Source organism: Massilia sp. W12 (assembly GCF_037300705.1).
In the GTDB taxonomy this organism is placed as follows: Bacteria; Pseudomonadota; Gammaproteobacteria; order Burkholderiales; family Burkholderiaceae_D; genus JACPVY01.
Map to the genome: position 1 here is coordinate 2246845 of NZ_CP147776.1, position 56234 is coordinate 2303078.

The window sequence follows — 56234 nt, forward strand, 5'->3', positions numbered from 1 at the left end:
GTGGTTTTTGCCATGAAAGCGCCGCCGGCGCCGACTTTAAACGGTCCGAAGCTCTTGGTGGCGTTTAAGGCCAGGCTGCCGCTGAAGGTTTCAGTTTTATCGCCCGGAACCACAATCGGGCCATCGCTGCCCAATTCGACGGCAAACGCCAGTGCAATCTTGGCGAATTTCAAGGCGTGATCCGCTTTATTGCCCATAAATGCATAGGTGTCATTCACCGTATGCATATTCGGATTATCGGTGGCGTCGCTCGCTTCACAGGGGAAGGAGGCATAAAAACCGGCGTTATGCCAGGAACCATGATCAGAACAGGCATAGCCGCACGGCTCGCTGGCCACCGTCACGCCGGGCAAATAGGTTTTGATCAAATTGATGATGAAAGTATTCTGGCTGTTATCGGTATAGTCCGAGACCATCCAGATATCGGTGCTGGAACCCTTGTAATTGGTTAAATCCAAATTCAGCACACCGGCCACTTTCACATTATTGGTCTTGAAATTATTCGCGATATCTTTCGAGCCTAATAAACCGACTTCTTCCGCCGCATAGCCCATGATTTTAATCGTGCGGCGCGGTTTATAGCCGTTGGCCACAATCACGCGCAAGGCTTCCGTCAAGCTGGCGATGCCGGAAGCGTCATCATCCGCCCCCGGCGCCTTGCTGGTTTCCGTCATGCTGGCGCCGGATAAAATCGAATCCAAATGCGCCCCCATCACCACCACCTCAGACCCATTATCCGTGCCCTGGATCGTCAAAATCACCGACTTTTGCGGGAAATTCGCGTGCGTGTATTGCGTTACGCTGATATCGCTGCGTCCGGCAGTCATGCTTTTCCATTTATTCAAGAGCCAATTCGAGGCGCTCACGCCGACATTGGTTTTGTAATAGCGGTTTGCGAAGGATGTGGACATATCGACAATGGTCTGGCCGATATTCGCCGCCTGCATGCCCGGCAACATCGCATTCACTGTGCTTTGCTGATCAATCACATACGAAGGGCGCACTGCCGCCAGGGTGGGGCTGGGCCCGGCTAAGGCGGCGCGCGCCTCGGCTTCGCTGGCGTGCGCCATATAGCCGCCGCATTGGCGCAGTTTTTCATGCACGGCGGCCGAGAGCCGGCTCAAATGCGCCTCATCGACTTGCAGCATATGCACCTGCTCCTGACGCGCAAATTCGCCACTCACCGCCTGCCGCCATTTGCTGGCGGCCGGGGCTGCGCCGGGAACCACGCCTTGCAATTCATGCATGGCTTTTTCACCCAGCGTGATCCAGACTTTTTTGCCGCCGGGCGCGCCAACAGCGCTGGCCTCATGCGCCAAGGCAGGCAGGCTGCAGCTCAAGAACAGGCTGGCGAGCAAACAGGGCAGTGCGCGGCGGTAAGCCGCCGAAGTGTTACGGTTCATCATCATGGTCTCCTGATAATATTGAAAGCATCCGTACGGGGACAGATGGCCGGCATCCGGGCGGCTTGGCGCGCCGGTCTGCTGAGCTATTTGATTGTAGGGGAAGGCGGCAAGCGGCCTTTTTTACTGTATTTTTTAACATGGCGTACCGGCATTGCTGTTGTAATTACAGCAAAAAGCCGCAGACGCCGATGCCGTTGCGCAACTTTGCTTTACGCGTATGCACCCGCCAGCACCAAGCCGGGAAAAGCTGAAAAAAACGGCCCCGCCCGCCGTGTGTGACATGACGGCGCCGTACAATCCGGGCTTTGCACATGACAGGTGAACCGCGATGCCGCCCCGATTGTTATATGCCTTGCTCGCCTTGGCGATTTTTGTGATTGAAGTTTTGATCGCCACCCGTTTTGTCGATTTGTCATTTATACGCGGCAGCGTGGGGGATTTTCTGGTAGCGGGTTTGCTGTATTGCCTGGCGCAAGCCATCCGCCCCAGCCAGCCCGGCCCGCTGGCCTGTGCGGTGTTTGTTTTTTCCTGCGTGGTGGAAGCGGCGCAATATATCCACCTGGCCGACCTGCTGGGCTTTGCGCGCGGCAGCGTGTGGCATGTCTTGCTGGGCAATGTGTTTTCCTGGCTGGATATCGTGATGTATTTGCTGGGATGCGCAGCGGCGTATGGGCTGGATGTGCTTTACCGCAGAAAACAAGCGGTGCATTGAGTAAATGCCGGCAGGAGTGTTTCCACAGCATGCGCTGGGCGACAGCTTCGCTGCTGCATAGCCGGGCTTTCCAGGCTGTGCGAAATGCGGGCAGGCCAAGTGTGGGCAGCACGGGCGGGGTGAATTTTGCTGCGCTGGCCTGCTTCTCTTAGTCGCATCAGGTCTGCGCCCTGCAATTTACGGCTTGCGGGCGGGACTCAGCCCCGATTAGTGCGGGTCAAAAAAACGGCGCCAAAGTTGTTCCAGAATCGGCCAATTTTGCATGGTGATGGTTGTCTTATGTTCAGGCCAGCATTCATTCAAGCGCATGCACGCCACCGTTATCCCGGTTTTCACACTCAAAGATACAAGCGCTGCCAGTTGCCGGCGCCGCCGGCATCCGGTGTGCGCCAATGACGGCTATAACAAATCCGCCGCCGCTTCAATCGCGCAGGTATATGCGTTTTCCAGCCACTGTTCAATATCCGCCAGGGCATAACCCAAGGCCAGCAAAGCAGCCTTGACCTGGGCTGCGGCGGCGCCCATGAATTGCAAGAATTTGGCAATCGCCTCGCCGATCTGGCCAAAGAAGTCTTTCAATATCTGCGCCAGCGCATTCACATTATTGCCCAGCCAGGCCCAGGCCGCTTTGACCCAATTCACAAAGCTTTGCAGATCATGCAAAGCAGCTTGCAAGAGCTGGCCGAATTGCTGTTTCAAGGCCGCCAGCAGGCTATCGGCCACATGTTGCAAGCTGCCCGCTGCCTGACTGAGATTGATATCGATCAGGGTGCAAGGCTGGCTTTGCGAACCGAGGTGCAAATCCGCGCCATACAGCTGGAAGTCGAAATACCCTTTCACCACAAATTCGCTCAGCGATGCTGCCAGATTCATGCCGGCAGCCGCCTTCAAGTCCGGCAGCGGAATCGCCGGCGTGAGGGTGACGCCAAACACTGTAAATGAAGGAATCTCAACGTTTTGCCAGCCGAAATCAAAAGAAAACGCCGCACTGCAATCCTGGCTCTTCGGATTCCAGGAAAAATGCAGGCTGTCATCGCCCCATGTGCCGCAAGTTCCCGCACTGGCTCCGGCATTCACCTTGGCATCGAATTGCAAAACGCCTTGCTCATCCAGCATGCCTTGTGTGTCGGCCTGGAAAACATCGAGCAGGGACAGGTAGCAAGAGGTGTAAAAACGCACCGGATTGCCATTGTTGATGCCGGGCACGGTTTCTCCGCCCGGGGTCAGCGCCAGCGCCAATTTCGGGCCGCTGCTGCCGGGCGCATTGCTTTGCTGGTTCCAGTCTGAAATTTTCAAGACCGAACCCAGACACATAGGCTGTTGCAGCAAGAGATAGCCTTTAAAGCCGGCGCTGGCGCTGGCTTTTTCCTGCAACACAATCGAGAGCTTCACGCCTTCGCCCAGCAAAGTGAAATCGGCTTGCAAGCCAAACCCCATGGGATAGGGGCCATGCTGCCCGACTGAGACCAGCTGCGCGCCTTCGACAAACCAGAATTCAAAGTCTTGCACTTGAATCAGATTATCGACAAATTGCATCACATCCGCCATCGCGCCCTGGCCGGCCTGGCGCAGCGCCGCCGGCGAGCAATCCAGCATGAAGGCGGCTTCCAGCAGATTGGAAAGCGTGAGCGGCGCGTTTTGCGCCTTGGTCCACACGGCAACCCCGTTTGGCGCCTCGAAATCCACCACCTCACATTCAAAGCCGACATCAAAACAATATTGCGGCTGTTGCGGATTTTGCAGTGTGATATCGCCGCCAAAGCCGATTGTCACGCCGCCGCCCTGTGCGCTCAAATCCAGATCAGCTTCGCATTCATTAATCGTGAGGGTCGGAATGCCAAACGCCTGCGGCCAATCTTTCAAACTGAGTTTCAGCGTGACATCGCCGCTTGCCGCCTGCAGTGTGCCGCTTAAATCCAGTTCGATATTGATGCTGGGGTCGGGGTGAAAATGTCCGCTGGCGCTGGCGCTCAATGTGCCGCCTGCGCTGGCCGGGTTGTCCCATTCCAGGCTGAACCCGTCAAATTCAAAGATATTCGTGCTGTGCGCGCTGAATCGATCTTTCAAAATCGCCAGCAGCTTGAGCGCGCCGCCATCGCGTTCAAAGGAGGCGAACAAATCCAATTCCATGCCATCGCCCAGGAAGCGGCTGAGGGCAGGCATGCTGTCGCTTAAAGACAGGGAGGAAAAGAAAGCGACGCCCGGTTTGATGTCAAAATCCGCGCCCAGCGCCGGCACTTGCTGCGCGCTCAAGAGCTGCAAATCGCTCAGAGTGGATGAAGGCGCTTCCTTGGTCGCGAACACCAGTCCGGTATGGTTCAATCTTAAAATCTGCAGCGGCGGCCAGATATTGCCCGGAGTCCAGCTGTCGACCTCAATGCCGAACAAAATCCCGCACGCGCCGTCTTTATACTGCAGGCGCAAAGCGGCATGGCTGAAATCATTTCCGCTGTAGCTGATACAACCCGTGCCGGAAAAATTGACATCGCCGCCGGCTTCGCGCTTGAGCGTCAGCTCGCCCTGTTTCAAACCCAGCTGATTCGCCGGGTTCCAATTCAGCATTTGCGGCCATACCGCTTGCAGCTGCCAGGCCAGACTTTCGCCCATGCTGGCGCTAAGTTCCAGATCGACCCCGGCCCCGGTTTTTTTGAAGTGCGCCACAATGCTGGCGTCCGGGTATTGCGTGCTGCTGAGCGTCACGCTGGCGCCATCGCTTTGCGCTTGCAGCTTTAAATTCACGCCGGAACTGGTTTGCAAGACCAGATTGCGGCTGGCCGGATCGACATGCAAGCTGGCGTCCGGGCCTAATTGCAAGGTGATGCCGAGCAGATAAAAATTGATCACATCGCTGATCAGGCCGCTGAAAAAATCATGCGGCACACTGATGCTGTTGCCGCCGCCTTGCTGCAATAAGCCGTTCAGGCTGCCATACACATCGTCATTTGCGCTCATTTCATTGCCCCATATTGGCCAGGGCCTGACGCGCAAACTGCGTGGCGGAGGCGCTGATTTGCGCCAGATTCTGGCTCAGGTAAGTATTCAAGGCCGCCAGCAAATGCTTCTTGCTGTCATCGCTGTTGAGTAAGCCATTCACAAATGGATCAAACGCCTGGCCCTGGGTGAGCGTGATTTGCACGGAGATATCCGCCGGATTGGCGGCCAGCACGATGCTGCTGAATGTGATCTCCAGATTGCTGGCCGTATCGCCGCTGGCGCTTTGCACTGTGCTTACGCCAAGCGGGCTGTTGCTGTCTGCCGGTTGCAGCATGAGGGTCAGCGTGCCGCCCACTGCAATCGGATTGGGGGAATGATTCACGCTCACACTCACCGTAAATGGACTGACCAGGGTAAACGGCGGATTCGGCACGGTCATGCGCTGGCCCTTGACAGTGAGCGTCGGCCCGGGATTTAAGCGCCCCAATAAAAAGCTGGTGTTGGATTGTGCGGCGGAAAAACTGATGCCGGCAGCCGGCGCCAGCAAATTCGACAAACCTGTGGCGCTCAAATTGCTCATCGACAGATCGTTCATACTGACCGGGATGCCTTGTACGGTCTGCTGCGCCAGCGTGCCCGGAATCGTGATCGGGCCGGGGTTCCAGGGTTCCAGCTGCGGCGAAGTATTGCCCAGCACCAGCACCGGCACATATAAATAACTGTTGGCGTCATTCACGGCCCCGCGCATGCGGTTGTAGAGATAAATATCAACCGCATTGCTGTCATCATCGCCGCCGCCGCTGGCCAAGGCGGTGCTGCCCATGACTTTATTGATGGCGTTATTGAGTTGCTCCTGCAATGTCTTTTGCACTTGGCTTAAATTGTCCGCACTGTTGAGCGATTGATTGAAGTTGCCGGTCAATTGCTTTTGCATATCCGGTGTTTGTATCGCGCCTTGCAAAAATTGCGTCCAGACGCTGACAAAGGGCTGGGTGTATTGATTGCTGTCGATCGATAGATTATTCAAGCTATACACCGGGTCGCCGCCGCCCGGTTTTTGTAATGACAGGCTGTGCAGGGTCAGGCTCAAATTGCCATTCGCCACGCCAATGCTGACGTCGGCCAGCAATTCCGCTTGGGCGATGCCGAGTTGCATCACCCCGCTGGAGAGATCATCAAACCCGAGTGGATTGCATGTGCTGGGCGGGTAATCCACCCCCTTGGGCAGACTGATAGGCTGGTTTGAGGCGTCCACAAAGTTTAAGCATTGGCTGGCCTGAAAGCGGAAACCCTTAAACGAGGCATTGGTCTTGCTGTCTTGCGCGGTTTGATTGCCGCTTACCGTCAAGGGCTGGTTCCATGGCGCGCCATCGCTTTTGTAGGCGTTGAATTCGAGCGTGATGGTGCAGCGGTAATCCTGATCGCTTTGTGTGACCTGGGGCGGGGCGCCGCTGATGCGCACATTCGCCAAGCCGTCAATTTCCAACTCTGTGATGTTGATATCCGGCCCGCAATTATCACAAATCAGCACCCCCAGATTATTGCTGGTGATGGTGTTCAGCAGGGCGGTGGCGTCGTCAATCATTTGCTGCGTCAAGGCCGGCGGATTCGGCTTATCTGCTGACACCGTATATAGATAATTCATATAGCCGTTAAACCAGGTGTTGGCAAAACCCATCGCCACACCGCCCATGCCTTGCACATTCTTGGTGCTCCAGTTGTTGACGATCAAGGGCAGCCAGGCGCTGCCATTGTTTTGCATATTGCTTAACACCTTGGGCAAAAACATGCTGCTGTTCTGGTCGTTGGACTGCGACATCAGCGTTTGATACGTGAAATTAAACAGTTTCAGGCCCATTCATGGCTCCTTGTGCGCATGACACATGCGAAAAGAATTTAAAAAGTGCGTTCCACCACCTGCATGCAAAGCGCGCGCATGGCTTGCAAATGCGGCCCCTGTGGCAAGCCTTGCAGCGCATCGCGCGCCTGCAAGGCTGTGTTGCGCGCCTCGGCGTAGCTTTGCAAAAACGCCTCACTGTGGCGGATCTGCTCCACCCACTGAGCAATTTGCGTCTCATCCGCCGCCTCCTCGCTGCGCAGATAGCGCACCATGGGATGCGCATCGCCCCACAATTGCATCGCATGAATCAGCGGCAGGGTCAGGCGCTTTTGCTGCAAATCCTGGCCTTTGCGCTTGCCGGCGGCGCTGTCGCTGTGGGCGACATCCAGCAAATCGTCCATCATTTGAAAGGCCCGTCCCAGCCGCCGGCCATACTCTCCCAGACGGCGCACATCGGATTTGCCCGCCTGCATCAAGGCCGCGCCCGATTCACAGGCCAGACTGAACAGCACAGCGGTTTTGCGGTCGATCGTACTCAAATAACGCGCATGCAGCGCCTGTGGACTGGCCTGTGGCCGGGTCGTCATTTCATCAATTTCGCCCTTGCAGATTTCAAACGCGGTGTCTAACACCCAGCGCACCAATTGCATATCGCGCTCGGTTTCAATGGCGTCGGTAAAACAGCGCACCGCCTGCAGAAATTGCATATCGCCGATCAAAATCGCCATTTCTGTGCCGCGCGCCGCATTCACCGAACTCTGCCCGCGCCGCAGGCTGGCGTGATCGACGATATCGTCATGAATCAGAGTGGCGACATGCAACATTTCCAGCGAAGCGGAAGCGCGCAACACCTTGCGCGGCAAAGCCTGCTGCGGCTGAAACAGGCGGGCGCTCAATAACAGCAACAAGGGACGCACTTTTTTGCCGCCCTGATATAAATCCATCTCGGCTTGCGTCAAATACCCTTGTTGCGGGGCCAGCGCGCTTTCCAATTCGAGGGCAAAACCGGCCATTTCCTGCGCCATCAAATCGCGCACAATCGCGCTGAGCGCATCTTCGCCGCCCTCCTGTCCCAGTTTCAGCATCTCATTGCGCCTCTTGCAAGGCTTGCGTGATGGCCGGGACCAGGCTGCGCTCCAGCGCATCGGCCACGCGGTCATGCAGCAGACTCTTCAAAAAGCGCGCTTGCTGCATCGCTTCGCGTGCTTCTTGCGCCAGCGCGGCGCCGAGTGCCTCATCCCAGCCGCTGTCATCCAGCTCCAGATCAAAGCCTTCGAGTTCAACCCGCGCCGCCTGCACGCCGCCCTGGCTGTCCAACTCCAGATACAGCATGGCGTCCAATGTCGCGCGCAAGGGACTGGTGTGCAAGGCCAGCGGTTTGCGCGCCGCCAGAAACGCCACATGCGCATCCTGCTCCGCCTGCAGCATGCGCCAGAAAGCGCGCTGATCTTCGCTCATCATCATGCTCCAGGCGCGCCCCTCCTGGTCGCGCCCGCCGATTTGCTCGCCATTCAGATAGCGTTCAATTTCCTCTTTTGACAGCTGGGCCGCCGGCTTGCCGGTTTGCACCAGCTGATACACCTGGTCCGGCGTATGCTCCGGGATGTTTTGCACTTGCTGTTGATTGGTGTTGCTCAATATCGAACTGTTGAATTGCAAGGTTGCCTGAATCGCCGCCGCATATTGCCCATTCGGATCGCCCAAATGCTGGATCAGCAACTGCAAGCCCGAAACAACCGCTAATTGTTGATTGCCGGCCATTTCGTTATAGCTTGCTTTCGCATTGCCATATGTCTTGCCTTGCTGATTGATCACGGTATTGTTTTTGACTGCCAGATGGGTATCAGTGGCGACTTCGGTCATACCCGGGCCTTGCCAGATGCGGCGAAAGGTGTAACCGAGCTGATGTGAAAACAAATCGCCCAGCGCGGTGCGGTGGGTGGAGTACGCCAATAACAGATCCGGGCCATTGCCGCCTATGCTTTGCAAGCGCTCGCGCTGCGCATTCGCGTTATCAATCCAGTCCGGGTGTTTTGGCGGCGGATCACCCCCGCCCAGGCGTTGCGGCTCGCCATCCGGCCCCAGCGGCATGCCATTGCCATATGCGTCCAGCGCCAGATGGCGTTCTTGCAAACCCTGCAATTGCGCCTTGCCCAACAGCTTCCAATCCTCCAGCCGCAGCGCCAGCACTTGCGCGCGGTCGCTTTCCTGCTCCAGCGTCAACTTGCCCGGAAACGGCGCGCGCAAGCGCAAATCCTGCAGCGACAATAGCAATTGGCCGTATTCAAAGCCGGCTTGCGGCGGCATCGCCGCCAGCGTTTTCAAAGGAATGCCGCTGATGCTGTCAATTTCAATGCGTTGCGGCATCGCATCCAGGCAAGCTTGCTGCAGGCGCGGCCAGGCGGCGCGCAAATCTTGTGTATTCATGCAAAATCTCCTTGTCTGCCAGGGTGGTGCGGCTCAGGAAACGCTGACGCTGGCGCTGATCATCACGTCGTCTTTGTTATTCGGGTTCACATCAATGCTGCTGACGCTGGGCGTCAGGGTGATGGTGACGCCGTCCAGTTGCAGCGGAATCGCGGGCAGGCTGAATGTGGTTTTCTGATCCAGCAGTTCCTGTCCCTTATCTGCGAGATATGGCGTGGCGAAACTCAGCAGGGCGGAGCCGACCGTATCGATAAAGTGGCCGCAAACCGAGTCATTAAAGCCGCTCCAGTCGCCCCCTGCTTTTTTATAATCGATCGTCATCGACGGCAGCGGCTGCAACATCATCTTGACTTGCGCGCCATTGTTTGTCGCGACAGGTTTGAGCTGCACCGTGGTCGGCTCTGGCGAGACATAGATATCGGCGTCAATCATATTTACCATGGGAATTCTCCTTGCATCATCAGAGCAGATTTGAGGCGGCTTCAATCGCACAGGCGGCGGGCACCGCCCACCACGCCACACCCAGCTTGACTTCAGCGCTGATGTTGGCGCTGACATCCACGGCCGGCAGCGCCGAATCAAGCGCCACCTTGGCCCCGCTGATGCCGCCATTGATCGAATAGCTGCCGGTCCAGTTGCTGCCGCTGTGATTCACGTTTTGCTGATCCAGGACTTGCTCAATCCCGCTGGCGTATGAGGCCAGAATTTGACTGAGTAAATTGCGGCTGAGCAAAATGCCCAGCGCTTGGGCGGGGAAGGTGACTTGACTGATATCCACTGTGCCGTTTGTGCTCAGGGTCGAAGCCAAAATCAAATGCCCGGCGGCGACTTGCATCACCGGGTCATTGAATTTCTGTCCCTCCAGCGCAATCGTGTGCGGAATTTTGTAGCCGCCCAGCAGTTGATTCACCTTGCCATACAGCACGCTGGCCATGATTTCCAGCATCACCCCGGTAATCGCCGGCACATTGCCGAATTGCATGCCGACCGTTTGCAATTGCACATCGCCGTTTAAGGACAATTGCGCAAAAATCAGCGGGCTGCAGGTTCCGGGGATCTTGCCGCCGCCATCCTGATTCAGCGTGAAGCTGAGGGTGGTAATCGAAATCTGGAACATCTGATCGCTTGGCCCGTTTGCCGGCTTGCCGCCAGGCCCGGGGAAGAAAGTGGCAGGATCATTCCATTGCGCAGCCGTGGGCGGAGTCAAATTAAACACCGGGCAAGTGTCAATGCTCCAGTCCAGCGAAGTGATGCCGGCGCTGCCGACAGTTTGCGAGCCTGAAAACAGGCTCTTGGTTTGCGGATTGCTGAAAGCCTGCTGCAAACCTTTATTGAAGGTCGTGGCGTCAACAATCAAAGCCAGGTCATAATTGCTCATCTTGCAATTCTCCAGGTTTGGGGGGTGGCAGATGCAAATACGGGTTTTGGGTCCAACAGGTTTGCGCCCATTCGCCGCCGCGCCGGTAGCGCAAAGGAAAATCCTCAAATTGCAGCGTGCTTGCGCCATGCTGCGGGTCAAGAATGCGGATTTGCCGCGTATTGCGGCAATAGCCGTCCAGCAACACATAATGCAGGCCGCCGCCATCCCAGGCGATGCCGACGCACAAGGGGCGGCCGGCATCGATTTCACGCATCAAGCGGCGAAACGGCGGACGGCCACAGCTGACCCCATATAAACAATTCAGATAACGCAAGACATACGCCAATTCCGCCTTGGCGTCATATTGCGCCGCTTGCAGCAAGACTTGCGGCGCCGGCCCCGGCAAATGGCCATCGCCCAGAATGCGCCAGGCCAATTTGCATTGATCCCAGCTCCTGTCCCCATAATGGGCCGCCACCGCACAGGCGACAGCCGCCCAGCACCAGTTGCTGCGCAATTGCGGCGTCAATTCCAGCTGCAACTGCTGTTGCGCCACCAGCTGCGGCGCAGCAGGCGGCAAGATCACGCCGATGCGCGCACTGGTGCGCGACAGCGCTTCAATCCGGATTTTCATCTGGCAAGAAAGGGAACGGCGGCGCTTATAGCGGCACGCTTTGCGGCAAAATGCCGCTCACCGCCTGCGACACCACCATCGAAGCCGCAGCCGAAACCTCGCTTTGGATTTGGCCTTTGAGCAAGCCCATCATGGCGTCGCCGATTGTATCGGCCAGACTGTCAAACGGGCCAAGGCCGCTGATGTCATACGAGCTATCGCCATAGGAAATCGAGGCTGCGCCATTGCTGACTTGATCCAGCTTGAGGATGACGGCCCCGATATCCGCGTGAAAATTCATGGAGCCGGAAATAGAACAGGATTTGAGCGTCAGCGCGATGCTGACAGAGGGATCAACAAACCAGATTTTAAAATCAGCGCCCACGGTTGCGCTGATATTGCTGGAGAAGCTGCCGGCAAAATTCATGGTTCCAGTCAAATAGCCGGGGTTGCTCGCATCCAGCGCGCTCACGCTCAGAGAATTCAGCTGCAAGCTGGACAGGCCGCTCAGCCCGCCTAAAGAGTAATGCAGCGTGCCAATGCCGAAATCCTGACTGCCGCTGACCAGATTTCCGCTCGGGTCCCACCCGGCCTGGCGGATTTGCGGTCCGATATCTTGATTCAACTGCGGCAGCATAGCGCTCAAGATTTGATTAATCAGTGAGCTGTACGGATCTGGATCAGCGCCTGGCATCATCATATTCTCCAATTGTGGCGACACGGGTTCGGGGTGTGCACGCGCCCCGTGCGCAATGGCTTGCGGCGGGACTTGGGGAATATGACATAAAAGTGCATCAAGTCACTTTTTGCAGTTGCAAAATGACACACAAGCTGTAAAGCTTGACAGGTGGTGCGCCCTGGCTGGCGACGCTGGCCTTACCATGCCATGAGCACTGCGCCGGGTTGATTTGCATGCTGATGTTTGTCTTGCGCTTGTTTTGTGCGCTCAGACTTTGAAACCGGCTTTGAAGCCGGCGGAAAAAGCGCAAAGCAGGTGTTTGCGCTTCAGGCGCCCACCCACGGCAGGCCCGCCACACACCAGCCGCCCAGCGTTTTGCGATGCCCGGCGCTGTCTTTATCGCCTTCAAAGCCTTGCAAAATATCAAAGCAAAGCATAAACCCGGCATTGCGCGCAGCTTCCGCAGCCTGGCGCGAGCGCACCCCGGAGCGGCATAAAAACAGCAGCGCCTGTTCCGGCTTGGCCACGCTTTGCAATTGCGTCAGAAAATCCGGGTTGCGCACCCCGCCCGGCCAGCGGTTCCATTCAATCGCATGCATGCGCGAGGGCGGCAGATCAGGTTTGCCGACCCAGGCGCGCTCGGCGTCGGTGCGCACATCAATCATCAACACTGCAGCATCTTCCAGCATCAGGGTAAAAGCATCAGCCGGGCTGAGTTCGCCGGCAAAAGGCAGATCGGCGCGCATGGCTTGTTGCAACAGCGGGTGCATTTTTTTCTCCTGCGACAAAATAATCCAGTGTAGCAGCATTGCAAGGGCAGGGTGGCTCTGCACAGAAATGGATTGCACCAAATATGTGCAAATCACCAATTTAGAGCCTTGTTTGCACTTGATTGGTGCGTTGTGGCTTTTGCGCACGCTTGCGGTGCGCGCCGGCAATGATGGCGCACCAGTTTGGCTGGCCAAATAAAATTCGGCCAAAACCGCAAGCCGGGATTGGATGGCAAAAGGAAAAGCGGTAAAACGGCTGAATTGCGCGGCAATCTGCGGTTTGAACCAAGCTTGAGCGCAAATCGCAAAAGGTGGCACGGAATCTGCTTAATGAGACAGCATCCGGGCTAAGCTGCATAATGATGCGGCCCCGCCGGGCGGCTTGCATAAAGCCCCCGCTTCACCCACTCAGACAGGAGATTTCGCATGGCAATGACACCCGCAGAAGTATTGAAGATGGCAAAGGATAATGAAGTCAAGTTTGTTGATTTCCGCTTTGCTGACACACGCGGCAAAGAACAGCATGTGACCGTGCCCATCTCTGCTTTCGATATCGACAAATTTGAATCCGGCCATGCGTTTGACGGTTCTTCGATTGCCGGCTGGAAAGGCATCGAAGCCTCCGACATGATTTTGCTGCCGGACCCGAACACCGCCAACATCGACCCCTTCATGGAAGAAACCACGCTGTTTATGCAGTGTGATGTGATCGAACCGGGCGATGGCAAAGGCTATGACCGCGATCCGCGCTCCATCGCCAAGCGCGCTGAAGCCTATCTGAAATCCTCCGGCCTGGGCGACACCGCCTATTTTGGCCCGGAACCCGAATTCTTCATCTTTGACAGCGTGCGCTGGAAAATCGATATGTCCGGCTGCTTCGTCAAAGTCGATTCCGCCGAAGCGTCCTGGTCCACCGATGCCGATCCGGAAGGCGGCAACCCGGGCCACCGTCCCGCCGTCAAGGGCGGCTATTTCCCAGTGCCGCCGGTCGATTCCTTCCACGATATGCGCTCGGAAATGTGCCAGATTCTGGAAGCCCTGGGCATCCCGGTTGAAGTGCATCACCATGAAGTGGCCGGCGCCGGTCAAAATGAAATCGGCACCAAGTTCTCCACCCTGGTCGAGCGCGCTGACTGGACGCAGAATCTGAAATATGTGATCTGGAACGTCGCCCACAACTATGGCAAAACCGCCACTTTCATGCCCAAGCCCATCGTCGGCGACAATGGTTCCGGCATGCATGTGCACCAATCGGTGTGGAAAGACGGCAAGAATCTGTTCGCTGGCGACGGCTATGCCGGCCTGTCTGAATTCGCGTTGTACTATATCGGCGGCATCATCAAACATGCGCGCGCACTGAATGCGATCACCAATCCGGGCACCAATTCCTACAAGCGTCTGGTGCCGGGCTATGAAGCCCCGGTCAAGCTGGCTTACTCGGCGCGCAACCGTTCGGCTTCGATCCGTATTCCGCACGTCGCCAATCCGAAAGCCCGCCGCGTTGAAGCGCGCTTCCCGGACCCTCTGGCCAATCCGTATCTGTGCTTCGCCGCGCTGCTGATGGCGGGCCTGGACGGGGTGCAAAACAAGATCCATCCGGGCGACCCGGCCACCAAGGATCTGTACCACCTGCCGCCGGAAGAAGATGCGCTGATCCCGACCGTCTGCTCTTCGCTGGAACAAGCGCTGGAAGCGCTGGACAAAGATCGCGAATTCCTGACCCGTGGCGGCGTGTTCTCCAATTCCATGATCGACGCTTATATTGAACTCAAGATGCAGGACGTGCAGCGCATCCGCATGACCACGCATCCGGCTGAGTTCGACATGTATTACTCGCTGTAATCCAGCGGCTGCGGGCTGCAAGCAAAGGGGGCAGCCCGCGCCAAGGCGTTAAGCGGTAATGCGCTGTAACAATTCCACACTGTTGCAGCGCGCAGTTTGTAGTACTGTAGCACCCACGGTGTTTTTTGCCGTGGCCCGACAGCTGGTGTTTAGGGGTAAGCGCCAGTTGTTTTGAGGTGTTTTGTGGTTGGCGGGCAGGGCTTGGGCCTTCCCGCCTTTTTTTCGTCCCGCGCAGCCGGCGCCGGACTTCCAAAGCGGCCCCGCCAGGCAGCTGACCTGTGTGCTTGTTGCATATTTGCCCCAGAGCAGCGCAAGCCGGTGTCATGCAGCGCTGACATCGCTTACACTGGCGTGACTGTGTTTTTGCGAAAAGATTGTCATGAAAAAAATTTTCCTCACCCTCCCTTTGATGTTGCAGGCATGGTTCTGCAATCCGGCTTTGGCGCAAGATGGACAGGATGTGTATCTGTGCATCAATGAACAAGGACAAAAGGAATACAAGAACACGGGCATCACCAAGGGCTGTAAGAAAGTCGAGTTGCCAACCATCACCACTGTCAATGCACCAAAAGCGCGCGTGGCGCCCAAAGATGGTGCAGCGAAAACAGGCAAAGATGGTGCAAGCGCCAGCACCCCGAGTGATTTCCCCAAAGTGGACAGCGCCACCCAGAAAAAGCGCGACACCGACAGCCGCCAGATTTTCCAGGAAGAATTAAACGCCGAAGAGAAAAAGCTGGCCGATCTCAAGCGCGAATTCAACGGCGGCAACCCGGAGCGGCGCGGCGATGAAGCCAACTTCGCCAAGTATCAGGAGCGGGTGCAGAAAATGCGGGATGACATCAGCCGCACCGAAAAGAATGTGGAAGCCTTGAAACGCGAGATCGCCAATTTGAAGTGAGTTCGCGCATGGCGCAAAAGGGTCGCGCAAGCGGCCCTTTTTTTTGCAGACAGCAGGCGCAACAGCCTGTATGCAGCACTTGAAAGAGAGCCAGATGCAAAAGAAAATTTCCGCCGCAAACAGCGCCAAAGCGCTGTCAGGCGAATTGCAGCAACGCTTTGCCGGACTGGAATTACTCGCGCTGGCAGTGTTGGCCCTGGGGGAAGACGGCAAAATCTGTTACGCCAATCCGGCGGCAGAAGATATGTTGGAGAGTTCAGCGCGCGTCTTGCGCCAGCTCAGTCTGCCCGAATTGTTCGCCAATGGCGCGCAGTTGGAAGAGATCTGCCGCCAGGCGCGCTTGCAGCTGTTTGCCGATATGCGCCAGGATTTCACCCTGCTGCGCCAGGGCAAAGCGGCCTTGCATGTGCATGTCACCGTCACCGCGCAAGACAGCCAGACCCCGGTGTTGATTGAGTTGCGTGAAAATGTGCAGCAAATCCGCCAGGACCGCGAAGAGCGTATGCTTGACCAGAGTCAGGCGAATAAAGAGCTGATCCGCAATCTGGCGCATGAAATCAAAAATCCCCTGGGCGGCATCCGTGGCGCGGCGCAATTGCTGGAACTCGAATTGCCCGAGCGCCAACTCAAAGAGCTGCGCGAATACACCCAGGTCATCATCAAAGAAGCCGACCGCCTGCAAACCCTGGTTGATCGCCTGCTGGCTCCGCACAAACGCCCGCATATTGTGGGCGATGTGAATATCCATGAAGTGTGCGAGCGGGTGCGCAGCCTGATTCTGGCGGAATTTCCTTTTGGTCTTGAAATTAAACGCGATTACGATCTCTCGATTCCTGAATTTCGCGGCGACCAGGAACAATTGATTCAAACCGTTTTAAACATCGCCCACAATGGCGCGCAAGCGCTGTCCGAGCGCATTGCGCAAGGGGAGGGCGTGCTGATTTTCAAGACCCGGGTGGCGCGCCAGGTCACGCTGGCCAAGCAACGCTACAAGCTGGCATTGGATTTGCATATCATCGATAACGGCCCCGGGATTCCGGAGCACATCCGCGACCGGATGTTCTTCCCCCTGGTTTCCGGACGTGAAGGCGGCAGTGGTTTGGGCCTGACATTGGCGCAAACTTTTGTGCAGCAGCATCAGGGCAGCATTGAATGCGAAAGTGAACCGGGCAGAACCGACTTCCGCATTCTGATTCCGCTGCCGTGAGGCGCATCTGCCTTCAATACAGGCGTCTGCGACTTTGCAAAATACGAAAGAGAATGAGATGAAACCAATTTGGATAGTCGATGACGATCAGTCGATCCGCTGGGTGCTGGAAAAAGCGCTGGCGCGCGAAAACCTCGCCACCCGCAGTTTTTCCAGCGCGCGCGATGCGATTGCCGCCTTGCGCGACGAAACCCCGCAAGTGCTGGTCTCGGACATCCGCATGCCCGGCCCCTCCGGCCTTGAGCTGTTGCAACTGGTGAAAGAAAAATTCCCCGGTTTGCCGGTGATCATCATGACCGCCTTTTCCGATCTGGATTCCGCAGTCGCGGCGTTTCAGCGCGGCGCTTTCGAGTATCTGGCCAAACCGTTTGATGTCGATAAAGCGGTCGAATTGATCCGCCGCGCGCTCGATGAGAGTTTGCGCGAGACCGAGGTCGAAAGCGGCAGCATGGAAACGCCCGAGATCCTGGGCCAGGCCCCGGCGATGCAGGAAGTGTTTCGTGCGATTGGCCGTTTATCGCAATCCAATGTCACCGTCTTGATTACCGGCGAGTCCGGCAGCGGCAAGGAATTGGTGGCGCGCGCGTTGCACAAACACAGCCCGCGCGCCGCGCAACCGTTTATCGCCTTGAACACTGCCGCGATTCCCAAAGATTTACTGGAATCGGAATTATTCGGCCATGAGCGCGGCGCCTTCACCGGTGCGCAAGCCACGCGGCGCGGGCGCTTTGAGCAAGCCGAAGGCGGCACCCTGTTTTTAGATGAAATCGGCGATATGCCGTTTGATTTGCAAACCCGCTTGCTGCGCGTGCTCTCAGACGGGCATTTTTACCGCGTCGGCGGGCATCAGCCGCTCAAAGCGAATGTGCGGGTGATCACCGCCACCCATCAACATCTGGAAGCGCGCGTCAAAGAAGGGCAGTTCCGCGAAGACCTGTTCCACCGCCTAAACGTGATCCGCCTGCGTCTGCCGCCTTTGCGCGAGCGGCGCGAAGATATTCCATTACTGACGCGCTTTTTCTTGCAGCAATCCGCGCGCCAGCTGGGCGGCGAAGCCAAGCGCCTGAGCGAAGCGGCGATGCAATTCCTGTGCAATCTGGAATTCCCCGGCAATGTGCGGCAATTGCAAAATCTGTGCAACTGGATCACCGTGATGGCGCCGGCGCAGACGGTCGAAGTGTCAGACTTGCCGGCGGAATTATTGCAAGAGCAGGCCAGCGAAACGCCGCCGCCCCCGCCTGCCGCAAGCCACAGCCAGAATCACCACCTGACGCCGGCAGAGGCCGTGAGCGAAGCGCAGCTGGTCAGCTGGTTGCAATTGCTGGAGGCGCAAGCCACCCGCATGTTGCAAAACAGCGAGGCGAATGTGATGGATGTGTTAGCGCGCCAGTTTGAATCATCCGTCATCAAAATGGCCTTGAAACACACCCATGGCCGCAAAAATGACGCTGCCGTGCGCTTAGGCATCGGGCGCAACACCATCACCCGTAAAATTCAGGAATTGGGGATTGCCGGCGCGCGCGATGAGTGATACCGCGTGATCTGCGTCAGGCCGGCGGCGTTTGAAAACGCCGCCGCAGCCACCGCACCAGGCCGCCGATCAGCGGGATCTTTTGCCAAAATTCCTCCGCCACATCCCAATAATCACGATGCAGGGATACTTTGCCCTGTGCATCAAAGGTGAAATAGGTGCAGCCTTCTATGCGCCAATCGCGCCGCTTGGCGTGAAAGTAAAATTCCCAGCGCACAAAACCCTGATCGCCGGCGCCAAACGCCTGCAACATCACAAAATGCGGGCGCTCAGTGCTGGCATACATATGGCGGAAAATCTGTTCAATCGCAGCCAGACCCTTGACATCATTAAACGGATCTTTGAAACGCGCCTCTGCCGCATACAAAGCGCTGAGCCGGCCCAGGCTGTGCGGGCTTAACTCCTGATACCACTGCGCCACGGCATGCACCGGGTGCGGCGCGCCAATCACAAACGGGGGAGCCTGCATCGTCATACTTTCATCAAGCGCGCAAATAAAGCAAAACGCCAGCGCCACGGCAACAGGCGCAAACATTTCACCACAGTCGAAAAGCGGCGCGGGAAATGGATTTCAAAAGCGCCATGCGCAAAACCCTGCAAAATCGCCAGCGCGGCTTGTTGCGGGGTTTGCAAACAGGGCATGGGAAAATCGTTTTTATCTGTCAGCGCGGTTTTCACAAAACCGGGATTGATTAAATACACATCCAGGCCGCGCCGGTGCAAATCATTGTACAAAATCTCCGCCAGATTAATCAGCGCCGCCTTGCCCGGGCCATATACGCTGGCTTGCGGCAAACCGACATAACCGGCCACGCTGGCGACCAGGGCCACGCCGCCCTGACCCTGCGCCAGCAGCAGCGGCAAGATCGCCGACAAGCCTTGATAGACGCTGGTCAAATTCACCTGCAAAGTATGCGCCGCGCGCCCCGCATCCAACTCCCAGCTGCGCTCAGGCGCATATTGCGCCGCATTAAACACCACCAAGTCCAGGCCGCCAAAGGTCTTCGCCAATTCTTCACGCGCTGCCACCCAATCGCCCCCGGCCACATCAAACGGCAGCGCCAGCGCCTGTTGCGGCCAGCGCGCGGCCAGCTCTTGCAGCGCCTGCGCATTGCGCGCCGACAGCGCGACTTTCGCGCCGCGCGCCAATAATTCCTGCGCCAAGGCCGCGCCGATGCCGCTGGAAGCGCCCAAAAGCCAGACGCGTTTGCCGCGCCAATCCGTGATCGGCGTGTTCAAAGGCCGCCACCAGGGCCAGCGAAAGAGCGCCGTTTTCATGACAGTTTCCTGAAAAACAGCGTCACCTGGCCCATTTCCAGACCAAATTTGCGCATGCTGGTGCGGTTCATCACATGTTGCGCATCCAGCATAAACATCCAATCATCCATCTGCATGGCGATGCTGCTGCCGCGATATGGCAGCAGCAGGGTGTAGCGCCAGTGCAGGGCAGGGCCGCTCACCACGCCTACCGCCTCGCCTTCCACATCGCCCGCCGTGCCGCGCCAACTGCCGTCGGCTTGCTGACGCAAGCGCCAGACGCGCTGCTCACGCTTGCCGTCGTCAAACACAAACTGCTCATCAAGCACCAGGATGCCATCTTGCATACTGCCGTCAATCATGACTGAAAAACGGCGCTCCGCATGCCCATCGCGCGCTTGAAATATGCCCCAGGCTTGCACCTTGCCGGTGAAAAACTGCGCCACATCAAACGCCGGCCCGCGTTCGCGGTAGCGCAAGGCGTCATCATGGCTGCAGCTGATCAAGGCCAGACACAGGCAAAGCAGCAGCCAGCCGCGCAGGCGCAACCCCATCAAGTGTTGACTCATTTCATTCTCCCCTGCTCAGGCGCCTGGCTTGCGCTGCCCAGCAGCTGCCGGCGCAAGGCTTGATCGCGGCTGTTTTCATGCAGCCAAATGGCGAAAAAATGTTGCGCAAACACCGGGTCGGCAATTTCAGCGCGCAAGGCGTTCTGTAAATAAAAGCGGCAGCCGAAACCCGGCACAAACACCCCGGTTAATTGCATGCCCGGGCTGACATCGGCAAACGCCTGCTCCATCCAGCTCTGCCAGCGCGCCATATCATAAGCTTGCAAGCTGGCGCCGAAAATGCGGCGCATTTCATCCAGACTGGCTTGCACAAAACGCTCTTTGCTGATGTTGCGCTGATAGGTCAATTCCAGCGCAAAAGAACGCGCAGGATCAAACGGCGCGTGCGCCGCATACAGCCTGGCTTCATAAATCCGCAAACCAAACCAGCGGAATTCACCGCTGCCTAATAATTTCGCCTGCGGCAATTCATGCCGCCAGGCCAAAGCCGGCGCGCTCATCAAAAAACACAGCGCCAGACAGAGAAAATACTTAGGCTGGTTTTTCCAGCAGAAAGTGGCAAACATCGGTGCGCTCCTCATCAAATCCGGTTTCGCAATACACCAGATATAAATCCCAGATTTGTAAAAATGCCTGATCAAAGCCCATACCCAGCACCTGTTCACGCGCAGCATGAAACGACTGGCGCCAGCGGCGCAAGGTTTCGGCATAATCCCGGCCAAAAGCAAAACACTCTTTTTGTTGCAGACCGCGCAATTGCGCCTGACGTTTGAATTCTTCCGGGCTGGGCAACATGCCGCCGGGGAAAATGTATTCCTGAATAAAGTCCGCGCTGGCGCGATAACTGGCAAAGCGCGCGTGCTCAATCGTGATGCTTTGCACCAGCGCGCGCGCGCCGGGCAAGAGGCGTTGTTTGAGCACATCAAAATACTGCGGCCAATATTTTTCACCGACCGCTTCAAACATTTCGATTGAGACCACCGCCGCATATTGCCCGCGCAAATCACGGTAATCGCATAATTCCAATTTCACCAGATCTTGCAAACCGGCGCGTGCAATACGCGCCTGGGCAAAACCGAGTTGCGCTTGTGAAATCGTAATGCCATGCACCGCAATCCCCTGTTTGCCGGCATATTCGGCAAAACCACCCCAACCGCAACCGATTTCCAACACCTGCATGCCGGCTTTTAATTGCAGCACATCAATGATGCGCTGATATTTTTGCGCCTGGGCTTGCGCCAGATCGAGCGTATAATCGCCGCCGAATAAAGCGCTGGAATAAGTCCAGCTTTGATCCAGCCACAGGGCATAAAAGTCATTGCCGATATCATAATGCGCATGAATATTGCGCCGGCTGCCGCGCTTGCTGTTGCTGCGCAATAAGGCTTTGCAGCGATACCACCACTGCGCCAGCCGGTTGCCGGAAAAGGCTTGCTGTAAAGCCGCCTCATTACGGCTGGCCAAACTCAGCAGGGTTTTCAAATCCGGCGTACTGAGCCAGCCTTTGCTATAAGCTTCAGCAAAGCCGATATCGCCGCTGCGTAACAGCGCCTGAATGCCGCGCCAATCATGCACATACAGCCAGGCTTGCGGTTCGCCGGCCTGATGCTGGCCAAAATGCAAATGCTGGGAATCCGGCGTCACCAGCGATAAGGCGCCGCAGCGGATTTTTTCCAGCATGCGCAAAAAAAGACGGGCGGTGGCAGGCAGCGCATGCAAAGGCTGCGATTGGGAAAGACTTGCGCTCACTTGATATTCTCCTCGACAGTGATCCAGGAATCAGCCTTGGGCTGATGGGAAAAGAAAGGGGTACGCTTACGCCACAACAGCAGCGCTTGCCAATGAATTTGGACGACGACCGCCAGCGCTTGCCAGGGTTGCGCCAACAGCGCGCGCGCCAGATTGCGCCAATTCAGCGCTTGTTTGCGCGCGCACAGGGTGGCGTGCAACAGCGCCGGCAAATCGCTGCGCGCAGGTTGATCGTGATAATGAATATTCACAGCGGCATGGCTTTGGGTTTCGACAAAACGGAAGCGATAGGCGCCGCGAATTTCACAAAACGGCGAGACATGCATTTTTTTCTCACAAACCGGCATTTGTTCATGCGTCATGGCGCCGCCAGCTTGGTGCATCAAATAAAAATGGTGTTCGCCAAAAGTGTTATTCACTTCCGCCAATACCGCCAGCAGCGCGCCATCGGCGCCATGGCAATACCAGAAACTGACCGGATTAAAAGCAAAACCGAAAATGCGCGGAAAAGTTTGCAGCCAGATATCGCCATCCGCTGCTATGCCGTGGCTGCGCAACAGCTGTTCAATCCAGGGCAGCAGCGGCGAACCATCGCGCGCGCCATAATCTTTTTGCCGCAAGGAAATAATGCGCGCCTTATCAATACCGAATAAGGCATTTTGGCAAGCATCCAATTTGCGTAAATTCACACGCAGACAAAATACCCGGTAAGCAAAACGGTGCACAGCCGGGCGCCGTCTTTCATGCATCACGCGCGCAGATAAAAGATAGGCTGCAGGCTGTTCCATCACAGCCTCCGCAAACTGGCCCAGGCGGGCAGGGCAGTGAAATCTGCCGCTGCGCGCAAACCTGATTGCAAACCATCTTCATGAAAACCATAACCCTGCCAGGCTCCGGCGAACCAGATCCGGTTTTTACCCTGAATCTGGGTCAAATCCTGTTGCGCATTCAGCGCGGCTTGATCAAATACCGGGTGCGCATAATGAAATTGCGCCAAAATCTTATCCGGCGCGACTTCGCGCTCAGGATTCAAACTCACTAAAACCGGGGTTTGCAGCGGCAGATTTTGCAAGCGGTTAAGCCAATACGTCACACACACTGCGCGCGCGCTGTTTTGCTTGCGGCTGGCCAGATAATTCCAGGCTGACCAGACTTTGCGGCGCTTGGGCATCAGATTGGCGTCGGTGTGCAATACCGCAAGATTATCCTGATAGCGCTGGCGGCTTAAAATCTGCCGCTCTTGCGCGCTGCAATCTTGTAATAAAGCCAGACTGTCCGGCGCGTGCGTGGCTAAAATCACCGCATCAAATAATTCATCCTGCCCCTTGCTGCGCACCACGGCTTGCGCGCCGCGCCGGCTGATTGCCTGCACCGGCGTATTCAGGCGCACATCAGATAATTGCGCCAGTATTTTTTTCACATATTCGCGCCCGCCGCCTTGCACCGTGCGCCATTGCGGCCGGTCATTGATTTGCAGCAGCGCATGATTCATGCAAAAGCGCAAAAACGTGCTGGCCGGGAATTGCAAAATATCCTGCGCCGAAGAAGACCAGATCGCCGCCGCCATCGGAATCAAATAATCATCCGCAAAGGCGGCCCCATATCCGCCTTGCTGCAATAACTGAGCCAGCGTGATTTGTGATTGCTGGCTCAGGGCCAGATTGCCGGCGGCGCAGCGGTTAAAGCGCAAGATATCGGACAACATGCCCCAAAAACGCGGCGAAATCAGATTTTTGCGCTGCGCAAAAACGCTATCCAGATTACTCCCGGCCCATTCCAGCGCGCCATCTTCAAGCGAAACGCCAAACGACATTTCACTGGCGAAGCTGGCCACCCCCAATTCGGCAAACAAACCCAGCAGATTCGGATAAGTGCGGTCATTGAAGACCAGAAAGCCGGTATCCACCGCCACTTGCCGGCCCTCCAGCTGCACATCCACAGTATTGGTGTGGCCGCCGGCATAGGCGGCGGCTTCAAATAAGCTCACATCATGCGCTTGGCGCAGCGCCCAGGCCGCCGCCAGACCGGAAATACCGGCGCCCACCACCGCCACTTTTTGTCTGTTTGGATAAGTTTGCATAGCTGTTTTTTCTTCAGGCAAAGCGCTGCCGCTGCCAAGGCCGGGATGATCTTGGATTGCTGCATCGCTACGATGCTGGTAATATTAATACCATTCTGGAAAAAACGCTACTGATGAGTAGGAAAATCTACCGATGAGTATTTTTGGCAAATTAAGCTTCAAAGATCATGCATTCAAACTGCGTGAAGACGCCATATTGGACGCCGCCACCCAGGTGCTGGCGGCCAAGGGCTTTGATCTGATGACAATGGACGACGTGGCCGGGCAGATCGGCATCTCCAAACCCAGTTTGTACAAGCATTTCAAGTCGAAAGACGAGCTGGTGGGGGCTTGCATGATCCGCCTGCTGGATGGCGCGCTGGATCATTTGGCCGGCCATGCGCCCGAATGGACGCCATTGCAACGCCTGGCGGCTTTGCTGGAATGGGCCTTGCGCGTGCGTCTGGATGGCGGCTTGCCCTTCCTGCCGTCCACCAGCAATGCCGTGCGCGACATGCTGATGAAAAATCTGGGCTATATCACCAAAGTGATGAAACTCAATAAGATGCTGGAAAAAATGGTGCAGCAAGCCCAGCAGCAAGGCCAGCTGGATGCGAGCCTGCCCAGCGATGTGATTTTATTTTCGTATTACGCGCGCAGCTGCGATCCGGCGGTGGAATATCTCTTGCGCTTTGCCAAGATGGAAAAAGAAGAGATTATCCGCCACATGCTGCGGGTCTGTTTTGGCGGCATGCTGCCGCCCGGTCAGCGCTGGGAGTAGGCAAGCCGCACGTCCTGTGCCAGAATGGGCCATCTGTCCCGCACACGGCGCAAGCCGCAGCGGGTTTTTATCATCAAGCCCTATGGAGAGAGCAGATGACGACAGCACATGTGCAAGGCAGTTGGAAAATGGTGGAAGCCTGGGACGCCGGCGACGATCCGGCGGATGAGGCGCAGCGCACTTACCCCTGGGGCAAACCGCCGCTGGGATATTGGGTGTTTGACCCGGCGGGCAATTTCAGTCTGCTGATTTACCCCAATCCTGCGCTGGCGATTCCAAAAGATCCGTTCTCAGGCGACCCGCAGCCGGCTTGGCTCAGTCCCGCCGCGCCCTGGCAGCCGCCGATGGACTTGTTATTGCAGAGTTTTTCCACCCCCAATCCCTTCGCTTATTTCGGCACATACGAGGTGCAAGCCGGCGACCATGCGAACAGCGGCACGCTCTTGCTCACCGTGCAGGCCGATGTGATGCGGGCCTACACCGGCACCGTGCAAAGCCGCTCTTTTACGCTGGACGCGCAAGGATATTTGAATGTCGGCGATGGCGTGACGTATTTGCGCAAATTGGAAAGAGTGGCGCAGTTTACCTGTGCCTGAGGTGTTGACGCAGCGTGCTTGTGCAAGTGCAAACTTGTGCATGCGCATGCTGCGGCTTTTGCTTCTGGCCCAGCCAAAACACAGCGCCCCCTTGGCGCTGAAACAACAGGCCAAGCTGCCCAACACAAGGATTTTCCTTTTCCAGACTCTGCAGAGGGGATGCCAAAAAACGATGGGCAGTGCATGGCCGCCTCAAAGCGATCACTGCTGCACAATGTATCATTGAACGAAAGCGCTATGGACTATAAAGAACTGCTGCAATCTTGTCAGAGCATACGTGCGATTTCCGCCCTGCATGAATGTGCGCTCAATCTGCCTGATGATGGCTGGCGTGTGTTGCGCTATCTGCAGCAAGAAGTGGCGCAGATGCAAATGGCAATCTTGCCGGCCATGCGGATTGATGGCGACTTGCTGCTCACCAAGCATGAAAAAAATTCCAGCCACTGGTATGAAGCACGCAATCTGGCATGTCTTTTTATCGATGGGGATTTAACGGTTACGGGTGATTTGCTGGATTGTGATTACCATGGATTGCCCATCCTGCTTGTGCGCGGCAATATGACGATGCGGAATTGGTTGCGTGGCGGCATGTCAACATTTGTACATGGCCATGTCAGCGCACAGGGTTATATCATCGGGCATTATAACGACTCCGCTTTGTTCGTTGGCGGGGCCTTGCATGCGCAAGGCTATATGCCACGCGCGCGGCCTTATCCAGACATGCAGGATGTCATACCGCACCAAATCCAGGGAGGCGTATTTGCACGGCAGTTTGATATTGAAGGCGCTGAAAATGAGGATTATCTGGCCGCATTTGCGCCAGAAGTATTAGGCGGAGAAGATGGCTATATCTGGCTTGAGGAGGATCTGGTAATCGAGCGCCAATTGGCTGGCTTACCGGTGTGGCGCACATAAAAGCATGATTTCCAAAGCATAACGCGCTTGTGCTGACGCTGTTGTCGCACCATGCAACGCAGCTTCGGCGCAGACTGGGCTGCGCCGAAGCTGTCGATTAATATTTAATGCAAGAAATAAAATAATACCCGCCAAAGCCCTGGCGCAAGCCATTGAATTGCGAACCCGGCCAGACTTGATTGCAATACTCCGGCCCGACTTCTGCACCGCCCCAGATTTGGTAATAGCGGGTTTCAGCAGCGAATGCGGGCATGGCGCTGCCGGCGAGCAGCAAGCATGCTGCGGCGAACAATTTTTTCATTCTTATTTCTCCTGTGATGGTATGAAGTCTGCTGCGGCAAAACTTGTCGCATGCAGTCCAGGTGTTGGTGACAGACCTGGCGCATGGATTGTATTGGCATTAAATTGGTATTGCAACTGGTATGCAATGTCCAGGCCGTGGGAGTTGGCGCGCTGCAGTGGGCGCAGCGCCTGTGCCAGGGCAAGCGGTATGGCGCCGCCCGGGAGGGGGGCGGCGCGGCGGGATTATTTACTCACAATGTCTTTATGCATCGGCGCCAATTTGGCCAGCAATTTGTTTTGCGCCGAGGCCGGCACGCCGGCTTGCATCATGGCGGTTTGCAAATCTTCCGCCAGGGCATTGAATTGCAATTCATCAATGCCCATGCCCTTGTGCACCTTTTTCATATCATCGCCGCCATATTGGCAGGGGCCGCCGGCCAGCTGACAGATCTGGGTGTTTAACTGACGTGCGAGCAAATCAAAATTGGTTTCTTTGAACTGGTGTTTGATGCGCTCATCGTTTTGCACCAGTTGCACAAAAATATCCAGAAAACGCGCGATGCCTTCGCGCTCGCCTAAAGCGCGGTACAAGCTGTCATCGGCGTGCGCCGGCAGCAGGCTGCACAGGCTCAACAGCAGGGCGGCGAAAAATGTCTGGCAGGTTCTCATGATGGCGCCTCTTAAAATCCGCCTTGCAGCGAGAGATACCAGCCGCGCTGGCGTTTCGGGTTGAGGATGGTGATATCGCCCAAATTCACCCAGGCCAGGGTGGCGGAGAAATGTTTGTTCGGGAACCAGGCCAGGAACAGATCGTAGTAGTCTTTTTCCTTGTCCAGCGACAGATTGGCCGGTTTCATCCGGTATTCCACCCCGGCCACCCAATGCCGGTTGATCAGCCAGGCGGCTGAACCTTCGAGTTTGAGCCGATAATCATCATTTTTATCGCCGCCAAAACCCAACAAGCCCATTTGATTGGCGCGCGTGGCGCGCAGCGTGCCGTTTAACAGCAGGCTGTGTTGTAACAGCAGTTTGGTGGCGGATAAATACACATCCACGCCGCTGTCATCCTTGGCCCCCAATTGCTTGACATTGACCACGCCCAAGGCGCCTAAGCCGCCCACGCTGCCATTGCGCTTGTATTGCAAACCAAGCGCCAATTGCGGCATCGCACTGTCTTGCGCATACACGGCGTCACCCGCGAAACGCCATTTCAACCCCACAATATCCTGCTGCAAACGCAGCTTATCGAGCGGCGCCACGCTGCCATAAAATTCCTGTCGCGCCAGGGAAATCTCAAAACGGTCGGCAATGCCGACTGCCGCGCCATAGGTGTTGAGGGCATAGTCTTGCGTTTGCACGCGGGTGGCGTGCAAATTGCCGCCATAGCTGTCGCGTGTGCCGTAGCCGGTGATCAAGGCCCAGGGCGTCAATCCGCCGCCGCCAGCCCCTTCGACTTGCGAGACGCCGCCGGTGGCTAATAACTTGCCTTGATCAGGGGCTGCGTGCGACAAGCCGCACAAGCCTAAGAAGAGACTGCAACACAGAGCCGGGATGCGCATGCCGCCTCCTCAATAGTCATTGCGTTTGCGGGAAAACACCGGTTTTGGCGCCGGCGCCGGGATGAAATTGAGCTGGAATTTGACCGCCGCCGGATCATTCGCCGCCACTTGCAGGCTTTGCATCGGCGGCTCGCCTATCATTTTGGGCGCCCAGGCGCGGATATCGTATTTGCCCGGCGGCAGATTGTTGATGACCACATTTCCGCTCTTATCGGTTTTACCAAACCAGGGCGTGTCCAGCACCAGCACAAAGCCGCGCATCCAGTCGTGGAAATGACAGACCAGGGCGACATCGCCGCTTTTTTCAAACAGCACCGGCGCGCTGTCATCTTTTTTGCCGGCGATGCGCAATTCAAAGCTTTTGGCGGGTGAAAAGGATTTGATGTGGTGTTCGTGCGGATCGCGGTTGGCAAAACGCACTGCGCCGCCTGTGCGCAACACGCTGACATAGGGGTTGAAGGTGTAATACTCTTGCGTGACCACTAATGGCGCGCCTTCGACCGGTTTGGGCAGCGGCGCATTATCCGCTGGCATGGCGTAGATCACCGCATCCATCACGGGATTGCCGGTTTTATCCAACACCGTTCCCAACATGGTCGCGCTGTGCGCCGCCGGCCCGATGCAGGCGAGGGCGGCAAGACTGAATAATTGCGGCAGGGAAATTCGGGTGTGCATGCTGTCTCCACAAGTCTTGAACATATCCAGCGCACTTTAGCACCGGCTTTGCAGGCGCAGACGGATAACAGCGCTTTTTTTGTGGCGCATGCATATTGGGGGCAAATTTGTTGCTATTTTGCATACAGCCGGACGCAGTGCGCCCGGCTGTGTTTGCTCGTGAATCGCCTCAGTTCACAGCAAAATGGCGGCTTGCGCCGGACAGACCGTAAATCCGCCCGTTCCAGCCATTTTTATAGTCGCCATAGTGCACGATGCGATACGTGCCGGGCAGGGTGTCGGCTGGAATATCCCAGCTGATGCCAGCCTTGGATGTGCCCCACACCGGATCGACCCGGATCCAGCGGTACATAGTGCTCCAATCGCTGTCCGTCGCCACCACGCTCCAGCCGGCCCCGTTCCAGCGCTGCACTTCGAGGAATGTGCCGTTTTGGCGCAGATTGTTTTTCGGGTGCCCGGTCCAGAATTCGACGTACACCCGCTGGCCCCGGCTGTAATTGGCGGCGGCGTCTGTCACCACTTGGCCAAAACTCTTGAAAATCGGCACATTGTCCAACACCACCCCGGTTTGGAAAGACATTTGCTTATCCGCCAGATTGCGCGGCGCCAGGGGATTGAGCAGGGTTTTGCCTTGTTGCATGGCGCGCGCCAATTCATCAAAACTTTGCTGATACGCCGGCAGCGTCCACTTGCCGAAATGGGTGGAGGCGCCTTCATAGTGCTGGGCCTCATATTCTTCCGGCGTGGTGACATAGCCGGCGTAGGCGTTGGCATAGCCGGCGAACACCACATGCTTGAGTTCCGGCATGGCCGCGCGCACAGTTTGTTTGATGCGGCGCCCTGCAGTGATGGTGAATTCGCCGGGTGCGGCGATGATGGCCATCTGGCCGATGCGCAAAATCGACACCGGCAAGACTTCCGGCGTCCAGGGGTAGGGGCTTTGCATGCCGGTGGCCAGCAAGACCGGCTTGGGGGCCTGGCAGGTGTGCACCCATTGCGGGGCCGGAGCGATCACCCCGCCTAAGAAATTAAAGAAGGGATTGCCTTTCAAATCACCCTCATTAAAACCATCCAGCCCGCGCCCGTCTTCAGTGCCGGCGGCAAACGCCGAACCCACGGCTGCGGGACAGGTGCGCTGCTGCCCGGCGCCGGTAAAACGGGCCTCCACCGTGACATTGGAAAAATCGACATATTTCTGGCGGTAATCGACCGGGCCGCTCAAACCTTCCAGCGCGCCGTGATAGATTTGCAGCGCTTTTTGCAATTGGCGCTCGCCGATGATGCGCGTATTGTCGAATTCATTTTTAGTCGGGCCTGTCCCATCCAGATGCAGATTCGGCGTCATATCGCCGGCATTGCTCTGCGCAAAGGCGGCCACAAAATCATCCGCCCGGTTATAGCGCACGCCTTTGATATCGTGTTCCCAGCGCCATGCCGCATAGCCCTTATTGTCGGGCGTCAGCAATTGGTTTTGCAGCGACATCGAGACGCCATGAGTGGCGAACCAGGAAATCACGCCGACATCGGTATTGCCCTGTTTGAAGCGCAAAACTGTCATTTCCGGGTCGATATGCGTGCCCATTGCGGCGCGCTCAGTCGCCGGATTCCGTTCAAACGCCGGCATGGAGCGGTTATTGCTGGCGTCATGCAACTCGCCTTTGCCGATGCTCACGCTGCCCGGCTTGAGATCGCGGTGCGCCTTATCAATCGCCGCCACAATGCCGGACACGATGGCGTCAAACGTGCGTTTATTATGGCCCCAGGTGGTGAAGTTATACAGGGCGTAATGGGAAAAACCGCCGGAGCCGCCATGCGTGTGGGTGGCCGACAGCACCACATTGCCGGCGTGATACAGATTGCCGTATTTGGCTTGCAGCTGAGCCAGCACGGCTTGATGCACGCCCTGGAACACCATGCCCAGGTCGTTATTGACAAACACCACGCGCTGATTATTAGCGCTGTCGTGCACAATGAAGGCGCGCGCGCGTTGGCGCATATGGATGCCGTGCGCCACCTGGCTCAGATTGGCATAGCCCATCATGCCCACTTCGGCAGCTTCGCCGGTGATATCACTCATGCCGCGCCCGACCAGATAGGGGTCGGCGGCGGCGGAAAAACTTGCAAAAGACAGCAGCGCTGCCAGACTCAGCCGGCGCGCAATAGGGGTGTTCAGTGCGGTATGCATGCTCTCTACTCTCTTGTTCTGATAATTGATATACGCCAGGGACAGTCACGGGGAGACGCCCCGGCATTCCGGTAGTGCAACAACAGATACAGCGGATACAGCAGAAACGGCGTGCTGCTACAGCGAAGTCATGAGGTGAAAATCAAGCGGCAAAGGAGGGCTGCATGGCGCAGCGCCGGGGCCACGGGCCGCGTTGGCCCGTGTCTGACACAGACGGCATTGCGCCGTCATTTTGTAAAAAAGGAAAAAAACAAACTGAAAAAGGAAACCACACCCGCCCGACCCGGCCACGCTCACCCAGGCAGGAGTGAGCGAAGCGACAGCGTTCGACACCGGCTAAGCCACAAAGGAGCTGGAGTCTGCCCCCTCAGAATTTTTTAGCAAGCGACAGCACCAATGCCGTCTTATCAATCCGGTGACTCTGCCGATTCGCATCAAACGCCACGCCATATGCGGCATTGCGCAGACGCGCGCCCACCACTTCCGCGCCGAACTCCAAACCGAAGCGTTGATGTGTCACGCCAATCTTCCAGTCCCAGATATCGCCGCCGGAAAAATTGCGCAATTTCTGATAGCCCAGATGCAGCAGCAATTTGCTCTGACCATCCAGGCGGTGTTTGTAATCCAGGTCGAGTAAATGCGTGCCGCCGCTATGTTTCATCCCGCTGCCATAACAATCCATGGCTTGGGACGGGTCGCCGCCCGCCAGCACCGCCGGCAGATACAGCGAACCGCAAATCGTGGCAGTGTTATTGCCGCGCAAATCCTTGGACAGCACATACAGATAGCGTCCCTCCAGTGCGCCATAGCCGAATTCAAACACCCCATAGGTAGTGTCAAACTTGGTATTGGCCAAACCGGTCGGGGCCGGTATGCTCCAATCAATGCCGGACGGCAGGCCATTTAATTTGGCGGATGGAAACCACTCTTGCGCCAGGCCGACGCCAAAACGCCAGGCATCCGGCTTGCCCCAGCGATAGCCGGTGGCGGCCAGAATCTGCCAGCCATTTGAATCGGGAAAGATTTCTTTTTTCACGCTGCCCAGGGTCAGCAGACCGACCCAGCCGCTTTCATGCGCCAAAGTGAAATTGAGTTCCGCGCCGGGGCGGTTGAAGGTGTCAGACGTGCCGCGATTGCGGCGCTCACTTAAGATTTTGGCTTCAATGTCCAGTACATAACTCTGGATTTTCGGCTCATCGGCGGCCACAGCCGGAGTGGCGGCGGCCATCATCAGGCCACACGCGGCCATGCTGCAAAATGCTGCTTTCATTGGGGTCTCCCTGTTTTGAGGTTATTTGCACGGCGGATCTGCGTCCGCTATCTGCCTTCTTCCTGCCAGCAATTCTATTTTTTGCAGCCGGGCGGCAAGCTTGTCACCTTGCTCATTTCCTCAGTCTCACCCAGCAATTCCGCGCCGACAAAGGCGCGCAAATGCAGCACATCATTTTTCACACGCAGCACCGCCTTATAATTTTTCTTGCTGCGTGGATCATGCACCCAGCCATTGCGCCAGGCCTCATCGCTATATTCCTTCAACTTGGCGATCTGCAGACCGCAATCATCATTCGGCGTGCCGGCTTCTTTATCCCAGACGATTTTGCCGCACAGCGCACTGGCCTGATCAGCACAGGGCGCGAATTCAATCACCGCCGCCTTATCCGCCGTCAGCCATAAACCCTTGGCCAAATCCTGCCCCTGCACCGGCCCATTGCCCGCGCTGGCCGCCTGCGCACACAAGGCCAGCGCGATGCCGAAAAACTTGCTGCAGTTCATGCTTTGTCCCCCTTGGAAGTTCAAGCTTGCGCCGGCCAGACCGGCCAGAAATCGGTAATCCGTCCCGTATCAAACAAGGCAATCGCACCGAATTGGCTAAACAGCGCTTCACTCTGACGCGGCCGGAAAAACACCCAGTCATCCACCTGCAACCCTTGTGCGCCTGAGCCTTGCAGCATCTGTTGATTGGAAGATGTCCCATATAAAGTGGAAGCGGAGAGACCGGCTGGCGACACCGGCTCAGCCAGCCATTGCCCGCCGTAAATGAAATACGCCTGATTGCTGTTCGGGTCCCAGGCGCGCGCCAGACCGCCCAACGCCTGCACCCCATACGGCATGGCGAACTCGCGGCCCGCTTTCAATACCGGCGTGGCGATATAGCAGGCCGCTTTGAGTTCTTGCAACAGCGGCGTATCAAAATCACCCGGTTTCACAAAAGCAGAGCCAATCGCCACCTCATTCGCCGCCCCGCTTCCATCATGCAGGCGATAAGTTGGCGAACCGGCGGCGTTGAGCGTCCAATCGCGCCCGCCATGCGCAGGTTTGAGCGTTTGCAGAGCCAGTTGCAAGGCATCCTGATACACCTTTTTGGCGTGCGCCAGCGCATCGTCGCGCAAGCTTTGCAAGGGCAGCTTGGGAATGTGCGCGTCATACCCCATCATGCCGGAAAATTCCAGCAGCGGTTCTTTCCGGATCTGCTCCAAAACCTGTCCCAGCGCTTGGAGATCGGCAAAGCCGCCGCGCCGCAAACCGACATCCAATTCCAGATTCACGCGCAGACGGCGTTTTTGCTGCTGCGCCAGTTGCTGGTATTGCGTCAGGCGCGCCGGGCTGTCAATCAACCATTGCAATTGGCGTTGATCATCAAACGCGCCGCGCATCTCGCGGTAAAAACGCGCCGCCGCCGCTGCCGGCAAAGGCTTGCCCAGCAAAATATCCAGGTCAGGCCGCACCGCTTTTTCACCCAAAGCGGCCAGATGCTGCAAATACGGCAGATTGAACACCATCAAACGCGGCGTGCGCATCTGCAAAATCAGCGAGTCCAGCAGCGCCTGGCAGGGCAGGGACTTGGCCACCAGGCGCAGGGCCATGGGCTGCTTCATCATCGTCATATGGTGACGGATCGCGGTTTGATTGGCGAGCAGGCGGTTTTTGTCGATCAATAAAACCGGCTGCGCCATGCCGGCCAGGCGCAGCGCATCGGTCAGCAATTTGAAATAACTGCCATGCGGGGCGCCGGCGTCACGCGGGCGCAACAAGGCCGCGCCCAAAGCGCCGGCAGCCAGCGCGCCCAGCGCCATGCGCCGCTTATTCCAGGGTTTGCGCCCGGGTTTGTTTGCAGAAGTTTCGCTGGTGCTCATATCAGGCAATGCCAAACAGGGTTTTTAAATAGGGCGTGAGAAATTTGCCTTGCGGATCCATGCTCTTGCGCAACAGCAGAAAATCATCCCAGCGCGGATACAGCGCGGCCAATTCCTTGGGCGTGAAGTTATGCAGCTTGCCCCAATGCGGACGGGCCTGGTATTTGCGGAAGATCGGCCCCAGCTCAGTCACCAGATATTCATACGGCTCACCGGCCAGGGCATGCACCGCAATTGAACAGGAGTCACGCTGATAAAACGGCGACAGCCAGGCCTCGTCGCCCTTGACGAAGCGGAATTCAAGCGGGAAAAACACATCATTGCGCTGTTCCAGGCGCGCGATGATTTCGCGCAAACAATCGATGCCGTGCTTGCGCGGGACATGACATTCGCTTTCATTAAAGCGTGTCGGGCGCGCATTCGAGAGCAGCTTGTAGGAACGGTTTTTGGCGTGTTCCTCAAGCTTGGGATCAATCAGTTTTTGCGCCAGCCAGCGCCGCATATTGGGAAAATTGCCGGCCCAGTCGCGCAGCCGCTTCAAATCGGCCAGCATTTGTTCGTCTTGCGACGGCGGCATCAATACATCCTGTCCCTGATACAAATCATGCGCGATGGCGGCGGCGTAACCGGTGTGCGGCAGATAATAGAATTCAAAATGGCGGTGTTTTTGCGCCAGCTGCGGGGCGTCCTTGAGCATCTCTTCCAGCGGCTTGAGCCAGACTTTGCGCTGTAAATTAAAGGCCGGCTCGACCTGCAAGGTGACTTCACTGATTACCCCCAAGGCGCCTAGCGCAACCCGGCCCGCCTGCAGCAGTTGGGTTCCGCCGCTATCGACCCGCACCTTTTCCCCCAGGCCATTGATCAAGCTAAAGCCTTGCACCTGGGCATGCAGGGCCGGCAGCGTCGCGCCGGCGCCGTGGGTGGCGGTGGCGATGGCGCCGCAAATCGTTTGCATATCAATATCGGGCAGATTCGGCAGCGCCAGCTTGTGTTCATCCAGCGCCCGCGAGAGCTGAAATAAACGGGTGCCGCCTTTCACCCGCACCAGCCGGTTTTTACTGTCCACTTCCAGCAAACCGCTCATTTTGTCCAACGACAACAAAACGGCATCGCTGGCCGCCAGCGGGGTGAAAGAATGGCCGGAACCGGCGCACCGCAAGAGATTGGCGCTTTTACAAATCTGTTGTATTTCCGCCTCGCTGGCCGGCGTGGCGATCTGTTTTGGCGTGCAAGACACAATCCCCGACCAGTTTTTCCATTGCATCGCCGCGCCTTTGGCCTGGCTGAGCGCACTGGCGCGGGCCGGCTGCAGCGGCAGCAAACCGGCCCCGAGCGCAGCTAAGCCGGCTTGCAAAAAACGCCGCCGCCAGGCTGGCTGTCGCGCGGCTTTGTGTGGTGCGCGCTGCGGCTTCATTCCTGCCCCGCCATGAAACGGATCAATTGCTCAAGTTCAGCGTCGCTGCAATCCTGACACATGCCCATCGCCGGCATGGCGTTGATGCCCTGTTTCGCGCTTTGCAGTAATTGCGGCATGCCTTTTTGCAGCGGTTTTTTCCAGGCGGCGGCGTGTCCGCTCAAGGGCGCGCCTGTCCCGGGACGCGCATGGCAGGTGATGCAGGAACGCTCATAACGCTCAGCCAGCGCCGCCGCTTTCGGGCGCAGCGTCTCGGCGCGCCGGATGTCTTTATCGCTCGGTTCAAGATTGCCGCTGCAAGCCGCCAAGCCAAGCAGGGCGGCCCCGGCGAGTGCGCAAAACGCCAAACTGCGCGCACGCGCAAGAACAGTGAAAAACATAAAGTCTCCCCAATGCAGCCATGCTGCCGGATTTTAAAGATGTGGCGCTACAACGGATTGCGGGAACTGCTGTTTGGGGTCATGCGGGCGCTGTGCGAATGCATATCGCAGTCTGTCACATCGCTAAGCCGCCAGACAACATTGTCCGCCTGCACAACGGCAGACAATCCGATTCGCTTGCATGGTACGTCAGAGCGCACAGCTGTGCAACTGGATGACGCAAAAATGAAAGTTATCTTTAGTCGGCAAACATTTGCTTGCTTGGCGCTTTCCATGAGGAAATCCGGGGAGTTTCCAGCAGCGGCGCAAAATGCTGCGGCGCAAAGGGGTGACAATGCTATGATTGCTGTTCTTACAGAACCCTATGGCCAGTTTTCCATGTTCCAATTTCTATTCAAGCGCAAAAACAGCCGCCAAGAACCGGCCCAAACGGAGATGAAACCGATGGCGCAAGAAGCGAAGAAATCGCCTCCCGCCGCACAAGCGGAGCCAGCCGCAGGCGCAGCGCGCGCGGCGCAACAGGAAAAAAAGCAGGCTGCTTTGCAACAGGCAGCCGCATTTGGCGGCAATGAAGCGGCGGCGGTGGCATTTATCCTGGCCTCGGAATTCGCAGACGCGCGCTTGGCCGCAGCTGAACATGTGCACAGCCGCGAAGGCTTGCAGCAGGTCTTGGCCAAGGTGCGCAATATTGACCGCCGCGTGGCCAAGCTGGCGCAACAGCGCCTGGAAGCACTGCAATACCGCGCCCAGCTCGAAGAGCGCGCCGCGCAATGCGTGCAACAGGCGGAAAAACTCTTGCAGGATGAAAAATTTCTGCCCAATCACTTAAGCGAACTGGAACGCAATTGGAACGCCCTGGGCCGGCTGCCGCAGGACTTGCCGCAATTAGCGCGTTTTGACGAACTCAAAGAACAATTATTGCAACGCCTGCAAGAACAGGCGGCCTTGCAACGCCGCGTGCTGGACTTGGTCGGCGCGATGCGCGAAGCCACCGCCGACGCCGCACAAATCAGCCTGGTTCTGGCGCAATTTGATGAATTGGGCGCCAGCCGCGAAAACCAAAGTCTGCCGCGTCAGTTGTGGCAGCAGGCCCAGCAACTGGCCGGCGATTTGCGCCAGCAGCAGGCGCAATTGGCGGCAGGCGAGCAAGCCCTGCAAGCTTGCCAGAGCGCGCTCGCAGAGTGGGACGCATTGGCGGCAGCCGTGCGTGAATCGCGCCAAACGCCTGTGGCGGGCGAAGCGGCGGCTGAAAATGCCGATGCCGATGCGCAAGCTGTCCCTGCGCCTGCGCCGGATGTCCCGGCGCGTGATGCGCTGCAAGCGCGTTGGCGCAGCTTGCTGCAGGCTGCGCCGCAGACCGCGCAAGCCGGCTTGCAAAAGCAATTCCAGCAAATCTTGCAGCAACTCCATCCGCACAGCAGCGCGCCGGCTGAAAAGGCCGCACGCGAAGAAAGCCAGGCTGCGCCAGACTCGCATGCGGGACAGGATGAAAGCGGCATGGCGGAAGGGCGCGACAAAGGCGCGCGCGACAAGCCGGCCAAAGAACGCGCACCGCAACTCACCCCGGCGGAATTAAACCGCGCCAAAGAAGAATTTTCCGCCGCCCTGTCTGCATTTGAAGCGGCGCTGGTGGAAGGCTCTTTGCATGATGCGTTTGAGCAGGATAAAAAACTGCGCGATTTGCGTCAGGTCAAACCCGGCCCATCGCAAGCGCAACGCCTGTTGGCGGCGCGCGCCGAACTGCACCGCCTGCAAAGCTGGGCGCGCTGGGGCGGCAAAGTCTCACGCGAAGAATTGATCAAGACCGTGGAAGACATGATCGGGGTCGAGATGCCCTTGACCGAATTGGCCAAAAAAGTCGGCAGCATGCGCGAACGCTGGCGCGCGCTGGACGCGGCTTCCGGCCCGGCCAACCGCGCGCAATGGGAAAAATTCGACGCCGCCTGCAGCACCGCTTACGCACCGGCCGCCGCCCACTTCAAACAACTGGCGCAAGAGCGCGCACAACATGCGCAAGCCGCGCAAGAGCTGGTTGATGGCATCCGCGCATATGCTGCGCAGGCCTTGAACGGCGCACCGGATTGGCGCGCCATCGCAATTTACTGCCAAAAGCTGGAACAGCAATGGCGCAAACTCGGGATCCTGGAGCGCAAAGACAAAAAGCGTCTGGAAAAAGAATACGAGCAGGCCATGGCGCTGCTGGAGACCCCGCTGCAAGTCGAGCGCGACAAAGAGGCGGCGCGGCGTGAAGCCCTGATCGCCGAATTGGAAAAACTCGACGCCCAGCAGCGCGGCGCGTTTGAACAATTGCACCGCCTGCAGGAACGTTGGCAGGAATATGCGCGCGCCTTGCCGCTGCAGCGCAAGGTGGAACAGGAGTTGTGGCAACGCTTCCATGCCCGATGTGAACAGATTTTCGCGCAGAAAAAAGAAAGCGCTCACCACGAACAGCAAGAGCGCCGCCGCCATCTGCAGCAAAAAGAAGAGCTGTGCGCCAAACTGGAGCAAGCCGCCCCGGAAGCCGACGCCAAAGCTTTGCGTGAATTGCTGCAACAGGCGCGCTTAGCCTGGCGCGATATCGGCTTTGTCCCGCGCAGCCAGGAAAGTGCGCTGGAAAACCGCTGGCGCAAAGCGCAAGACGGCTTGCAACAACGTCTGAATGCGCAACAGCAAGCGCAGCAACAGGCGCAGCAGCAAGCCTTGTGGCTGCGCTTGGAACTGTGCTGGCGTTTGGAAGCCGAATTGGCCCAGAGTGCTGCAACTGACGCCGCCGCCTGGCAGGCGCGCTGGGACGCGCTGCCGCCGCTGGCGCGCGGCATGCAAGATGGCGGCAAAGTCTTGCAGGCGCGCTGGAATGATGCGCTGGCGGCGCAGGAGGAAAGCCGGCGCGCACGCTGGCTGCAGCAAGCCCAGGCCGCGCAAGCCCAGTTGGCGCAAGACGTGTTGCGTCAGGAAATCGTACTTGGCCTGGACAGCCCGGCGAACTTGGCGCGCGAGCGGCTGGCCTTGCAAGTGCAAGTCTTGCAATCCTCACTCAAAGCAGGACGCCAGGATCTGTCACAGAAATCGGCCTTGGCCATGCTGGGCTGTGTCGCGCTGGCCGATGAAGCCTTGCAAGCGCGTTTGCTGCGCGTCTTGCAGCGCGCCAATCTGGGCGGCGAACGCGCACATTGAGGAAATGATGTGGTAAAAAAGCCAGCCGGTGTTGTCTGCCGGCAGGCTTTTTTTGCGCTGCTTGCGCTGGATTATGTTGCGTGGTGGATGATGCCGCCGCCCAAGCACACCTCGCCTTGGTATAAAACGGCAGACTGTCCCGGCGTCACGGCCCACTGCGCTTGCGGGAAGGTGAGTGAAAAAGCATCGGCGCCGGCTTGCAAATGCGCCGCCACATCCGCTTGCCGATAGCGCGTTTTGGCGGCTAATGCGCCATCTGCCGGCGCGCTGCCGGCGACCCAGGAGATATTTTCCGCACGCAGTTGCGTACTTTGCAGCCAGGCATGATCATGTCCCTGCACTACGTACAGGGTGTTATCAGCCATATCTTTGCGCGCCACATACCAGGCGTCGTGCTTGCCGTCGCCGCCATCGCGCGACTTGACCCCGCCAATGCCTATGCCTTTGCGCTGGCCCAAAGTGTAGAACGATAAGCCGACATGTTCACCCAAAACTTCACCCGAATCACTCTTGATCGGGCCGGGCTTCCAGGACAGATAACGGTTTAAAAATTCACGGAATGGCCGCTCGCCGATGAAGCAAATCCCGGTCGAATCTTTCTTTTTCGCATTCGGCAGTCCGATTTGTTCGGCAATCGCGCGCACCCGGGTTTTTTCAATTTCACCCAGCGGAAACAGGGTTTTGGAAAGCTGCGCCTGATTCAAGCGGTGCAGGAAATAACTCTGGTCTTTCGAGCCGTCGAGCGCTTTGAGCAATTCAAAGCGGCCATTGTTCTCGCGCACGCGCGCATAGTGGCCGGTGGCGATCAAGTCCGCCCCCAGGCTCATGGCGTGATCCAGAAACGCCTTGAATTTGATTTCCGCATTGCACAGCACGTCAGGATTCGGGGTGCGCCCGGCCTGGTATTCGCGCAAAAACTCGGCAAACACACGTTCTTTATATTCCGAGGCGAAATTCACCGCTTCAATATCCACGCCGACCACATCGGCCACGCTGGCGGCGTCGATCCAATCCACCCGCGTCGAGCAGTATTCGCTATCGTCATCGTCTTCCCAGTTTTTCATGAACAGGCCGATGACTTTATAGCCCTGTTCTTTCAACAGCCAGGCGGCGACAGAAGAATCCACACCGCCGGACATGCCCAGCACGACAGTTTTTTTGCTCATGCTTGCTGACTCCCTTGCACATCGCCTTGATATACCGAAGGATCGCTGTACACCAGGGCCAGCGGCGCGCGCTGGCCGGCCAGATAGTCATCAACACAGCGCAATACCAGATCGCTGCGGTGACGCTCGCGACAGGCGGCCAATTCATCGCGGCTCATCCACATGGTGCGCACAATCCCTTCATCAAGCGCGCGCGCGTGCGCGGCGCCGATCACGCCGCAAAATGCAAAGCGTAAAAATGAAGGGTGCTTGTATTGGGTTTTCGATAAATTGCGCGACAGATATGTCCCGACTAAGGCATTCGGCGTGAAATCGTGCGCGGTTTCTTCCAGCGTTTCACGGACACAGGCCTCAATCAGCGATTCGCCCGGCTCCAGATGGCCAGCCGGTTGATTGATGCGCAAGCCTTCATGCGTTTCTTCCTCAATCATCAAGAACAGGCCATTATGCTCAATCACAGCGGCGACTGTGACGGCGGGCTTCCAGGTGGGTTGGGGCGGGCTGGCGTTTGACATCGTGCTTGGCGGTTTTTGAAAAAAGTGGCTGCAACCGGGTGGAGGCAAAGCCCGCTATTGTAGCCTAAAGCCAGCTGCGCCATGCGCGCTGTGCTGCAAAACTTAAAGCCTGATACCGCTTTTAGTCCCGATTGCTGTGCTGCGTGCAACAATGCGCGTGCAGCAATCTTCTCAGGTTGCAAAGCCCTGGCAAACTCTCTACCATGGCAGGCTTGGCGCAGGGATCAAGCGGTGTGAAATATCGAATTGTGGCTATGCAACAAAAATGAATGACTGTTGTGAACGACTGTTCTATTTTTCCGCCGGTTTTTCCGTGTAAGATGCCATGCAATGCCTTTTCAGACCGATAGAGGTCTGCACGCTCCAGGGCTGATTCGCAGCTGTGATGACAGCAAGCGGGCCGAAATGCGCAAGCGTTTTGCCGCTTTTTTTCGATAGACAGGAGGAGTTCATGAAAATAGGCATTCCTGCCGAAACCAGGGCCGGCGAGACCCGCGTCGCGGCAACGCCGGAAACCGTGAAAAAACTCCGCGCCGGCGGGCACCAGGTGCTGGTGCAAAGCGGCGCCGGCATCAGCGCCTCAATCACTGACGACGCGTATGCCGCAGCGGGGGCGGAAATGGTGGACGCCGCCGCCGCCTTGGGCTGCGAACTGGTGTTTAAAGTGCGCGCGCCCAACGACAGCGAGCGCGCCATGATGCAAAAAAACGCCGCACTGGTCGGCATGCTCAATCCCTTCGATGCCGAGAACAATGCCGCCATGGCGGCGCACGGCTTATCCGCGTTTGCGCTGGAAGCCTGTCCGCGCATCACGCGCGCGCAGTCGATGGACGTGCTCTCTTCCCAAGCCAATATCGCCGGCTATAAAGCGGTGATGCTGGCGGCCAATACTTACCAGCGTTTCATGCCGATGTTGATGACCGCCGCCGGCACCGTGAAAGCGGCGCGCGTCTTGATCATGGGCGTGGGCGTGGCCGGCCTGCAGGCGATCGCCACCGCCAAGCGTTTGGGCGCGGTGATTGAAGCTTCGGATGTGCGTCCGCCGGTCAAAGAACAGGTCGAGTCGCTCGGCGCCAAATTCATTGATGTGCCGTATCTGACCGATGAAGAGCGCGAAATCGCCAAAGGCGAGGGCGGTTATGCCCGTCCCATGCCGGCGGATTGGATGCGGCGCCAGGCTGAATTGGTGCATGAGCGCGCCAAACAGGCCGACATCATCATCACCACCGCCTTGATTCCGGGCCGCAAAGCGCCCACTCTGATTTCAGAAGACACCGTGAAAGCCATGAAGCCAGGCTCGGTCATCGTCGATCTGGCGGTGGAGCAGGGTGGTAACTGTCCCCTTTCTGAACTCGGTAAAACTGTCACTAAATACGGCGTGCACATCATAGGCGAACCGAATCTGGCCTGCCATGTGGCCGCCGATGCGTCGCAACTGTATGCGCGCAATCTGCTCGATTTTTTCAAACTGCTGGCCGACAAGGAAGGCAAGCTGGTGATCAATCTCGAAGATGAAATCATCAAAGCAACCCTGATGTGTCACGCTGGCGAAATTTTGCGTAAATGAGGTAAGAAGTCCATGCAAAGAATTATGTTGAGAGCCAAGCTGCACCGCGTCAGCGTCACCCAGTGCGATTTGCATTATGAGGGATCGTGCGGGATTGATGAGGATCTGCTTGAAGCTGCAAACATCATCCCGAATGAGAAGATCGAGCTGTACAACGTCAATAACGGCGCGCGCTTTTCCACTTACGCCATTCGCGGCAAGCGCGGCAGCGGGGAAATTTCCTTGAATGGCGCGGCCGCGCGCCAGGTGCAGCTGGGTGATTTATTGATCATCTGCGCCTATGCCCCGATGACGGATGAGGAAATCGCCACTTACAGTCCGAAGATTGTTTTCGTCAACGAAAAGAACCAGATCACCGGACGCAAATAGGAGAGTTTGCCATGGAAGTCAGTCACACCATCATCAACCTGATCATCTTCGTGCTGGCGATTTACGTCGGCTACCATGTGGTCTGGAACGTCACCCCCGCCTTGCATACGCCCTTGATGGCGGTGACCAATGCAGTATCGGCAATCATCATCGTCGGCGCCATGTTGGCCGCTGGTCAGACTGAAGGGGTGCTCGGGCAGGTGATGGGCACGGTTGCAGTCGGCCTGGCGGCTGTGAATGTGTTTGGCGGCTTCATGGTGACCCGGCGCATGTTGGAAATGTTTAAAAAGAAGGATAAGCCGGCAGCCAAGGAAGGGGGCCAATAATGGACTTCTCTTTCATCAGCTGGAACCTCGTCACCCTGCTGTATCTGGTGGCCTCGGTTTGCTTCATCCAGGCCTTGAAGGGCTTATCCTCGCCGGCCACGGCGCGCACCGGTAACGCTTTCGGCATGACCGGGATGGCGATTGCCGCCGTGACCACGCTCGGGCTTTTGCTCAAGCTCAAATCGCAACACGCCGGCTCCGGCACTCTGGGCTTTGGCCTGGTGCTGCTGGGCGTGGTGGTGGGCGGCGGCATCGGCGCCACGCTGGCGAAACGGGTCGAAATGACCAAGATGCCGGAACTGGTGGCGGCCATGCACTCGCTGATCGGTTTGGCGGCGGTCTGTATTGCCGTGGCCGTGGTGGCTGAGCCGTTTGCGTTCTCGATTGTGAAAGACGCCAGCGAAGCGATTCCGTTTGGCAACCGGCTCGAACTCTTCATCGGCACCTTTGTCGGCGCCATCACCTTCTCCGGTTCGGTGATTGCTTTCGGCAAATTGTCCGGCAAGTATAAATTCCGTCTGTTCCAGGGCGCGCCGGTGGTGTTTGCCGGCCAGCATATGTTGAATCTGGCGCTGGCGCTGGTGATGCTTGGCCTGGGCCTGGCGTTTTGTTTCTCCAGTGGCGCGGCGCCAGCCTGGACACCGTTTATTTTGATGACCGCGATTGCCTTTGTGCTAGGCGTTTTGATCATCATTCCGATTGGCGGCGCGGATATGCCGGTGGTGGTGTCGATGTTGAACAGCTATTCCGGCTGGGCGGCGGCGGGCATCGGTTTTTCGCTGAATAACTCGATGTTGATCATTGCCGGCTCGCTGGTTGGTTCTTCCGGTGCGATTTTGTCTTACATCATGTGCAAGGCGATGAACCGCAGCTTCTTTAATGTGATTCTGGGCGGTTTCGGCGGCGATGCGGGCGCAGCCGCTGGCGGTGGTGCGCAAGCGCAGCGCAATGTGAAATCCGGTTCGGCAGATGACGCCGCCTTCCTGATGACTAATGCCGAGAGCGTGATCATTGTGCCGGGCTATGGTCTGGCAGTGGCGCGCGCGCAGCATGCACTGAAGGAATTGGTGGAAAAATTGACCCATGCCGGCGTTAATGTGCGCTATGCGATTCACCCGGTGGCAGGGCGTATGCCGGGCCATATGAATGTGCTGCTGGCGGAAGCCGAAGTGCCGTATGACCAGGTGTTTGAGATGGAAGACATCAACAGCGAATTCGGCCAAACCGATGTGGTGCTGGTGTTAGGCGCGAACGACGTGGTCAACCCGGCGGCGAAAGACCCGAAATCGCCGATTGCCGGCATGCCGATTCTGGAAGCCTACAAAGCCAAAACCATCATTGTTAATAAACGCTCAATGGCATCCGGTTACGCCGGTCTGGACAATGAGCTGTTCTATATGGATAAAACCATGATGGTGTTTGGCGACGCCAAGAAGGTGCTGGAAGATATGGTCAAAGCGGTCGAATAAACCGTTGTGATGCTTTGATCGCGCCCGCGCACAGCGGGCGCTTTTGTTTTATGAGATGCCCCAAGGCCGGCGACAGCAGATGGTGGCATGCAATTGAGAGGATTTATGCGATTTATGCAAGAAGCGCCATACAGCCATGGCCAGTTAAGCAAAACCGGCGTCTTGCTGGTGAATCTGGGGACGCCGGACGCGCCCACTGCCAGCGCATTGCGGCGTTATTTGAAAGAATTTTTGTGGGATCCGCGTGTGGTGGAAATCCCGCGCCCGATCTGGTGGTTGATTTTGCATGGTGCGATTTTGCCATTCCGCAGCGGCGCCTCGGCCAAAAAATACGCCAGCATCTGGGATAAAGACGGCTCGCCTCTGCGGGTGCACACCGAAAAACAGGCGCAGCTCCTGCAAGGCGCCCTGGGCGCGCGCGGGCACCGCGATATCATCGTGCTGCCCGCCATGCGCTATGGCAATCCTTCGATTGAGCAAGGCCTGCAGGCATTAAAACTGCAAGGTTGCCGTCGTATTTTGATTTTGCCGGCCTACCCGCAATACTCAGGCGCCACCACCGCCTCGACCTATGATGCAGTGTTTGCGCACTATGCCAGGATGCGCGATCTGCCAGAGCTGCGCCTGGTGCGCAATTATCATGATCAGAGCGCCTATATTGACGCGATGAAACAACAGATTTTGCAATACTGGGAAGTGCATGGCCGCCCGGATAAGCTGATTTTGAGTTTTCATGGCATGCCGCGCCGCACCCTGGATCTGGGCGACCCGTATCACTGCGAATGCCATAAAACCGGCCGCCTGCTGGCCGAAGCTTTACGCCTGTCAGCGCAACAGGTGCAAGTCTGTTTCCAATCACGCTTTGGGCGTGCGGAATGGCTGCAACCTTATACCGCGCCCACAGTGCAGGCGCTGGGGCAACAGGGAGTGCGCCGGGTTGATGTGTTTTGCCCCGGATTTATCGCCGATTGTCTGGAAACGCTGGAAGAAATTGCGCTGGAAGTTAAGCAGGAATTTGTACAGGCCGGCGGCAAGGAATTTCACTACATCCCCTGCCTGAATGAAAATCCAGCCTGGATCGCCGCCTTGGCTGATATTGCCGAACAGCATATGGCCGGCTGGCAAACCCTGATTCCGGCGGCAGCCAGAGAAAGCCAATTGCAAGAAGCGCAATCAGCGCGACAGCGCGCCACTCAAATGGGGGCAACACAATAAACGTTGTATCAAAGCAGCGCTATACAAGCCGGGCATGTCCCGGCTTTTTTGCGTATGCCCGTCCGTGCGTCGCAGCCTGTGTCAAGAAACGGGTGCTGCTTTATAACAAATTGCTGTTTGACAGGCACAGCCAGGCAGCCAGGGACAAGGTGTACACCAGAACGGCGCTGCTGATTAAGGTTTGCCTCATGATCATCTCCTGCGATGAAAACAGTTTTTCAATAATTTAACTGTACACGTATCAAATACAAAAATCAACATCTGTTTATTGAAAAATAGGACAAGTTCCCGGCAGTCTTTTAAGCTGGGCCATACATCCACTGTGAACAAACCAAGACCTGTGCTGGCTTGCATGCGATGGGCGTCGCGAAAAAGCCTGCAACAGCGATGCCGCAGAAGGAAATCCCCGCCCATTCATGGCAAGATAGGCAGATACAGCAGCCGGCGTCCCTGGCCGGTTAAAGGAGAACACCATGCTTTCCCGCGATGGCGTGCATATGCGCCACATCCGCCAACATGATTTGGAACAATTCTGGCATCTGATCAACGATTTGCAGGCGCGCGGGGAATATCTTCCAGCCGGCTTGCACTCTCACCGGAAATTCATCGCTGCTTATGAAAAAGACGGCTTTTCCAGCGAAGAATTTGAGCGCCTGCTCTTGCTCAATGAAGCCGGAGAGATCATCGGCACGCTATGGCACTTCAAATCCACCCCCTATTTCAGTGCGCGTGAAATCGGCTATGTCCTGTTTCAGACGGCAATGCGGCGTCAGGGTGTGATGAGCACCGCCGTGGGTATGCTGGTGGATTATCTGTTCCAGACGCAACAGATCAACCGCTTGGAAATCCGCATGGATGTTGACAACGTCGCTTCAGAGCGGGTCGCGCAGAAATGCGGTTTCAGCAAAGAAGGCGTCAGCCGTGGCGCGAATTTTGTGCGCGGGCGTTATCGCGATATGTGTGTGTATGCACTCTTGCGTGCGGAGTGGGAACAGGGCAGGGCTTAATCTCAGCCGGTAAATCTGAAGGCTGTGCTACGGACAGGCTGTCACAGGGCGTTGAAATTCTCACGTCCTCATTGAGTGGATACATTGAGAACTGGAAAATTTCCGCTGATATTTTCATTAATGCATCATTTTCAGAATAATATTTTAAAAATACAATCAATAATTTCGGAGAATCATCATTTTCCAACTTTTCAGACCATTTTCTCTCTCTCCAGACGGACTGAGGGTGTCCAATGCCCGACAAAGGCCACCCAAACAGCATCGCCATGTGCGTCAAATTGGAGGCAGCAAAGGTGAGGATCGTCTGACATTTGACTTTGGCCAAGCCGACAAATCGTGTCTTACAATGGATAGGAGCTGGCAGTGAGTGCACCAGCCCCGTCTGGTTCTCTTGGGAACTTAGGAGGAATTCTGTTTTGGCATGTATTGCGACAGCGGGCGGCTTCCATCAATGCATTAATTTCCTTCTAATGATTTCAGAAATTTCCAAAGAAACAAAGCCATGAACCAATACAAAAAACACGGCATCCTCGGCGCAATTTCGATTCAAGCCAAAGTCCTGGCGCTGTTGATTGGCCTCATGTGGCTTGAAGAAGTGGTCGATTTTGTGCTGCGTGGTGCGCTCAATCAATATGGCATTGTGCCGCGCAGCTTGATAGGTTTGCGCGGAATCGTGTTGGCGCCATTTCTGCATGGCAATTTCACACATCTCATCGCCAATACCCTGCCTTTTGCCGTCCTGGCCTGGTTTGTGATGCTGCGCAGCATGCGGGATTTTGTGACGGTCAGCTTGTTGGTGATGCTGATTGGCGGCTTGGGCACATGGTTGGTCGCTGCGAGTAACACGGTGCATATCGGCGCCAGCGGCATGATTTTCGGCTATCTGGGTTTTTTGCTGGCGCGCGGTTTTTTTGAGCGCAGTTGGATGGCTGTTTTACTGTCTGTCGCGGTGGCCTTTGTGTATGGCGGCGCTCTATGGGGCGTGCTGCCGGGGCAAGCGGGCATTTCCTGGCAAGGACATTTGTTTGGCTTTGTTGGCGGCGTGCTGGCGGCGAAGTGGACGCCGGTAAAGGCCAAACCGCGCCGATGAGGCGCGGCTTGCTTTGCGCGGAATCTGTTCAATTCCCTTATTTCGGATAGTGAAACCCGGTGCGGATATCCATAGGCCGCAGCCGCCCGCCATCGCGCACCATCAGGCGCTGCGGCGGCTCGTCGCCGGCCAGCGCGCGCTGGATGGGCGGCAAGCCTTCGCTCTTGCGCATGGGCGTATCGCCGCGCTGATAGACGTTATTGCATTGTGTGGCTTTGATCAGGGCTTGCGCAATCGCCACTTTCCACAGCTCGACGCCAGCAGCGTTGAACTGGCACACCAGATAACCATCAGGGCCGCCATAGCTCTGCACCAGCAAGCCGGGCAAGCCTTCCTGCTCGCCGTCAATCAGCAAAAACAAGTCCTGCGGATCGGCAGCCTGCAGTGCGGCGGCGCGTTTGCTGAAGGCGGCTTGCACGCGCCGTTTGATCATGGCGTGGTCGATCGGCTCGTCTTCGCGCAAGGTCCAGACGCGCGCAGCGGCGACCTGGGATTTGGCGTTATAGGCGGCGCGCGCCAGAAATTGGCGCGCTGAGGTTTGCACCAGCGCTGTGCTGCCCGGCGTATTGCGCTCCTTCGGCGTGCCTTCGACTTTTTCGATGGCGGTGGCGTAAATCAGCGGGTCGCCGGCGAGCAAGCGTTTTTCCTTGCCTTGTTTGATGGTGATAATCAGCATATTTTCTGTATTTCCTGTGTTGGTGATTACTTCGCCCGGCGCGCCAATTCCCGATCCAGCGCATTGGCGAAGTTTTGGCGGTCGGCCTGGTTGAACGGGGCCGGGCCGCCGGTATCGACGCCGGCGCCGCGCAGTTCTTCCATGAAGGCGCGCATGCTCAGTTGCTGGGCAATCGTGTCCTTGGTGTACCACTCGCCGCGCGGATTGAGCGGCAGACCACCTTTTTCCAGCACCTGCGCAGCTAATGGAATGTCGGCGGTGATGACGATGTCGCCGGGGTTGAGCCGGGCTAGGATTTCGGCGTCCGCCGCATCCGCGCCCGCTGGCGCCTGAAATGCGCGGATGAAACGCGAGCCGGGCACGCGCAGCAATTGGTTGGCCACCAGGGTGAGCTGGAGTTGGCGGCGCTCGGCCAGCCGGTACAGAATATCCTTGATGACGGCAGGGCAGGCGTCAGCATCAACCCAGATGTGCATAGTGTGAGGGGGCAGAGTTACAGGACGCCACATTGTAAAGCATCCTTCATCCCCGCCTTGGGCGATAATACGGCCTTACGCATTTTGCCCACCAATTTTGGAATCCCCATGGAAATCAAGGTAAATTTTCTCGACAAGCTTCGTCTTGAGGCCAAATTTGACGACTTCACCGTCATCGCAGACCAGCCGATCCGCTACAAGGGCGACGGCTCCGCGCCGGGGCCGTTTGACTATTTTCTGGTTTCCTCGGCCATGTGCGCCGCCTATTTCGTGAAGCTGTATTGCAATACGCGCGATATCTCGACCGAGAATATCCGTCTCTCCCATAACAATATTGTCGATCCGGAAAACCGCTATAAGCAGACTTTCAAGATTCAAGTCGAGTTGCCGCCAGACATTTCAGAGAAAGACCGCATCGGCATCCTGCGCTCGATCGAGCGCTGCACGGTCAAAAAAGTGGTGCAGGCCGGGCCGGATTTTGTGATTGAAGAAGTGGCGAATCTGGATGCTGATGCGCAAGCGCTGCTGGCGGTTTCACCGACTAACGAAACCAGCACCCGCATCCAGGGGAAGGATTTGCCGCTGGAACAGACCATCGCCAATATGAGCGCGACGCTGGCCAAATTGGGCATCAAGATTGAAATCGCCTCCTGGCGCAATATCGTGCCCAATGTCTGGTCGCTGCATATTCGCGACGCCCATTCGCCGATGTGTTTCACCAATGGCAAGGGGGCGAGCAAAGAAAGCGCGCTGGCCTCGGCGCTGGGCGAATACATTGAACGCATCAGTTGCAACCATTTTTATGCCGGCGAATATTGGGGCGAAGAAATCGCCAATGCGTCCTTTGTGCACTATCCCGAAGAGCGTTGGTTCAAGCCGGGCAAGCGCGATACGCTGCCGCCTGAGATCCTGGACGAATACTGCCTCGATATCTTTAATCCGGAAGGCGAGTTGCAAGGCTCGCACCTGATCGACACCAATTCCGGCAACAAGGCGCGCGGCATTTGTGCGCTGCCCTTCGTGCGCCAGTCGGATGGCGAAACTGTCTATTTCCCGGTGAACCTGGTGGAAAACCTGTTTGTCAGCAATGGCATGAGCGCCGGCAATACCCTGGCCGAAGCGCAGGTGCAATGTCTGTCAGAAATCTTTGAGCGCGCCGTCAAGCGCGAGATTTTGGAAGGCGAAATCGCCTTGCCCGATGTGCCGCAAGAGGTGCTGGCCAAGTATCCCGGCATTCTGGCCGGCATTCAGGGGCTGGAAGAGCAGGGCTTTCCGGTGCTGGTGAAAGATGCTTCGCTGGGCGGGCAGTATCCGGTGATGTGCGTGACTTTGATGAATCCGCGCACCGGCGGCGTATTTGCCTCCTTTGGCGCGCATCCCAGCTTTGAAGTCGCCTTGGAGCGCAGCCTGACCGAGCTGCTGCAGGGGCGCAGCTTTGAAGGCTTGAATGATTTGCCGCCGCCCACCTTCAGCAGCGAAGCCGTGACTGAGCCTTACAACTTCGTCGAACACTTCATTGATTCGAGCGGGATTGTGTCCTGGCGCTTCTTCAGCGCCAAGGCCGATTATGAGTTTGTCGAGTGGGACTTCTCGGGCCAGGGCGAGCATTCCAACGTGCAGGAAGCCGCCACCTTGTTTGGCATCCTCAAGCAGATTGGCAAAGAATCGTATATGGCGGTGTACCAGCATTTAGGGGCGACTGCCTGCCGCATCCTGGTTCCTGCGTATTCAGAAATTTATCCGGTCGAAGACCTGGTGTGGGACAACACCAATAAGGCCTTGCTGTTCCGCGCCGATATTCTGAACCTGCACAAGCTGGATGATGACAAGCTGGAGGCGTTGCTGGACAGGATGGAAAACAATGAGCTGGATGAGCATGGCGATATTGCGACCCTGATCGGCATCGAGTTTGATGAAAACACAGTCTGGGGCCAACTCACCGTGCTGGAATTGAAGCTGCTGATTCACCTGGCATTGCAGCATTACGAGGAGGCGCTGGATCTGGTCGGCGCATTCTTGCAATACAACGACAACACGGTCGAGCGCCGCCTGTTTTATCAAGCCATGAAGGCCGTGCTGGAAATTGCGCTGGATGATGAACTTGCGCTGCAAGACTACGAAGCCAATTTGCGCCGCATGTTTGGCAATGCGCGCATGGACGCGGTGATCGGCTCGGTGGATGGCAGTGTGCGTTTCTACGGCCTGACCCCGACCAGCATGCAACTCGACGGACTGGAGCGGCATGCGCGCAAGCTTGACAGCTACCGCAAACTGCACGCGGCGCGCGCCAAGGCGGTTGCAGGGCAGTGATCTTGCAACTGGGCGATGGTCAAGGCGCAGCGCTTAAGCATGCGCCCGCAAGGCGCCGGACAGCAGGATCTCAAGCCCGCTCCCATGCGGCACATGCTGCAATAAAGCCCTGGCCACCGGCTGCGCCCCTATCGGCTTGTAATTCGCCGGAATCAAAAAGCCCAACAGCCTGCCGGCCGCTGCGCCCCATTCTTCGCCGGGGCGCTCAGGCTGGCCCAGGGCTTTTCTGTCGCCCGTCAGCATCGAAGGCCGCGCAATCACCAGACGGGTGAACGCCATCGCCTGCAAAGCCTCTTCCAATTCGCCTTTGACACGGCTGTAAAACACGGCCGACCTGGCATGCGCGCCCATGGCGCTGACCAGTCCCGCGCGCGTGGCTCCGGCCGCCAGCGCGGCTTTGGCCACCGCCAGATTGGCGTCAAAATCCACCGCGCGGAAAGCCGCCTGACTGCCGGCGATTTTGATGGTTGTGCCCAGCGCCAGATACACTTCATCAGCGGGCGGCAGGGCGGGCAGATGGTGAAAATCCACCACATGCGACTGTAATTTGGTGTGCGTGGCGGCCAGCGGGCGGCGGCCCAGGCTGTGGACGCGGCCCACCGTTGGGTCGGCCAGCAAGCCGGCTAAGATTTCCTGCCCCACCAGGCCGCTGGCCCCGGCGATGATGACGTTGCGTGTTGTCATGGCGACTCCTTTCGCTATCTATTTTATGCGCCGGGGATGCATCCTGGCGTCAGGTTTTTAAGGCGTGTTGAAGTGCAGTATGACGTTATGAAAACGTATATACTTCTTTCGTATCAAACCAGGGAATGAGACCATGTCTAAAGAAGCTGTTTTTACGATGAAGCTCGAAGAAGAGTTGCGCGCCGACTTTTTGGCGGAAGCGTAAGCGGCGCATCGGCCTGCTTCGCAGATTATGCGGGAACTGATGCGCGAATTTGTGCAGAACCAGCGTCAGGCGCGTGAGTATGAGGCTTTTCTGAGTCAGAAAGTGGCGGCGGCGCGCGCTTCCATGCAAGCCGGCGTTGGTCACGATAATGATGAAGTGGAGGCCATGTTTGCGGCCAGGCGGGCTGCCGTAAAAACGGCATGAAAGTAATCTGGACGCCGCAGGCGCTGCAAGACCGTGAAGCGATCTGGCTCACGATTGTACAAAATAAGCCGCAAGCGGCATCCAAATTGGATGAGGCGTTTAGTGAGGCAGCGGTAAAACTGGCCGTGCATCCCATGTTTGGGCGTGTCGGCCTGCTTCATGCCACCCGTGAATTGATCGTGCATCAAAACTATCGTCTGGTATATGAGATTGATCATGAGGAAGTTTGGATATTGGCGCTTGTGCATGCCGGGCAGAGCTGGCCATGATTTTTGCTGGCGGCTGCAGATTTCACGCCAGCCGCCAAGCGCCGCACAAATACATTACAATGCACGGCCCCCTCTGTTTGAGGGGGTTTTGTTTTGAGAGAAGGCTATGACATACAGCGTCAAAGAAATGTTTTACACCCTGCAGGGAGAAGGCGCACAAAGCGGGCGGCCTGCAGTGTTTTGCCGTTTTTCCGGTTGCAATCTGTGGACCGGGCGCGAGCAGGATCGCGCCACTGCGGTGTGCCAGTTTTGCGATACCGATTTTGTCGGCACGGATGGCGTGGACGGCGGCAAGTTTGCCAGCGCGGATGAATTAGCGCAGAAATTGGCCAGCTTGTGGCCGGCAGGGCAGGGCCATCGCTACGTGGTGTGCACCGGCGGCGAGCCGCTCTTGCAACTTGATGCGCATTTGATTGATGCGCTGCATGCGCAGGGTTTTACGATTGCGATAGAAACCAATGGCACCTTGCCGGTGCCGCCCGGAATTGACTGGGTCTGCGTCTCGCCCAAATTAGGCTCGGAATTGGTGGTGACGCGCGGCAATGAAATTAAAGTGGTCATTCCACAAAGCAAGCCGGGATTGCTGCAGGATTTGCATTATTATCAAGGCCTTGATTTTGAACACTTTTTTCTGCAGGCCATGGATAGCGCCGGGCGTGATTTGAATCTGCGCCTGGCGATTCAGACATGTAAGGACATGCCGCGCTGGCGCTTGAGCCTGCAAACACATAAACTGCTGCAAATCCCCTGAGCGCAGCCAGGAATACAATATGATTACGATTACCCGCAAACTGGAATTCGACGCCGGCCACCGCATTCCAGACCATAAAAGCCAGTGCCGCAATTTGCACGGCCACCGTTACACCCTCGAAATCACCTTGCAGGGCAAAGTGATTGAACTGGAGGGCAATTCTGATAATGGCATGATCATGGACTTTTCCGATGTCAAAGTGCTGGCCAAACAGCATTTGGTGGACGTCTGGGATCATGCGTTTTTAGTCTATGAGCAAGATCACGCTGTGCGTGAGTTTTTGCAAAGCCTGCCGGGGCATAAAACCGTCATCATCAGCCGCATTCCCACCGTGGAAAACCTGGCGCAAACCGCCTTCGACATTCTGAAAGCCGCCTACCGCGACCGTTACGGCACCGGCCTGCGCTTGAAAAAGCTGGTCTTGCACGAAACGCCGAACTGTTGGGCGGAGGTGAATGATGAATGATGAAATTTATATGCGCGAAGCCTTGAGCCAGGCGCATAACGCCTGGGCCTTGGGCGAAGTGCCGGTCGGTGCAGTGGTGGTGAAAGACGGTCAGATCATCGCCACCGGCTTTAACCAGCCGATTGGCAGCGGCGACCCGACTGCGCATGCCGAAATCATGGCTTTGCGCGCCGCCGCAACGCTGCTTGGCAACTACCGCCTGCCGGGTTGCGAGTTGTATGTCACCTTGGAGCCGTGCGCGATGTGCGCCGGGGCCATGATGCATGCGCGTCTGGCGCGCGTGGTGTATGGCGCCTCCGATCCCAAGACCGGCGTTTGTGGTTCTGTCACCAATTTGTTTGCCGAGCCGAAACTCAACCATCATGCGCAACTCTCCGGTGGCGTGTTAGCGCAAGCCTGCAGCGATTTGCTGAAAGATTTCTTTGCACAACGCCGCCAACAGGCGCAACTGGCGCGCGCTCAGGCTCCCGAGGCCATGGTGGTGCGTTATTTTGAAGCGGAAGACGAATAATTCCCATGAAAATGCAATATTTAAGCGCGCTTGACGCCAGTTTCCTGCACATGGAAACGCCGGAAATGCCGATGCATGTCGGCGGCATGAATCTGTTTGAATTGCCGCGCGGTTTTGACGGCGATTTTTACGAAGTCGTGAAGCGCCATGTGCAGCAGCGCTTGCATCTGGCGCCGATTTTCACGCGCAAGCTGGCCTTGATGCCGTTTGAATTAGCCAACCCGGTTTGGATTGAAGATGATGCGCTGGACCTGGATTACCATGTGCGCAAAATCGTCTTGCCCAAGCCCGGCAGCCTGGCGCAATTGCAAGCTTATGTCGGGCGCCTGCATTCCAGCCTGCTCGACCGCAGCCGCCCCTTGTGGGAGTTTTATATATTTGAGGGCTTGGAAAACGGCCAGGCGGCGTTTTACTCCAAGATTCACCATGCCGCCCTCGATGGTCAGGGGGCTGCGGCCTTAGCGCAAGTCTTGCTGGATATTTCTCCTGTGCCGCGCGATGTGCCGCCGCCTTTGCTCAAGCGCAAGCAGGCGTATCAACCCAGCGTCAGCGAATTATTGAGCGCCGCCGCGCAAGACGCTTGGCGCCAAAGCGTGCAGATCGCCAAAACCTTGCCGCAGGGCGTCAAAGCCGCCGGCGCATTGCTCAAACATGCCTGGGAGGCGCGCGGCCAGGAACACGCCAAAACCGGCGTCGGTTTTGCCCCGCGCACCCCCTTGAATGTATCAGTCACGAATCAACGCCTGTTTGCCACCGCCAGTTTGCCGTTCAATGAAGTCAGGGCGATTGCCAAGGCGTTTGAGGTCAGTGTCAATGATGTGGTGCTGGCGACTTGCAGCGGCGCTTTGCGCGCCTGGCTGGCGCGGCATGCGGCGCTGCCTTCGCGCTCGCTGTTGACGGCGATGCCGGTCAGCCTGCGCCAAGAGGGCAATACCGATTTGAATAATCAGGTCAGTATGATGCGCATGCATCTGGCCAGCAATATCGCCGACCCTGTCAAACGTTTGCAGCGCATCCATGCCCACGCCAAGACCCTGAAAAAAACGCTGGGCAGCGTGAAATCGGTTTTGCCGACCAATCTGCCGAGTATCGGCCTGCCCTGGTTGATGACCGGCTTAACCTCTTTTTATGCGCGCTCGCGTCTGGCTGACCGCATGAGTCCGCTGGCGAATCTGGTGATTTCCAATGTGCCGGGGCCGCAAATGGATTTATATCTGGCCGGCGCCAAAATGCTGAGCAACTTCCCGGTGTCGATTGTGGCGCATGGCATGGGCTTGAATATCACCGTGCAAAGCTATGCCGGCAAACTCGATATCGGCATGATCGCCTGTCGCCGTGCGATGCCGGATCTGGCTGATTTTGCCGAGATGATGACAGAAGCGCATGCTGAATTGCTGGCAGCCGCCAAAGCTGTTGTCGCGTCTGATGTTGGTGAAAAGCCGGCCAGCGAGGGAAAAGCGCGCCGTCGCGCCGCAGCCAAGGCAGTGAAGCCTGCCGGGGCGGAAAAGGCAGCTAAACCGGTTAAACCGGCCAAGTCGGCTAAGGCGAAGCAGACAGAGGCGGTGGCCGATGCGTCTGCGCCAGCCAAACCAAAACGCACGCCACGCGCGAGAAAAGCGCTACAGACGCCGCAAGACGGGCATACAGAAGAACCTGGGCGTACTGCTGACTGAATCGCCAGACTGCGCTTACATCCGGCCCCGCCAGTATGCATGTGTCAATCCAGCAGGATGCCGGGGGGGGATTATTTTGGCTCCGGAGGCATATGCAGCGCCAACCACACGGTCTGCTGCGCCGGGTCAGTCCAACTGACGCGATGCTTGCAGCCGGCGGGAATCCAGCGCCAGTCGCCCGGCTTCAAGTCGCAGCGCTGACCGTCTTCCCATTCCAATTGGGCTGCGCCTTGCAGCACCATCACCCATTCATCTTTTTCCTGTTCAAACCAGCCTTGCGCCGGCGCGGTCTGCCCTTGCGAGACGATGCGTTCAAGCATGATCTCGCCGCTTTGCA

Annotated in this window: 55 protein-coding genes and 1 pseudogene (2 of these 56 only partly in view); 23 read left to right on the top strand and 33 right to left on the bottom strand. The window is 57.2% G+C overall.

Annotation, left to right across the window (positions count from 1 at the left end):
• Positions 1-1409 carry the 5' portion of a M20/M25/M40 family metallo-hydrolase gene (locus tag V8J88_RS09015; RefSeq protein WP_338849082.1) on the bottom strand. Its footprint begins 196 nt before the window's first position, so the window shows 1409 of its 1605 coding nt (coding positions 1-1409); its start codon is at positions 1407-1409; its stop codon lies beyond the left edge, outside the window.
• A gap of 325 nt (positions 1410-1734) precedes the next feature.
• On the opposite strand from V8J88_RS09015, the gene V8J88_RS09020 reads away from it, so the two are divergent.
• A complete protein-coding gene (locus V8J88_RS09020) occupies positions 1735-2118 on the top strand; it encodes a DUF2809 domain-containing protein (protein WP_338849083.1) in 384 nt (127 codons plus the stop codon).
• A gap of 399 nt (positions 2119-2517) precedes the next feature.
• Here V8J88_RS09020 and V8J88_RS09025 read toward each other — a convergent pair whose 3' ends face one another.
• From V8J88_RS09025 to V8J88_RS09065, 9 genes are all read right to left on the bottom strand, one after another.
• The gene (locus tag V8J88_RS09025; RefSeq protein ID WP_338849084.1) at positions 2518-5070 is read right to left on the bottom strand and encodes a hypothetical protein; all 2553 of its coding nucleotides are present in this window, start codon (positions 5068-5070) and stop codon (positions 2518-2520) included.
• Between the two features lies 1 nt (position 5071).
• Positions 5072-6910, bottom strand: a complete 1839-nt coding sequence (locus V8J88_RS09030; RefSeq protein WP_338849085.1) for a hypothetical protein — start codon at positions 6908-6910, stop codon at positions 5072-5074.
• A gap of 38 nt (positions 6911-6948) precedes the next feature.
• A complete protein-coding gene (locus V8J88_RS09035) occupies positions 6949-7977 on the bottom strand; it encodes a polyprenyl synthetase family protein (RefSeq protein ID WP_338849086.1) in 1029 nt (342 codons plus the stop codon).
• A 1-nt stretch (position 7978) separates the two neighbouring features.
• The gene (locus tag V8J88_RS09040) at positions 7979-9319 is read right to left on the bottom strand and encodes a hypothetical protein (protein WP_338849087.1); all 1341 of its coding nucleotides are present in this window, start codon (positions 9317-9319) and stop codon (positions 7979-7981) included.
• A gap of 33 nt (positions 9320-9352) precedes the next feature.
• Positions 9353-9760: a hypothetical protein gene (locus tag V8J88_RS09045; RefSeq protein ID WP_338849088.1), complete on the bottom strand. Its 408-nt coding sequence runs from the start codon at positions 9758-9760 to the stop codon at positions 9353-9355.
• Positions 9761-9779: 19 nt separating this feature from the next.
• On the bottom strand, positions 9780-10697 hold the full coding sequence (locus tag V8J88_RS09050) for a hypothetical protein (protein ID WP_338849089.1): 918 nt from the start codon (positions 10695-10697) through the stop codon (positions 9780-9782).
• On the bottom strand, positions 10684-11313 hold the full coding sequence (locus tag V8J88_RS09055) for a papain-like cysteine protease family protein (protein WP_338849090.1): 630 nt from the start codon (positions 11311-11313) through the stop codon (positions 10684-10686). Before V8J88_RS09055 ends, V8J88_RS09050 begins: the two co-directional genes overlap by 14 nt.
• A 25-nt stretch (positions 11314-11338) precedes the next feature.
• Positions 11339-11992: a hypothetical protein gene (locus V8J88_RS09060; protein ID WP_338849091.1), complete on the bottom strand. Its 654-nt coding sequence runs from the start codon at positions 11990-11992 to the stop codon at positions 11339-11341.
• Positions 11993-12297: 305 nt separating this feature from the next.
• Entirely contained in the window at positions 12298-12741 is a 444-nt protein-coding gene (locus V8J88_RS09065) for a rhodanese-like domain-containing protein (protein ID WP_338849092.1), read from the bottom strand.
• A gap of 426 nt (positions 12742-13167) precedes the next feature.
• Between V8J88_RS09065 and glnA the strand changes: the two genes are divergently transcribed.
• The 4 genes from glnA to ntrC all read left to right on the top strand — a co-directional run bounded on the left by glnA (position 13168) and on the right by ntrC (position 18219).
• Entirely contained in the window at positions 13168-14583 is a 1416-nt protein-coding gene (gene glnA, locus V8J88_RS09070; RefSeq protein WP_338849093.1) for a type I glutamate--ammonia ligase, read from the top strand.
• Positions 14584-14962: 379 nt separating this feature from the next.
• Positions 14963-15481, top strand: coding sequence for a DUF4124 domain-containing protein (locus tag V8J88_RS09075; RefSeq protein WP_338849094.1), 519 nt, complete (start codon positions 14963-14965; stop codon positions 15479-15481).
• Between the two features lie 94 nt (positions 15482-15575).
• The gene (glnL, locus tag V8J88_RS09080; RefSeq protein WP_338849095.1) at positions 15576-16688 is read left to right on the top strand and encodes a nitrogen regulation protein NR(II); all 1113 of its coding nucleotides are present in this window, start codon (positions 15576-15578) and stop codon (positions 16686-16688) included.
• Positions 16689-16746: 58 nt separating this feature from the next.
• Complete coding sequence (gene ntrC / locus V8J88_RS09085; RefSeq protein WP_338849096.1) at positions 16747-18219, top strand: nitrogen regulation protein NR(I); 1473 nt, start codon at positions 16747-16749, stop codon at positions 18217-18219.
• A 16-nt stretch (positions 18220-18235) separates the two neighbouring features.
• Here the strand turns inward: ntrC and V8J88_RS09090 are convergent, their stop codons facing one another.
• The 7 genes from V8J88_RS09090 to V8J88_RS09120 all read right to left on the bottom strand — a co-directional run bounded on the left by V8J88_RS09090 (position 18236) and on the right by V8J88_RS09120 (position 23874).
• Positions 18236-18694: a nuclear transport factor 2 family protein gene (locus V8J88_RS09090; RefSeq protein ID WP_338849097.1), complete on the bottom strand. Its 459-nt coding sequence runs from the start codon at positions 18692-18694 to the stop codon at positions 18236-18238.
• Positions 18691-19497: an SDR family NAD(P)-dependent oxidoreductase gene (locus V8J88_RS09095; protein ID WP_338849098.1), complete on the bottom strand. Its 807-nt coding sequence runs from the start codon at positions 19495-19497 to the stop codon at positions 18691-18693. The genes V8J88_RS09090 and V8J88_RS09095 overlap by 4 nt, the downstream gene beginning before the upstream one ends.
• The gene (locus V8J88_RS09100) at positions 19494-20045 is read right to left on the bottom strand and encodes a DUF3833 domain-containing protein (protein WP_338849099.1); all 552 of its coding nucleotides are present in this window, start codon (positions 20043-20045) and stop codon (positions 19494-19496) included. Before V8J88_RS09100 ends, V8J88_RS09095 begins: the two co-directional genes overlap by 4 nt.
• Positions 20042-20611 (bottom strand): chalcone isomerase family protein, encoded by a 570-nt coding sequence (locus V8J88_RS09105; protein WP_338849100.1) that lies wholly within the window; start codon positions 20609-20611, stop codon positions 20042-20044. The genes V8J88_RS09100 and V8J88_RS09105 overlap by 4 nt, the downstream gene beginning before the upstream one ends.
• On the bottom strand, positions 20577-21725 hold the full coding sequence (locus tag V8J88_RS09110) for a cyclopropane-fatty-acyl-phospholipid synthase family protein (protein WP_338849858.1): 1149 nt from the start codon (positions 21723-21725) through the stop codon (positions 20577-20579). Before V8J88_RS09110 ends, V8J88_RS09105 begins: the two co-directional genes overlap by 35 nt.
• 65 nt (positions 21726-21790) lie before the next feature.
• A complete protein-coding gene (locus tag V8J88_RS09115) occupies positions 21791-22582 on the bottom strand; it encodes a DUF1365 domain-containing protein (protein WP_338849101.1) in 792 nt (263 codons plus the stop codon).
• Positions 22582-23874 (bottom strand): FAD-dependent oxidoreductase, encoded by a 1293-nt coding sequence (locus V8J88_RS09120; protein ID WP_338849102.1) that lies wholly within the window; start codon positions 23872-23874, stop codon positions 22582-22584. The genes V8J88_RS09115 and V8J88_RS09120 overlap by 1 nt, the downstream gene beginning before the upstream one ends.
• A 133-nt stretch (positions 23875-24007) precedes the next feature.
• On the opposite strand from V8J88_RS09120, the gene V8J88_RS09125 reads away from it, so the two are divergent.
• The 3 genes from V8J88_RS09125 (at position 24008) to V8J88_RS09135 (ending at position 26145) form a co-directional block, all read left to right on the top strand.
• The gene (locus tag V8J88_RS09125; RefSeq protein WP_338849103.1) at positions 24008-24634 is read left to right on the top strand and encodes a helix-turn-helix domain-containing protein; all 627 of its coding nucleotides are present in this window, start codon (positions 24008-24010) and stop codon (positions 24632-24634) included.
• A gap of 95 nt (positions 24635-24729) precedes the next feature.
• Positions 24730-25230: a lipocalin-like domain-containing protein gene (locus V8J88_RS09130; RefSeq protein ID WP_338849104.1), complete on the top strand. Its 501-nt coding sequence runs from the start codon at positions 24730-24732 to the stop codon at positions 25228-25230.
• Positions 25231-25266: 36 nt separating this feature from the next.
• Positions 25267-26145, top strand: a complete 879-nt coding sequence (locus V8J88_RS09135) for a hypothetical protein (protein ID WP_338849105.1) — start codon at positions 25267-25269, stop codon at positions 26143-26145.
• A gap of 97 nt (positions 26146-26242) precedes the next feature.
• Here the strand turns inward: V8J88_RS09135 and V8J88_RS09140 are convergent, their stop codons facing one another.
• From V8J88_RS09140 to V8J88_RS09185, 10 genes are all read right to left on the bottom strand, one after another.
• Positions 26243-26446 (bottom strand): hypothetical protein, encoded by a 204-nt coding sequence (locus tag V8J88_RS09140; RefSeq protein ID WP_338849106.1) that lies wholly within the window; start codon positions 26444-26446, stop codon positions 26243-26245.
• Positions 26447-26670: 224 nt separating this feature from the next.
• The gene (locus V8J88_RS09145; RefSeq protein WP_338849107.1) at positions 26671-27096 is read right to left on the bottom strand and encodes a group 1 truncated hemoglobin; all 426 of its coding nucleotides are present in this window, start codon (positions 27094-27096) and stop codon (positions 26671-26673) included.
• Positions 27097-27107: 11 nt separating this feature from the next.
• Complete coding sequence (locus tag V8J88_RS09150) at positions 27108-27986, bottom strand: DUF3034 family protein (protein WP_338849108.1); 879 nt, start codon at positions 27984-27986, stop codon at positions 27108-27110.
• A gap of 9 nt (positions 27987-27995) precedes the next feature.
• Complete coding sequence (locus V8J88_RS09155) at positions 27996-28661, bottom strand: carboxypeptidase regulatory-like domain-containing protein (protein WP_338849109.1); 666 nt, start codon at positions 28659-28661, stop codon at positions 27996-27998.
• Between the two features lie 169 nt (positions 28662-28830).
• Positions 28831-30846, bottom strand: a complete 2016-nt coding sequence (locus V8J88_RS09160) for a neutral/alkaline ceramidase (protein WP_338849110.1) — start codon at positions 30844-30846, stop codon at positions 28831-28833.
• A gap of 367 nt (positions 30847-31213) precedes the next feature.
• A complete protein-coding gene (locus V8J88_RS09165) occupies positions 31214-32116 on the bottom strand; it encodes a TorF family putative porin (RefSeq protein ID WP_338849111.1) in 903 nt (300 codons plus the stop codon).
• Positions 32117-32190: 74 nt separating this feature from the next.
• Positions 32191-32619: a DUF2147 domain-containing protein gene (locus V8J88_RS09170; RefSeq protein ID WP_338849112.1), complete on the bottom strand. Its 429-nt coding sequence runs from the start codon at positions 32617-32619 to the stop codon at positions 32191-32193.
• Positions 32620-32639: 20 nt separating this feature from the next.
• Positions 32640-33980, bottom strand: a complete 1341-nt coding sequence (locus tag V8J88_RS09175) for an alanine racemase (RefSeq protein WP_338849113.1) — start codon at positions 33978-33980, stop codon at positions 32640-32642.
• A gap of 1 nt (position 33981) precedes the next feature.
• Positions 33982-35394, bottom strand: coding sequence for a D-arabinono-1,4-lactone oxidase (locus tag V8J88_RS09180; RefSeq protein ID WP_338849114.1), 1413 nt, complete (start codon positions 35392-35394; stop codon positions 33982-33984).
• Positions 35391-35774 carry a c-type cytochrome gene (locus V8J88_RS09185; RefSeq protein ID WP_338849115.1) on the bottom strand — a complete coding sequence of 128 codons (384 nt, stop codon included), beginning with the start codon at positions 35772-35774 and terminating at the stop codon, positions 35391-35393. Before V8J88_RS09185 ends, V8J88_RS09180 begins: the two co-directional genes overlap by 4 nt.
• A 444-nt stretch (positions 35775-36218) precedes the next feature.
• Between V8J88_RS09185 and V8J88_RS09190 the strand changes: the two genes are divergently transcribed.
• On the top strand, positions 36219-38948 hold the full coding sequence (locus tag V8J88_RS09190; protein WP_338849117.1) for a DUF349 domain-containing protein: 2730 nt from the start codon (positions 36219-36221) through the stop codon (positions 38946-38948).
• Positions 38949-39019: 71 nt separating this feature from the next.
• Here the strand turns inward: V8J88_RS09190 and mnmA are convergent, their stop codons facing one another.
• Together mnmA and V8J88_RS09200 are read right to left on the bottom strand one after the other, a co-directional pair.
• Positions 39020-40114 carry a tRNA 2-thiouridine(34) synthase MnmA gene (gene mnmA, locus V8J88_RS09195; protein WP_338849118.1) on the bottom strand — a complete coding sequence of 365 codons (1095 nt, stop codon included), beginning with the start codon at positions 40112-40114 and terminating at the stop codon, positions 39020-39022.
• Positions 40111-40629 (bottom strand): NUDIX hydrolase, encoded by a 519-nt coding sequence (locus V8J88_RS09200; RefSeq protein WP_338849119.1) that lies wholly within the window; start codon positions 40627-40629, stop codon positions 40111-40113. Before V8J88_RS09200 ends, mnmA begins: the two co-directional genes overlap by 4 nt.
• Before the next feature lie 451 nt (positions 40630-41080).
• Between V8J88_RS09200 and V8J88_RS09205 the strand changes: the two genes are divergently transcribed.
• From V8J88_RS09205 to V8J88_RS09235, 7 genes are all read left to right on the top strand, one after another.
• A complete protein-coding gene (locus V8J88_RS09205) occupies positions 41081-42196 on the top strand; it encodes a Re/Si-specific NAD(P)(+) transhydrogenase subunit alpha (protein ID WP_338849120.1) in 1116 nt (371 codons plus the stop codon).
• Positions 42197-42208: 12 nt separating this feature from the next.
• Positions 42209-42565, top strand: coding sequence for an aspartate 1-decarboxylase (gene panD, locus V8J88_RS09210; protein WP_338849121.1), 357 nt, complete (start codon positions 42209-42211; stop codon positions 42563-42565).
• 11 nt (positions 42566-42576) lie between these two features.
• Positions 42577-42891: an NAD(P) transhydrogenase subunit alpha gene (locus V8J88_RS09215; RefSeq protein ID WP_338849122.1), complete on the top strand. Its 315-nt coding sequence runs from the start codon at positions 42577-42579 to the stop codon at positions 42889-42891.
• Positions 42891-44360 (top strand): NAD(P)(+) transhydrogenase (Re/Si-specific) subunit beta, encoded by a 1470-nt coding sequence (locus tag V8J88_RS09220; RefSeq protein ID WP_338849123.1) that lies wholly within the window; start codon positions 42891-42893, stop codon positions 44358-44360. The genes V8J88_RS09215 and V8J88_RS09220 overlap by 1 nt, the downstream gene beginning before the upstream one ends.
• A gap of 105 nt (positions 44361-44465) precedes the next feature.
• Positions 44466-45575 (top strand): ferrochelatase, encoded by a 1110-nt coding sequence (gene hemH, locus V8J88_RS09225; protein WP_338849124.1) that lies wholly within the window; start codon positions 44466-44468, stop codon positions 45573-45575.
• Positions 45576-46048: 473 nt separating this feature from the next.
• A complete protein-coding gene (locus V8J88_RS09230) occupies positions 46049-46582 on the top strand; it encodes a GNAT family protein (RefSeq protein ID WP_338849125.1) in 534 nt (177 codons plus the stop codon).
• Between the two features lie 502 nt (positions 46583-47084).
• The gene (locus V8J88_RS09235; RefSeq protein ID WP_338849126.1) at positions 47085-47672 is read left to right on the top strand and encodes a rhomboid family intramembrane serine protease; all 588 of its coding nucleotides are present in this window, start codon (positions 47085-47087) and stop codon (positions 47670-47672) included.
• A gap of 37 nt (positions 47673-47709) precedes the next feature.
• On the opposite strand, the gene V8J88_RS09240 is transcribed toward V8J88_RS09235, so the two are convergent.
• Together V8J88_RS09240 and V8J88_RS09245 are read right to left on the bottom strand one after the other, a co-directional pair.
• A complete protein-coding gene (locus V8J88_RS09240) occupies positions 47710-48348 on the bottom strand; it encodes an SAM-dependent methyltransferase (protein WP_338849127.1) in 639 nt (212 codons plus the stop codon).
• 26 nt (positions 48349-48374) lie between these two features.
• Complete coding sequence (locus V8J88_RS09245; RefSeq protein ID WP_338849859.1) at positions 48375-48824, bottom strand: YaiI/YqxD family protein; 450 nt, start codon at positions 48822-48824, stop codon at positions 48375-48377.
• A 108-nt stretch (positions 48825-48932) separates the two neighbouring features.
• On the opposite strand from V8J88_RS09245, the gene V8J88_RS09250 reads away from it, so the two are divergent.
• Positions 48933-51134: an OsmC domain/YcaO domain-containing protein gene (locus tag V8J88_RS09250; protein WP_338849128.1), complete on the top strand. Its 2202-nt coding sequence runs from the start codon at positions 48933-48935 to the stop codon at positions 51132-51134.
• Positions 51135-51167: 33 nt separating this feature from the next.
• On the opposite strand, the gene V8J88_RS09255 is transcribed toward V8J88_RS09250, so the two are convergent.
• Positions 51168-51818, bottom strand: a complete 651-nt coding sequence (locus tag V8J88_RS09255) for a nucleoside-diphosphate sugar epimerase (protein WP_338849129.1) — start codon at positions 51816-51818, stop codon at positions 51168-51170.
• 133 nt (positions 51819-51951) lie between these two features.
• Between V8J88_RS09255 and V8J88_RS09260 the strand changes: the two are divergent.
• From V8J88_RS09260 to V8J88_RS09285, 6 genes and pseudogenes are all read left to right on the top strand, one after another.
• Positions 51952-52227 (top strand): annotated as a pseudogene (locus V8J88_RS09260) (antitoxin of toxin-antitoxin stability system).
• The gene (locus V8J88_RS09265) at positions 52224-52496 is read left to right on the top strand and encodes a type II toxin-antitoxin system RelE/ParE family toxin (RefSeq protein WP_338849130.1); all 273 of its coding nucleotides are present in this window, start codon (positions 52224-52226) and stop codon (positions 52494-52496) included. The pseudogene V8J88_RS09260 and the gene V8J88_RS09265 overlap by 4 nt, the downstream one beginning before the upstream one ends.
• Before the next feature lie 106 nt (positions 52497-52602).
• Positions 52603-53247, top strand: coding sequence for a 7-carboxy-7-deazaguanine synthase (gene queE, locus V8J88_RS09270; protein WP_338849131.1), 645 nt, complete (start codon positions 52603-52605; stop codon positions 53245-53247).
• 19 nt (positions 53248-53266) lie between these two features.
• Positions 53267-53713, top strand: coding sequence for a 6-carboxytetrahydropterin synthase QueD (queD, locus tag V8J88_RS09275; protein ID WP_338849133.1), 447 nt, complete (start codon positions 53267-53269; stop codon positions 53711-53713).
• Positions 53706-54224: a tRNA adenosine(34) deaminase TadA gene (tadA, locus tag V8J88_RS09280; protein WP_338849860.1), complete on the top strand. Its 519-nt coding sequence runs from the start codon at positions 53706-53708 to the stop codon at positions 54222-54224. The genes queD and tadA overlap by 8 nt, the downstream gene beginning before the upstream one ends.
• Before the next feature lie 5 nt (positions 54225-54229).
• A complete protein-coding gene (locus V8J88_RS09285; protein WP_338849134.1) occupies positions 54230-55897 on the top strand; it encodes a wax ester/triacylglycerol synthase family O-acyltransferase in 1668 nt (555 codons plus the stop codon).
• A 71-nt stretch (positions 55898-55968) separates the two neighbouring features.
• Here the strand turns inward: V8J88_RS09285 and V8J88_RS09290 are convergent, their stop codons facing one another.
• Positions 55969-56234, bottom strand: the 3' portion of a protein-coding gene (locus V8J88_RS09290) for a cupin domain-containing protein (protein WP_338849135.1). It continues 61 nt past the right edge of the window; 266 of the gene's 327 nt are visible here — the last part of the coding sequence; its start codon lies off the right edge, out of view — the gene reads right to left on this strand; the stop codon is at positions 55969-55971.

Coding starts and splice junctions, on each gene's coding strand:
- V8J88_RS09020 (WP_338849083.1), top strand. CDS start 1,735: ATGCCGCCCCGATTGTTATATGCCTTGCTCGCCTTGGCGATTTTTGTG.
- V8J88_RS09025 (WP_338849084.1), bottom strand. CDS start 5,070: ATGAGCGCAAATGACGATGTGTATGGCAGCCTGAACGGCTTATTGCAG.
- V8J88_RS09030 (WP_338849085.1), bottom strand. CDS start 6,910: ATGGGCCTGAAACTGTTTAATTTCACGTATCAAACGCTGATGTCGCAG.
- V8J88_RS09035 (WP_338849086.1), bottom strand. CDS start 7,977: ATGCTGAAACTGGGACAGGAGGGCGGCGAAGATGCGCTCAGCGCGATT.
- V8J88_RS09040 (WP_338849087.1), bottom strand. CDS start 9,319: ATGAATACACAAGATTTGCGCGCCGCCTGGCCGCGCCTGCAGCAAGCT.
- V8J88_RS09045 (WP_338849088.1), bottom strand. CDS start 9,760: ATGGTAAATATGATTGACGCCGATATCTATGTCTCGCCAGAGCCGACC.
- V8J88_RS09050 (WP_338849089.1), bottom strand. CDS start 10,697: ATGAGCAATTATGACCTGGCTTTGATTGTTGACGCCACGACCTTCAAT.
- V8J88_RS09055 (WP_338849090.1), bottom strand. CDS start 11,313: ATGAAAATCCGGATTGAAGCGCTGTCGCGCACCAGTGCGCGCATCGGC.
- V8J88_RS09060 (WP_338849091.1), bottom strand. CDS start 11,992: ATGATGATGCCAGGCGCTGATCCAGATCCGTACAGCTCACTGATTAAT.
- V8J88_RS09065 (WP_338849092.1), bottom strand. CDS start 12,741: ATGCACCCGCTGTTGCAACAAGCCATGCGCGCCGATCTGCCTTTTGCC.
- glnA (WP_338849093.1), top strand. CDS start 13,168: ATGGCAATGACACCCGCAGAAGTATTGAAGATGGCAAAGGATAATGAA.
- V8J88_RS09075 (WP_338849094.1), top strand. CDS start 14,963: ATGAAAAAAATTTTCCTCACCCTCCCTTTGATGTTGCAGGCATGGTTC.
- glnL (WP_338849095.1), top strand. CDS start 15,576: ATGCAAAAGAAAATTTCCGCCGCAAACAGCGCCAAAGCGCTGTCAGGC.
- ntrC (WP_338849096.1), top strand. CDS start 16,747: ATGAAACCAATTTGGATAGTCGATGACGATCAGTCGATCCGCTGGGTG.
- V8J88_RS09090 (WP_338849097.1), bottom strand. CDS start 18,694: ATGACGATGCAGGCTCCCCCGTTTGTGATTGGCGCGCCGCACCCGGTG.
- V8J88_RS09095 (WP_338849098.1), bottom strand. CDS start 19,497: ATGAAAACGGCGCTCTTTCGCTGGCCCTGGTGGCGGCCTTTGAACACG.
- V8J88_RS09100 (WP_338849099.1), bottom strand. CDS start 20,045: ATGAGTCAACACTTGATGGGGTTGCGCCTGCGCGGCTGGCTGCTGCTT.
- V8J88_RS09105 (WP_338849100.1), bottom strand. CDS start 20,611: ATGTTTGCCACTTTCTGCTGGAAAAACCAGCCTAAGTATTTTCTCTGT.
- V8J88_RS09110 (WP_338849858.1), bottom strand. CDS start 21,725: ATGCTGGAAAAAATCCGCTGCGGCGCCTTATCGCTGGTGACGCCGGAT.
- V8J88_RS09115 (WP_338849101.1), bottom strand. CDS start 22,582: ATGGAACAGCCTGCAGCCTATCTTTTATCTGCGCGCGTGATGCATGAA.
- V8J88_RS09120 (WP_338849102.1), bottom strand. CDS start 23,874: ATGCAAACTTATCCAAACAGACAAAAAGTGGCGGTGGTGGGCGCCGGT.
- V8J88_RS09125 (WP_338849103.1), top strand. CDS start 24,008: ATGAGTATTTTTGGCAAATTAAGCTTCAAAGATCATGCATTCAAACTG.
- V8J88_RS09130 (WP_338849104.1), top strand. CDS start 24,730: ATGACGACAGCACATGTGCAAGGCAGTTGGAAAATGGTGGAAGCCTGG.
- V8J88_RS09140 (WP_338849106.1), bottom strand. CDS start 26,446: ATGAAAAAATTGTTCGCCGCAGCATGCTTGCTGCTCGCCGGCAGCGCC.
- V8J88_RS09145 (WP_338849107.1), bottom strand. CDS start 27,096: ATGAGAACCTGCCAGACATTTTTCGCCGCCCTGCTGTTGAGCCTGTGC.
- V8J88_RS09150 (WP_338849108.1), bottom strand. CDS start 27,986: ATGCGCATCCCGGCTCTGTGTTGCAGTCTCTTCTTAGGCTTGTGCGGC.
- V8J88_RS09155 (WP_338849109.1), bottom strand. CDS start 28,661: ATGCACACCCGAATTTCCCTGCCGCAATTATTCAGTCTTGCCGCCCTC.
- V8J88_RS09160 (WP_338849110.1), bottom strand. CDS start 30,846: ATGCATACCGCACTGAACACCCCTATTGCGCGCCGGCTGAGTCTGGCA.
- V8J88_RS09165 (WP_338849111.1), bottom strand. CDS start 32,116: ATGAAAGCAGCATTTTGCAGCATGGCCGCGTGTGGCCTGATGATGGCC.
- V8J88_RS09170 (WP_338849112.1), bottom strand. CDS start 32,619: ATGAACTGCAGCAAGTTTTTCGGCATCGCGCTGGCCTTGTGTGCGCAG.
- V8J88_RS09175 (WP_338849113.1), bottom strand. CDS start 33,980: ATGAGCACCAGCGAAACTTCTGCAAACAAACCCGGGCGCAAACCCTGG.
- V8J88_RS09180 (WP_338849114.1), bottom strand. CDS start 35,394: ATGAAGCCGCAGCGCGCACCACACAAAGCCGCGCGACAGCCAGCCTGG.
- V8J88_RS09185 (WP_338849115.1), bottom strand. CDS start 35,774: ATGTTTTTCACTGTTCTTGCGCGTGCGCGCAGTTTGGCGTTTTGCGCA.
- V8J88_RS09190 (WP_338849117.1), top strand. CDS start 36,219: ATGGCGCAAGAAGCGAAGAAATCGCCTCCCGCCGCACAAGCGGAGCCA.
- mnmA (WP_338849118.1), bottom strand. CDS start 40,114: ATGAGCAAAAAAACTGTCGTGCTGGGCATGTCCGGCGGTGTGGATTCT.
- V8J88_RS09200 (WP_338849119.1), bottom strand. CDS start 40,629: ATGTCAAACGCCAGCCCGCCCCAACCCACCTGGAAGCCCGCCGTCACA.
- V8J88_RS09205 (WP_338849120.1), top strand. CDS start 41,081: ATGAAAATAGGCATTCCTGCCGAAACCAGGGCCGGCGAGACCCGCGTC.
- panD (WP_338849121.1), top strand. CDS start 42,209: ATGCAAAGAATTATGTTGAGAGCCAAGCTGCACCGCGTCAGCGTCACC.
- V8J88_RS09215 (WP_338849122.1), top strand. CDS start 42,577: ATGGAAGTCAGTCACACCATCATCAACCTGATCATCTTCGTGCTGGCG.
- V8J88_RS09220 (WP_338849123.1), top strand. CDS start 42,891: ATGGACTTCTCTTTCATCAGCTGGAACCTCGTCACCCTGCTGTATCTG.
- hemH (WP_338849124.1), top strand. CDS start 44,466: ATGCGATTTATGCAAGAAGCGCCATACAGCCATGGCCAGTTAAGCAAA.
- V8J88_RS09230 (WP_338849125.1), top strand. CDS start 46,049: ATGCTTTCCCGCGATGGCGTGCATATGCGCCACATCCGCCAACATGAT.
- V8J88_RS09235 (WP_338849126.1), top strand. CDS start 47,085: ATGAACCAATACAAAAAACACGGCATCCTCGGCGCAATTTCGATTCAA.
- V8J88_RS09240 (WP_338849127.1), bottom strand. CDS start 48,348: ATGCTGATTATCACCATCAAACAAGGCAAGGAAAAACGCTTGCTCGCC.
- V8J88_RS09245 (WP_338849859.1), bottom strand. CDS start 48,824: ATGCACATCTGGGTTGATGCTGACGCCTGCCCTGCCGTCATCAAGGAT.
- V8J88_RS09250 (WP_338849128.1), top strand. CDS start 48,933: ATGGAAATCAAGGTAAATTTTCTCGACAAGCTTCGTCTTGAGGCCAAA.
- V8J88_RS09255 (WP_338849129.1), bottom strand. CDS start 51,818: ATGACAACACGCAACGTCATCATCGCCGGGGCCAGCGGCCTGGTGGGG.
- V8J88_RS09265 (WP_338849130.1), top strand. CDS start 52,224: ATGAAAGTAATCTGGACGCCGCAGGCGCTGCAAGACCGTGAAGCGATC.
- queE (WP_338849131.1), top strand. CDS start 52,603: ATGACATACAGCGTCAAAGAAATGTTTTACACCCTGCAGGGAGAAGGC.
- queD (WP_338849133.1), top strand. CDS start 53,267: ATGATTACGATTACCCGCAAACTGGAATTCGACGCCGGCCACCGCATT.
- tadA (WP_338849860.1), top strand. CDS start 53,706: ATGAATGATGAAATTTATATGCGCGAAGCCTTGAGCCAGGCGCATAAC.
- V8J88_RS09285 (WP_338849134.1), top strand. CDS start 54,230: ATGAAAATGCAATATTTAAGCGCGCTTGACGCCAGTTTCCTGCACATG.